General features: G+C 70.7%; 50 protein-coding genes and 2 pseudogenes (1 of these 52 cut by a window edge). 20 read left to right on the top strand and 32 right to left on the bottom strand.

The annotated features are described in order from the left end of the window. From ACFYSH_RS08955 to ACFYSH_RS08945, 3 genes and pseudogenes are all read right to left on the bottom strand, one after another. Positions 1-281 carry the start of a lysophospholipid acyltransferase family protein gene (locus ACFYSH_RS08955; protein WP_359473759.1) on the bottom strand. The gene continues 559 nt to the left of window position 1, outside the view, so only the first 281 of its 840 coding nucleotides appear in the window; its start codon is at positions 279-281; its stop codon lies beyond the left edge, outside the window. Beyond that, positions 278-1,090 carry a GNAT family N-acetyltransferase gene (locus ACFYSH_RS08950; RefSeq protein WP_388751560.1) on the bottom strand — a complete coding sequence of 271 codons (813 nt, stop codon included), beginning with the start codon at positions 1,088-1,090 and terminating at the stop codon, positions 278-280. Before ACFYSH_RS08950 ends, ACFYSH_RS08955 begins: the two co-directional genes overlap by 4 nt. A gap of 177 nt (positions 1,091-1,267) precedes the next feature. Further along, positions 1,268-1,897 (bottom strand): annotated as a pseudogene (locus tag ACFYSH_RS08945) (extracellular solute-binding protein); the annotation flags it as partial. A gap of 125 nt (positions 1,898-2,022) precedes the next feature. On the opposite strand from ACFYSH_RS08945, the gene ACFYSH_RS08940 reads away from it, so the two are divergent. The 3 genes from ACFYSH_RS08940 (at position 2,023) to ACFYSH_RS08930 (ending at position 5,245) form a co-directional block, all read left to right on the top strand. Then, positions 2,023-2,238: a dodecin gene (locus tag ACFYSH_RS08940; RefSeq protein ID WP_099175818.1), complete on the top strand. Its 216-nt coding sequence runs from the start codon at positions 2,023-2,025 to the stop codon at positions 2,236-2,238. Between the two features lie 291 nt (positions 2,239-2,529). Then, positions 2,530-2,721 carry a DUF6381 family protein gene (locus ACFYSH_RS08935; RefSeq protein WP_359473766.1) on the top strand — a complete coding sequence of 64 codons (192 nt, stop codon included), beginning with the start codon at positions 2,530-2,532 and terminating at the stop codon, positions 2,719-2,721. 97 nt (positions 2,722-2,818) lie between these two features. Continuing rightward, complete coding sequence (locus tag ACFYSH_RS08930; RefSeq protein WP_388751558.1) at positions 2,819-5,245, top strand: ABC transporter; 2,427 nt, start codon at positions 2,819-2,821, stop codon at positions 5,243-5,245. Positions 5,246-5,263: 18 nt separating this feature from the next. Here the strand turns inward: ACFYSH_RS08930 and ACFYSH_RS08925 are convergent, their stop codons facing one another. The 3 genes from ACFYSH_RS08925 to ACFYSH_RS08915 are packed head-to-tail and all read right to left on the bottom strand — an operon-like array spanning position 5,264 to position 8,665. Continuing rightward, a complete protein-coding gene (locus tag ACFYSH_RS08925; RefSeq protein ID WP_359473772.1) occupies positions 5,264-6,010 on the bottom strand; it encodes a succinate dehydrogenase/fumarate reductase iron-sulfur subunit in 747 nt (248 codons plus the stop codon). Continuing rightward, entirely contained in the window at positions 6,007-7,956 is a 1,950-nt protein-coding gene (locus ACFYSH_RS08920; RefSeq protein ID WP_388751555.1) for a fumarate reductase/succinate dehydrogenase flavoprotein subunit, read from the bottom strand. The genes ACFYSH_RS08925 and ACFYSH_RS08920 overlap by 4 nt, the downstream gene beginning before the upstream one ends. Position 7,957: 1 nt before the next feature. Beyond that, positions 7,958-8,665, bottom strand: a complete 708-nt coding sequence (locus ACFYSH_RS08915) for a succinate dehydrogenase (protein ID WP_359473778.1) — start codon at positions 8,663-8,665, stop codon at positions 7,958-7,960. 96 nt (positions 8,666-8,761) lie between these two features. Between ACFYSH_RS08915 and ACFYSH_RS08910 the strand changes: the two genes are divergently transcribed. Beyond that, entirely contained in the window at positions 8,762-9,694 is a 933-nt protein-coding gene (locus ACFYSH_RS08910) for a LysR substrate-binding domain-containing protein (protein ID WP_359473961.1), read from the top strand. Between the two features lie 11 nt (positions 9,695-9,705). On the opposite strand, the gene ACFYSH_RS08905 is transcribed toward ACFYSH_RS08910, so the two are convergent. From ACFYSH_RS08905 to ACFYSH_RS08895, 3 genes are all read right to left on the bottom strand, one after another. Beyond that, positions 9,706-11,880, bottom strand: coding sequence for an EAL domain-containing protein (locus ACFYSH_RS08905; RefSeq protein ID WP_359473781.1), 2,175 nt, complete (start codon positions 11,878-11,880; stop codon positions 9,706-9,708). Then, a complete protein-coding gene (locus tag ACFYSH_RS08900; protein ID WP_388751553.1) occupies positions 11,877-12,695 on the bottom strand; it encodes an SAM-dependent methyltransferase in 819 nt (272 codons plus the stop codon). Before ACFYSH_RS08900 ends, ACFYSH_RS08905 begins: the two co-directional genes overlap by 4 nt. Before the next feature lie 569 nt (positions 12,696-13,264). After that, the gene (locus ACFYSH_RS08895) at positions 13,265-13,486 is read right to left on the bottom strand and encodes a hypothetical protein (protein ID WP_388751551.1); all 222 of its coding nucleotides are present in this window, start codon (positions 13,484-13,486) and stop codon (positions 13,265-13,267) included. A gap of 192 nt (positions 13,487-13,678) precedes the next feature. Between ACFYSH_RS08895 and ACFYSH_RS08890 the strand changes: the two genes are divergently transcribed. Together ACFYSH_RS08890 and ACFYSH_RS08885 are read left to right on the top strand one after the other, a co-directional pair. Then, positions 13,679-14,446, top strand: coding sequence for a hypothetical protein (locus tag ACFYSH_RS08890; RefSeq protein ID WP_359473793.1), 768 nt, complete (start codon positions 13,679-13,681; stop codon positions 14,444-14,446). A 351-nt stretch (positions 14,447-14,797) separates the two neighbouring features. Further along, positions 14,798-15,346, top strand: a complete 549-nt coding sequence (locus tag ACFYSH_RS08885) for a hypothetical protein (RefSeq protein WP_359473796.1) — start codon at positions 14,798-14,800, stop codon at positions 15,344-15,346. Positions 15,347-15,445: 99 nt separating this feature from the next. Here the strand turns inward: ACFYSH_RS08885 and ACFYSH_RS08880 are convergent, their stop codons facing one another. After that, a complete protein-coding gene (locus ACFYSH_RS08880) occupies positions 15,446-16,288 on the bottom strand; it encodes a hypothetical protein (RefSeq protein WP_388751548.1) in 843 nt (280 codons plus the stop codon). 323 nt (positions 16,289-16,611) lie between these two features. Here ACFYSH_RS08880 and ACFYSH_RS08875 point away from each other — a divergent pair, with 323 nt between their 5' ends. Then, positions 16,612-17,274 (top strand): class F sortase, encoded by a 663-nt coding sequence (locus tag ACFYSH_RS08875; protein WP_359473800.1) that lies wholly within the window; start codon positions 16,612-16,614, stop codon positions 17,272-17,274. 24 nt (positions 17,275-17,298) lie between these two features. Here ACFYSH_RS08875 and ACFYSH_RS08870 read toward each other — a convergent pair whose 3' ends face one another. After that, positions 17,299-18,144: a polysaccharide deacetylase family protein gene (locus ACFYSH_RS08870; protein WP_359473803.1), complete on the bottom strand. Its 846-nt coding sequence runs from the start codon at positions 18,142-18,144 to the stop codon at positions 17,299-17,301. Positions 18,145-18,308: 164 nt separating this feature from the next. On the opposite strand from ACFYSH_RS08870, the gene ACFYSH_RS08865 reads away from it, so the two are divergent. Further along, the gene (locus ACFYSH_RS08865; protein WP_359473806.1) at positions 18,309-18,770 is read left to right on the top strand and encodes a universal stress protein; all 462 of its coding nucleotides are present in this window, start codon (positions 18,309-18,311) and stop codon (positions 18,768-18,770) included. 21 nt (positions 18,771-18,791) lie between these two features. Here ACFYSH_RS08865 and ACFYSH_RS08860 read toward each other — a convergent pair whose 3' ends face one another. After that, positions 18,792-20,012, bottom strand: a complete 1,221-nt coding sequence (locus ACFYSH_RS08860) for a CapA family protein (RefSeq protein WP_388751545.1) — start codon at positions 20,010-20,012, stop codon at positions 18,792-18,794. Positions 20,013-20,267: 255 nt separating this feature from the next. Here ACFYSH_RS08860 and ACFYSH_RS08855 point away from each other — a divergent pair, with 255 nt between their 5' ends. Continuing rightward, positions 20,268-20,837: a sigma-70 family RNA polymerase sigma factor gene (locus ACFYSH_RS08855; RefSeq protein WP_359473812.1), complete on the top strand. Its 570-nt coding sequence runs from the start codon at positions 20,268-20,270 to the stop codon at positions 20,835-20,837. Here the strand turns inward: ACFYSH_RS08855 and ACFYSH_RS08850 are convergent. Continuing rightward, positions 20,771-20,968: a zf-HC2 domain-containing protein gene (locus ACFYSH_RS08850; protein ID WP_359473815.1), complete on the bottom strand. Its 198-nt coding sequence runs from the start codon at positions 20,966-20,968 to the stop codon at positions 20,771-20,773. The genes ACFYSH_RS08855 and ACFYSH_RS08850 overlap by 67 nt on opposite strands. Before the next feature lie 112 nt (positions 20,969-21,080). On the opposite strand from ACFYSH_RS08850, the gene ACFYSH_RS08845 reads away from it, so the two are divergent. Next, positions 21,081-21,593: a hypothetical protein gene (locus ACFYSH_RS08845; protein WP_388751543.1), complete on the top strand. Its 513-nt coding sequence runs from the start codon at positions 21,081-21,083 to the stop codon at positions 21,591-21,593. Between the two features lie 18 nt (positions 21,594-21,611). Here the strand turns inward: ACFYSH_RS08845 and ACFYSH_RS08840 are convergent. The 9 genes and pseudogenes from ACFYSH_RS08840 to ACFYSH_RS08800 form a co-directional block, all read right to left on the bottom strand. Then, positions 21,612-22,837, bottom strand: a pseudogene (locus ACFYSH_RS08840) (sensor histidine kinase). Continuing rightward, positions 22,834-24,324 carry a cation acetate symporter gene (locus tag ACFYSH_RS08835; protein WP_359473824.1) on the bottom strand — a complete coding sequence of 497 codons (1,491 nt, stop codon included), beginning with the start codon at positions 24,322-24,324 and terminating at the stop codon, positions 22,834-22,836. Before ACFYSH_RS08835 ends, ACFYSH_RS08840 begins: the two are co-directional and overlap by 4 nt. Next, a complete protein-coding gene (locus tag ACFYSH_RS08830; RefSeq protein ID WP_359473827.1) occupies positions 24,321-24,683 on the bottom strand; it encodes a hypothetical protein in 363 nt (120 codons plus the stop codon). The genes ACFYSH_RS08835 and ACFYSH_RS08830 overlap by 4 nt, the downstream gene beginning before the upstream one ends. A 65-nt stretch (positions 24,684-24,748) precedes the next feature. Continuing rightward, a complete protein-coding gene (locus tag ACFYSH_RS08825; RefSeq protein ID WP_359473830.1) occupies positions 24,749-25,501 on the bottom strand; it encodes a LytTR family DNA-binding domain-containing protein in 753 nt (250 codons plus the stop codon). Positions 25,502-25,563: 62 nt separating this feature from the next. After that, on the bottom strand, positions 25,564-26,424 hold the full coding sequence (locus ACFYSH_RS08820; RefSeq protein ID WP_359473833.1) for a DNA-formamidopyrimidine glycosylase family protein: 861 nt from the start codon (positions 26,422-26,424) through the stop codon (positions 25,564-25,566). 55 nt (positions 26,425-26,479) lie between these two features. Beyond that, entirely contained in the window at positions 26,480-27,352 is an 873-nt protein-coding gene (locus ACFYSH_RS08815; protein ID WP_388751540.1) for an amidohydrolase family protein, read from the bottom strand. A gap of 1 nt (position 27,353) precedes the next feature. Next, on the bottom strand, positions 27,354-28,322 hold the full coding sequence (locus tag ACFYSH_RS08810; RefSeq protein ID WP_388751664.1) for an aldo/keto reductase: 969 nt from the start codon (positions 28,320-28,322) through the stop codon (positions 27,354-27,356). Between the two features lie 70 nt (positions 28,323-28,392). Next, a complete protein-coding gene (locus tag ACFYSH_RS08805) occupies positions 28,393-29,775 on the bottom strand; it encodes a wax ester/triacylglycerol synthase family O-acyltransferase (protein ID WP_388751538.1) in 1,383 nt (460 codons plus the stop codon). Between the two features lie 124 nt (positions 29,776-29,899). Then, complete coding sequence (locus ACFYSH_RS08800) at positions 29,900-31,966, bottom strand: SpoIIE family protein phosphatase (protein ID WP_388751536.1); 2,067 nt, start codon at positions 31,964-31,966, stop codon at positions 29,900-29,902. Positions 31,967-32,110: 144 nt separating this feature from the next. Between ACFYSH_RS08800 and ACFYSH_RS08795 the strand changes: the two genes are divergently transcribed. Genes ACFYSH_RS08795 through ACFYSH_RS08785 form a run of 3 tightly spaced genes read left to right on the top strand, consistent with a single transcriptional unit; the run spans position 32,111 to position 34,931 of the window. Continuing rightward, positions 32,111-32,947 (top strand): YndJ family protein, encoded by an 837-nt coding sequence (locus tag ACFYSH_RS08795; protein ID WP_359473967.1) that lies wholly within the window; start codon positions 32,111-32,113, stop codon positions 32,945-32,947. Then, on the top strand, positions 32,944-33,453 hold the full coding sequence (locus ACFYSH_RS08790; protein ID WP_359473844.1) for a DUF1990 domain-containing protein: 510 nt from the start codon (positions 32,944-32,946) through the stop codon (positions 33,451-33,453). Before ACFYSH_RS08795 ends, ACFYSH_RS08790 begins: the two co-directional genes overlap by 4 nt. A 29-nt stretch (positions 33,454-33,482) precedes the next feature. Then, the gene (locus ACFYSH_RS08785; protein ID WP_359473847.1) at positions 33,483-34,931 is read left to right on the top strand and encodes a lipase maturation factor family protein; all 1,449 of its coding nucleotides are present in this window, start codon (positions 33,483-33,485) and stop codon (positions 34,929-34,931) included. A gap of 81 nt (positions 34,932-35,012) precedes the next feature. Here ACFYSH_RS08785 and ACFYSH_RS08780 read toward each other — a convergent pair whose 3' ends face one another. The 3 genes from ACFYSH_RS08780 to ACFYSH_RS08770 all read right to left on the bottom strand — a co-directional run bounded on the left by ACFYSH_RS08780 (position 35,013) and on the right by ACFYSH_RS08770 (position 38,665). Further along, complete coding sequence (locus ACFYSH_RS08780) at positions 35,013-35,186, bottom strand: hypothetical protein (RefSeq protein ID WP_359473973.1); 174 nt, start codon at positions 35,184-35,186, stop codon at positions 35,013-35,015. A 382-nt stretch (positions 35,187-35,568) separates the two neighbouring features. Continuing rightward, entirely contained in the window at positions 35,569-37,056 is a 1,488-nt protein-coding gene (locus ACFYSH_RS08775; RefSeq protein WP_359473850.1) for an SDR family NAD(P)-dependent oxidoreductase, read from the bottom strand. A 145-nt stretch (positions 37,057-37,201) separates the two neighbouring features. Continuing rightward, on the bottom strand, positions 37,202-38,665 hold the full coding sequence (locus ACFYSH_RS08770; protein WP_359473852.1) for an MFS transporter: 1,464 nt from the start codon (positions 38,663-38,665) through the stop codon (positions 37,202-37,204). A gap of 245 nt (positions 38,666-38,910) precedes the next feature. Between ACFYSH_RS08770 and ACFYSH_RS08765 the strand changes: the two genes are divergently transcribed. From ACFYSH_RS08765 to ACFYSH_RS08740, 6 genes are all read left to right on the top strand, one after another. Beyond that, on the top strand, positions 38,911-39,807 hold the full coding sequence (locus tag ACFYSH_RS08765; protein WP_359473855.1) for an RNA polymerase sigma factor SigF: 897 nt from the start codon (positions 38,911-38,913) through the stop codon (positions 39,805-39,807). Between the two features lie 188 nt (positions 39,808-39,995). Further along, on the top strand, positions 39,996-41,183 hold the full coding sequence (locus tag ACFYSH_RS08760; protein WP_359473858.1) for a fused response regulator/phosphatase: 1,188 nt from the start codon (positions 39,996-39,998) through the stop codon (positions 41,181-41,183). Then, positions 41,180-42,805: a CHASE3 domain-containing protein gene (locus tag ACFYSH_RS08755; RefSeq protein WP_359473861.1), complete on the top strand. Its 1,626-nt coding sequence runs from the start codon at positions 41,180-41,182 to the stop codon at positions 42,803-42,805. Before ACFYSH_RS08760 ends, ACFYSH_RS08755 begins: the two co-directional genes overlap by 4 nt. Continuing rightward, positions 42,802-43,245, top strand: coding sequence for a response regulator (locus ACFYSH_RS08750; RefSeq protein WP_359473864.1), 444 nt, complete (start codon positions 42,802-42,804; stop codon positions 43,243-43,245). Before ACFYSH_RS08755 ends, ACFYSH_RS08750 begins: the two co-directional genes overlap by 4 nt. 98 nt (positions 43,246-43,343) lie before the next feature. Then, complete coding sequence (locus ACFYSH_RS08745) at positions 43,344-43,799, top strand: ATP-binding protein (RefSeq protein ID WP_359473867.1); 456 nt, start codon at positions 43,344-43,346, stop codon at positions 43,797-43,799. A 220-nt stretch (positions 43,800-44,019) separates the two neighbouring features. Next, entirely contained in the window at positions 44,020-45,093 is a 1,074-nt protein-coding gene (locus tag ACFYSH_RS08740) for a DMT family transporter (RefSeq protein WP_388751532.1), read from the top strand. Here the strand turns inward: ACFYSH_RS08740 and ACFYSH_RS08735 are convergent. Further along, entirely contained in the window at positions 45,063-46,442 is a 1,380-nt protein-coding gene (locus ACFYSH_RS08735) for a peptidoglycan DD-metalloendopeptidase family protein (protein ID WP_388751530.1), read from the bottom strand. The two genes, ACFYSH_RS08740 and ACFYSH_RS08735, sit on opposite strands and share 31 nt — an antisense overlap. 311 nt (positions 46,443-46,753) lie before the next feature. Here ACFYSH_RS08735 and ACFYSH_RS08730 point away from each other — a divergent pair, with 311 nt between their 5' ends. Beyond that, a complete protein-coding gene (locus ACFYSH_RS08730) occupies positions 46,754-47,146 on the top strand; it encodes a hypothetical protein (RefSeq protein WP_359473876.1) in 393 nt (130 codons plus the stop codon). A 134-nt stretch (positions 47,147-47,280) separates the two neighbouring features. On the opposite strand, the gene ACFYSH_RS08725 is transcribed toward ACFYSH_RS08730, so the two are convergent. The 6 genes from ACFYSH_RS08725 to ACFYSH_RS08700 all read right to left on the bottom strand — a co-directional run bounded on the left by ACFYSH_RS08725 (position 47,281) and on the right by ACFYSH_RS08700 (position 55,294). Continuing rightward, positions 47,281-48,414, bottom strand: coding sequence for a S1 family peptidase (locus ACFYSH_RS08725; protein WP_359473970.1), 1,134 nt, complete (start codon positions 48,412-48,414; stop codon positions 47,281-47,283). A gap of 178 nt (positions 48,415-48,592) precedes the next feature. Next, entirely contained in the window at positions 48,593-50,104 is a 1,512-nt protein-coding gene (locus ACFYSH_RS08720; RefSeq protein WP_359473879.1) for a carboxylesterase family protein, read from the bottom strand. Between the two features lie 294 nt (positions 50,105-50,398). Continuing rightward, positions 50,399-51,946 (bottom strand): ATP-binding cassette domain-containing protein, encoded by a 1,548-nt coding sequence (locus tag ACFYSH_RS08715; RefSeq protein WP_359473882.1) that lies wholly within the window; start codon positions 51,944-51,946, stop codon positions 50,399-50,401. Continuing rightward, positions 51,943-52,755: an ABC transporter permease subunit gene (locus ACFYSH_RS08710; RefSeq protein WP_359473885.1), complete on the bottom strand. Its 813-nt coding sequence runs from the start codon at positions 52,753-52,755 to the stop codon at positions 51,943-51,945. The genes ACFYSH_RS08715 and ACFYSH_RS08710 overlap by 4 nt, the downstream gene beginning before the upstream one ends. Further along, positions 52,752-53,705, bottom strand: coding sequence for an ABC transporter permease (locus ACFYSH_RS08705; protein WP_359473889.1), 954 nt, complete (start codon positions 53,703-53,705; stop codon positions 52,752-52,754). Before ACFYSH_RS08705 ends, ACFYSH_RS08710 begins: the two co-directional genes overlap by 4 nt. Continuing rightward, positions 53,702-55,294: an ABC transporter substrate-binding protein gene (locus ACFYSH_RS08700; RefSeq protein ID WP_359473892.1), complete on the bottom strand. Its 1,593-nt coding sequence runs from the start codon at positions 55,292-55,294 to the stop codon at positions 53,702-53,704. The genes ACFYSH_RS08705 and ACFYSH_RS08700 overlap by 4 nt, the downstream gene beginning before the upstream one ends. Positions 55,295-55,377 lie beyond the last annotated feature (83 nt).

Below are 55,377 nucleotides of genomic sequence, written 5' to 3'. Positions count from 1 at the left end.
ACGAGCTCGCCCACCTGCGGCCGGGCCCGTTCCACGGGGCACCCGGTGACCCGTATGCGTACGCCGAAGGACCGCACCACCCCGTACGCCCACCGGCGGATCAGCCGGTCGCGGTGCGTGGGCGCCAGGAGCAGCACCGCGGGTACGCAGAGCACCCCCAGGAAGGTGAGGGCGCACCCGGCGAGCAGCAGGGCCACGGCGGGCAGGGGGGCGCGCCTGGCGCCCTCGTGGCGTGCGCAGTCGCGCGGGGTGCAGGAGGCGATGGGTAGCCAGGCGCTCATCGCAGCGGCGCCAGCGAGAGGAAGTGGCGCAGGTAGCGGGGGTCGGTGCGGCGCATCGAGAGCAGGACGTAGAGGTCCGCGACGTCGAAGTCCGGGTCGTGGGCTGGGGCTCCGCAGACCCAGGCGCCGAGGCGCAGATAACCGCGCAGCAACGGCGGCAGTCCGGCGCGGCCGCCGGCGCCGCCACCGGGGTGTCCGGTGGTGTCCCAGAGCCGGTGGGGGGTGACCCAGTACTCCTCGGGCGCCAGGTGATGGGTCCGTACGGTGTCCCAGCTCCTGGCGGCCAGTGCCCCTCCGTCAGCCAGAGGTACGGAGCAGCAGCCGGCCAGCCAGGTGTGGCCGGTGCGCTCCATGTAGCGGGCGAGCCCGGCCCAGATCAGTGCGATGACGGCGCCGTCGCGGTGTGCGGGGTGCACGCATGACCTCCCCACTTCCACGAGGTCGCCGCGGATCGGGTCGAGCCGCCCGAGGTCGAACTCGCTCTCCGCGTAGAGCCGGCCCGCGAGCCGAGCACCCTCGGGCGGCAGCAGCCGGTACGTGGCGACGACCTCTCCGGTGGCCACCTCGCGCACCAGCAGATGGTCGCAGAACGCGTCGAAGGCGTCGCTGTCCAGGCCGGGTTCGGCGCTGTCGAGCCGAGCGCCGAGTTCTCCGGCGAACACCAGGTGGCGCAGGCGCTGGGCGGCGCGTACGTCGTCCTGGCAGGTGGCCAGAGAGACGCGGTATGCCGAGGGCGTGGCGGCAGTGGCCGGACGCGGCGCGGGTACACCGACGGATACGGTGGAGGGGGAGGTGGGCAGCACGGTCATGGCAGTCTCCGGGGACGGATCAGCGGGTGCGGCTGCCGGGCCGTCGCGGGAGTGCGACGGCCCGGCCCCCTACTTCTTCCGTGACCGGCTGGATTCGACGTGACCGCTGTGGAGCGAAGGGATGTGCGACGGCTGAATCCCCGGGTCGCACGGCCGGTGGGCCCGCCCCGCGCACGGTCAGCCGCTGATCAGCTTGGAGGTGATGCGGTCGGACGCCTTCTTCGCCTCTTCCGCGGGATCGCCACCCTCCAGCACCGCGGTCATGTACGGCTTGATCGGATTGTCCGCCTCGACGGCCGGCCAGTAGGGCGAATTGGGTGTTGCCGGCCCCGCGAGGGCCTTGACGACTTCGATGCCTTCGCCCCGTTGATCGGCGCCTTCGGGCACGATCAGGTCGGACCCGCCGGTGAGGACGGCACCCGGCTTCTTCGCGTTCTTGCCGGGAATGGGGAAGTAGCCCAGCTTTCCCTTGAGTTCGGGGTTCTGCTGTTCGATGAGCGCGGCGCTGCCGGGCACGGAGATGATCTGGGCGACCTCGCCCCCGGCGAACGCGTCGGTCTCCGGGGGTGACTGCTCGTCGGCGTCCTTGGGCCCGCTGCCGAGCGTCTGGAGTGTCCGGTAGAAGTCCATGCCCCGCAGTGCGGCGGGCGAGTCGAGGGCTCCCTTCCAGTCGCCGCCGCTGTCCTCGGCCAGTTCGCCGCCTTCGTCCCAGATGACCCCGGCCAGCACGTACCAGTTCTGCCCGGCGAGATTGATGCCCTGTCGGCCGGTGGTGGCCAGTCTCTCCGTGATGTCCACCCACTCCGAAACGGCACGACGACATGACAGAACCCGGGCGGGTCAAGCCCCGGCCCCGCCGTGACGCACGGGGGCGGACACCTCGCGCTCCGACCCGGAGTGAGGCACCGTGGAACCACGAAAGGAGTCATTAGATGTCTAATCACACCTATCGGGTCACCGAGATCGTGGGAACCTCCGAGGAGGGCCTTGACGCGGCGATCCGGAACGGCGTCGCAAGAGCCTCCGAAACGTTGCACAATCTCGACTGGTTCGAGATGACGCAGGTCCGAGGCCATATCGAGGACGGTCGCATCGCTCACTACCAGGTGGGACTCAAGGTCGGTTTCCGGCTCGACGAGAAGGCCTGACAGGCCGCACCGGCCCCGACGACGACCGCGCCCGGTTATCCCACAGGTACCTCCCTCACGCTCCTGAGCGTCCTGCAACGTGGGGGCGGCCACGGCCCACCGGGCGCGTACCACCGTGAAACCGGCCTTCTCGGCCGCGTCACACACCAGCTCGTCGTCATCGACGAGAACGCGCGCCTCGCGGCCCCAGAGCGGGCGCGTGCCCCGGGTGCGTGGCCGCTCGAGATGCAGGCGGCCCCGGGCGCTGGTTCGCTGGACTGTGTCCGCTCCCCCACAGATCCAGGAGTGATCATGAGTAGTGCAGGTGAGTCCGGCGGTCGTGCCCAGCAGTTGCGTGCCAAGGCGCAGGAACTGAACGAGGCCGCAGAACGCGCCACCGATCCCGAGCAGCGGCAGCGGCTCCAGGACAAGGCCCGCCGCCTGCGGGAGCAGAGCGAACAGGAGAGTTCCATGCGCGACCGCGGCATGGACCCGATGGTGTAGGTCCGGCGCCCCTCGATGCCGGTGGTCCTCACCCGTGCGGGAGGATCACCGGCACGAGCATGCCCACCCACCGATCTTCCACGGAGCCGTGCAGCCGATGACCACCCCACATGATCCTTACGTTCGGGTGCGTGGCGCGCGCGAGCACAACCTCCGCGACGTGGACGTCGACATCCCGCGTGACACCCTCGCGGTGTTCACCGGGGTCTCGGGCTCGGGGAAGTCGTCCCTGGCCTTCGGAACGATCTACGCGGAGGCGCAGCGCCGCTATTTCGAGTCCGTCGCACCGTACGCCCGTCGGCTGATCCATCAGGTGGGGGCGCCCGACGTCGGTGAGATCACCGGCCTGCCCCCCGCAGTGTCCTTGGAGCAGCGCCGGTCGGCGCCCGGGTCACGCTCCTCGGTGGGCACGGTGACCACACTGTCCAACTCCCTGCGCATGCTCTTCTCTCGGGCCGGCGACTATCCGCCGGGGGCCGAGCGGCTCGACTCCGACTCCTTCTCACCGAACACGGCGGCCGGCGCCTGCCCCGAGTGCCACGGCCTGGGGCGTATCCACCGCACCACCGAGGAACTGCTCGTGCCGAACCCGTCGTTGTCGATCCGGGAGGGAGCGATCGCTGCCTGGCCGGGAGCCTGGCAGGGCAAGAACCTGCGCGATGTGCTGGACGCCCTCGGGTACGACATCGAGCGTCCCTGGCGGGAGTTGCAGCCGGCGGACCGCGCATGGATCCTGTTCACCGAGGAGCAGCCGGTGGTGACGGTCCATCCGGTGCGCGACGCGGGCCGCATCCAACGCCCCTATCAGGGCACGTACATGAGCGCGCGCCGCTATGTGATGCACACGTTCGCGGATTCCAGGAGCCGGACGCTGCGGGCGAAGGCGGAGCGTTTCCTGACGAGCGCGCCATGTCCGGTGTGCGGAGGCGGCCGGCTGCGGCCGGAGGCCATGGCGGTCACCTTCGCCGGCCGTACGATCGCCGGTCTTTCCGCCCTCCCTCTCACCACCCTCACCGAGGTGCTGCTGGAGTCGGGCGGCGGGAGCGACACGGCACGGGTGCTGACGGCCGACCTGCTGGCACGCATCGAGCCGGTCACCGAGCTGGGCCTGGGCTATCTCAGCCTCGACCGTACGGCCCCGACGCTCTCCTCGGGCGAGCTGCAGCGGCTGAGGCTCGCCACGCAGCTGCGGTCGGGGCTGTTCGGCGTCGTCTACGTCCTGGACGAGCCGTCTGCGGGCCTCCACCCCGCCGACACGGAGTCCCTGCTCGGTGTACTCGGCAGGCTCAGGCAGGCGGGGAACTCGGTGTTCGTGGTGGAGCACCAGATGGATGTGGTGCGGCAGGCCGACTGGCTGGTGGACGTGGGGCCGCTGGCGGGCGAGCACGGTGGCCGGGTCCTGCACAGCGGCCCTCCGGCGGAGCTGGCCGGGGTGGCCGGATCCGCGACCCGGCGGTTCCTCTTCGACGAGGACCCTGCGCCGGTGCGCGAGCCGCGCACCCCGTCCGGCTGGATCACGCTGCGCGGGGTGGAGCTGCACAATGTGCGCGGCGTCGACGCCGCGTTCCCTCTCGGTGTGCTGACGGCGGTCACCGGTGTGTCCGGGTCTGGCAAGTCGACCCTCGTCGGTCAGGTCCTGGCGGGTGTGCTCGCCGACCGGCGGTCGGTGGAGACGGCGCAAGAGCCGTCCGGGCCGGTGGCTTGGGGCTGCGCCTCGGCGGAGGGTCTGGAGACGGTGGACCGCCTCGTGCAGGTCGACCAGAGGCCGATCGGCCGTACACCCCGGTCCAACCTGGCCACGTACACCGGGCTGTTCGACGTCGTACGGAAACTGTTCGCGGACACGGAGACGGCGCGGTCCCGGAAGTACCGGGCAGGCCGGTTCTCGTTCAACGTGGCGGGCGGCCGGTGCGAGACCTGTCAGGGCGAGGGGTTCGTCTCGGTCGAGCTGCTCTTCCTGCCGAGTACGTACGCTCCCTGCCCGGACTGCCACGGCGCGCGCTACAACCCGCGGACGCTGGAGGTCACCCTGCGCGGGTTCACGATCGCCGAGGTGCTGGACCTGACGGTGGAGGCGGCGGCCGGATTCCTCGCCGGGACCCCGGCGGCCGAGCGCAGTCTGCGGGCCCTGCTGGACGTGGGGCTCGGCTACCTGCGCCTGGGCCAGCCGGCGACGGAGCTGTCGGGCGGTGAGGCGCAGCGCATCAAGCTCGCCACGGAGCTGCAGCGTGCCCGGAGGGGACACACGCTCTACCTGCTGGACGAGCCGACGACGGGGCTGCATCCGGCCGATGTGGAGGTGCTGATGCGGCAGTTGCACGGCCTGGTGGACGCGGGGAACACCGTGGTGGTCGTGGAGCACGACATGGCGGTGGTGGCCCGTGCGGACCAGGTGATCGACCTGGGTCCAGGAGGCGGGGACGGGGGCGGCCGGATCGTCGCCGCGGGGACGCCCCGGGAGGTCTCCCGCGCTGCGGGGAGCCGTACGGCCGCGTACCTGGCGAAGGCGATGCGGACGGGCTGACTCCCCGCGGAGGCGAGGTCAGCGGCGCACCTTGCGGTTGGCGCGCAGCCACTCCTTGTTCATCGCGGTGATGGACGGCAACGGGATGCCCTTGGGGCAGGCCGTGGCGCACTCCCCGGTGAGGGTGCAGCCGCCGAAGCCCTCGTCGTCCATGGTGGCGACCATGTCGAGCACGCGGGTCTCGCGCTCGGGCGCCCCCTGCGGGAGCACGTTGAGGTGGTTGACCTTGGCCGAGGTGAAGAGCATCGCCGAGCCGTTCGGGCAGGCGGCGACGCAGGCGCCGCAGCCGATGCACTCGGCGTGCTCGAAGGCCGAGTCGGCGTCCGGCTTGGGCACCGGGGTGGCGTGCGCGTCGGGCGCCGTGCCGGTGGGCGCGGAGATGTATCCGCCGGCCTGGATGATCCGGTCGAAGGACGAACGGTCGACGACGAGGTCCTTGACGACCGGGAAGGCCGAGGCCCGCCAGGGCTCGATGTCGATCGTGTCGCCGTCGTCGAAGGACCGCATGTGGAGCTGGCAGGTGGTGGTCCGCTCCGGGCCGTGGGCGTCACCGTTGATGACGAGGCTGCAGGCCCCGCAGATGCCCTCGCGGCAGTCGTGGTCGAAGGCGACGGGCTCGTCCCCACTGAGGATGAGGTCCTCGTTGAGGGTGTCGAGCATCTCCAGGAACGACATGTCCTGTGAGATCCCGTCGACTTCGTAGGTGGCCATGGCGCCGGGCGCCTCGGCGTTCTGCTGGCGCCAGACGCGCAGGGTGAGCTTCATGCGTAGCTCCGCTGGGTGGGGTGGACGTACTCGAAGACGAGGTCTTCCTTGTGCAGGACGGGGGCGTCGCCGGTGGCGCTGAACTCCCAGGCAGCGGCGTAGGAGAACTCCTGGTCACGGCGGGCTGCTTCGCCGTCCGGGGTCTGCGACTCCTCACGGAAATGACCGCCGCAGGATTCGGCGCGGTGCAGTGCGTCGAGGCACATGAGTTCGGCGAGCTCCAGGTAGTCGACGACGCGGTTGGCCTTCTCCAGCGACTGGTTGAACTGTTCGCCGGTGCCCGGCACCTTGATGCGGCGCCAGAACTCCTCGCGTATCTGCGGAATCCGGTCCAGCGCCTTGCGGAGGCCCTCCTCGGTGCGGGCCATCCCGCAGAACTCCCACATGAGTTCGCCGATCTCCCGGTGGAAGGAGTCCGGGGTGCGGTCCCCGTCGACCGCGAGGAGCAGGTTGAGCCGGTCCTCGGTCTCGGCGACGGCCTCCGTGACGGCCGGGTGGCCGGAGTCGATCTCCTGGGTGTGCGGGTTGCGGGCCAGGTAGTCGTTGATGGTGGACGGCAGGACGAAGTAGCCGTCGGCGAGGCCCTGCATCAGCGCGGAGGCGCCGAGACGGTTGGCACCGTGGTCGGAGAAGTTGGCCTCCCCGATGGCGAAGAGGCCGGGGATCGTGGTCTGCAGGTCGTAGTCGACCCAGAGGCCGCCCATCGTGTAGTGCACGGCGGGGTAGATGCGCATCGGCGTCTCGTACGGGTTCTCCGCGGTGATCCGCGCGTACATGTCGAAGAGGTTGCCGTACTTCTCCTCGACCTTCTTCCTGCCCACGCGCGCGATGGCCTCGGCGAAGTCGAGGTAGACGCCCTGGCCGCCGGGTCCGACGCCTCGGCCCTCGTCGCAGACGTTCTTCGCGGCGCGGGATGCGATGTCACGGGGGACGAGGTTGCCGAAGGCCGGGTAGACGCGCTCCAGGTAGTAGTCCCGTTCGTCCTCCGGGATCTGGTCGGCGGGGCGGTCGTCGCCCTTGGCCTTCGGGACCCAGATGCGTCCGTCGTTGCGCAGCGACTCGCTCATCAGCGTCAGCTTCGACTGGTGGTCGCCGGTGCGCGGGATGCAGGTGGGGTGGATCTGGGTGAAGCAGGGATTCGCGAAGTAGGCCCCGCGGCGGTGGGCGCGCCAGATCGCGGTGGCGTTGGAGTTCATGGCGTTCGTCGACAGGTAGAAGACGTTGCCGTAGCCACCGCTCGCCAGGACGACCGCGTCGGCGAAGTACGTGTCGATCCTCCCGGTGACGAGGTCACGGGCCACGATGCCGCGGGCCTTGCCGTCGACGACGATCAGGTCGAGCATCTCGGTGCGTGGGTGGAGCTCCACGTTGCCCGCCGCGATCTGGCGGGAGAGCGCCTGGTAGGCGCCGAGGAGGAGCTGCTGGCCCGTCTGGCCGCGGGCGTAGAAGGTACGGGAGACCTGGACGCCGCCGAAGGAGCGGTTGTCGAGGAGGCCGCCGTACTCGCGGGCGAAGGGGACGCCCTGGGCGACGCACTGGTCGATGATCTCCACGGAGATCTCGGCCAGGCGGTGGACGTTGGACTCACGGGCGCGGAAGTCGCCGCCCTTGACGGTGTCGTAGAAGAGACGGTGCACCGAATCGCCGTCGTTGCGGTAGTTCTTGGCCGCGTTGATCCCACCCTGTGCGGCGACGGAGTGGGCCCGCCTCGGCGAGTCCTGGAAGCAGAACTGGACGACGTGGTAGCCCTGTTCGGCAAGCGTCGCACCGGCCGAGCCGCCGGCCAGGCCGGTGCCGACGACGATGACGGTGTGCTTGCGGCGGTTGGCCGGGTTGACGAGCTTCGCCTGGAAGCGCCGGGTGTCCCAGCGTTCGGCGACGGGGCCCTCGGGCGCCTTGGCGTCGACGACGGGCTCGCCGGTGCGGTAGTTCGTGTAGTCGTTCATGTCAGCTCACCACTCCGGTCATCACGGCGACGGGCACGGACACGAAGCCGGCCGTCAGCACCACGGCGAGGACGTCGGCGAGGGCCTTCAGGACGCGGTCCCTGGTCGCGCTGCCCACGCCGAGGGTCTGGGCCGCGCTCCAGAATCCGTGCCGGACGTGCAGTCCGAGGGCGAGCACGGCGACGATGTAGACGACGTTGCCGTACCAGGTCGAGAAGGTGTCGAGCACGTTCTGGTAAGGGCGCCCGGACTGGAACCCTCCCGCGTGCACGGTGCCGGTCGTGAGGTCCAGGATGTGCCACACGATGAACAGCGCGAGGATGATGCCGCCGTAGCGCATGGTGCGCGTCGCGTAGCTCGAGCGCGCCTTCTTGTGGACGTACGCCGTGGGGCGCGCCCTGAGGTCACGGCGGCTCAGCTGGTACGCGGAGACGGCGTGCAGGACGACGGCCGCGACGAGAACCACACGGACGATCCAGAGCGCCCACTCGTGGTGCAGGAAGGGCTCGCCGAGGGTCCGGAGCCAGTGCGCGTAGTGGTTGAACTCGTCGGATCCGAAGAAGATCTTCAGGTTGCCCAGCATGTGGACCACCAGATAACCGAGCATGATCAGGCCGCTCACAGCCATGATCGTCTTCTTGCCGACGGACGAGTCCCAGAGCGTACGCGTCATGGACGGCCGTCGGTCCGCCCGCGTTGCCAATGCCATGGACACGACGCTAAAGGCGAAGGGCATCATCAGTCCAAGACATGAAATGACTCATCTCCATAGGCAAGCGTTATGAAGTCCGTTATCGTCGGCTCCATGCACTTCCAGCAGCTCGCCTATTTCGTGGCCGTGGCCGAAGCCAGGCACTTCACCCGGGCCGCCGAAGTGGTGCACGTGTCGCAGCCCTCGCTCTCCCAGCAGATCAAGGCCCTGGAGAACGAGCTGGGTGCCGAGCTGTTCAGCCGGGCGCGCGGCAACATCGCGCTGACGGACGCGGGCGAGGCACTGCTGCCGCTCGCCCGCAGGATCCTGGCGGACGCGGACACCGCACGGCACGAGGTCCAGGAGTTGGTCCAGCTGCGCCGGGGGCGGATCAGGCTCGGCGCCACTCCCAGTGTCTGCACCGGCCTGCTGCCCGATGTGCTGCGCGCCTTCCACGGCGCGCACCCCGGGATCCAGCTCCTGATCGAGGAGGGGGGCTCCCACGACCTCGTGCGGCAGCTGGCCCGCGGCGCTCTGGATCTCGCACTGCTCGTGCTGCCCCTGCCCGCCGCCTCGCCCGCGCTGACCACGGTGGAGCTGCTGCACGAGGACCTGGTGGTCGTGTCGTCGGCCACCCGGCCGACACCCGGACGGAAGGGCTCCGTGCACGTGGCCGATCTGGAGAACGAACCGCTGGTGATGTTCCGGCACGGTTACGACCTGCGGGAACTGACCGTCGCCGCCTGCCGCGCGGAGGGCTTCGAGCCGTCGTTCACGGTGGAGGGAGGCGAGATGGACGCCGTGCTCGGCTTCGTGCGGGCGGGCCTGGGGATCGCCGTCGTGCCCCGCATGGTCGCCGTGCGGGCCGGCCAGGACCTGCGGACGACGCCGCTGGCCTCACCGGGTCTGCGGCGCACGATCGCGCTGGCGCACCGCAGCGACGTCGAACCGCCGCGTGCGGCGCGCGAGCTGCAGCGGATGCTGCTGGGCGCGGGACCGGCCGCCCTGCCCTCGGCGGCCGAGGGGCCGGACCCGGCCCGCGCCTGAGGGCGGCGCTCTCAGACCGCGTCCGCCAGCAGCAGCGAGTGGATCCGGTCCGGTGCGCCCGGCCGCGCGTAGTACCAGCCCTGAGCGGTGTCACAGCCGATCCGGCGCAGCTGCTCCGCCTGGGCACCGGTCTCCACACCTTCCACGGTGACCGCGAGGTCCAGGCTGTGGGCGAGCGAGACGATGCCCTCGACGATCTTCATGTCGACCGGATCGGCCGGGTGGTGCTGCATTCCCTGGGTGAAGGAACGATCCAGTTTGAGCACGCTCACCGGCAGCCGGCGCAGGTTCGCCAGATTCGAGTAACCGGTGCCGAAGTCGTCCAACGCGATGTCGACGCCCATCTCCGCCAACTGCCGCAGCGGCTTGAGCAGATCGTCGTCCGCGCCGATCAGCGCGGACTCGGTGACCTCCAGGCAGAGGGCGCCAGGCTCCAGACCGGAGCGTTCCAGCACGTCGACGGTCTCGGCGACCAGCCCCGGGTGGTGCAGCTGGGTCGGCGAGAGGTTGACGTTGATCCGCAGGGGACCACCGTCGGTGTGACGTTCCTGCCAGAAGTTCGCCTGCCGGACGGACTCCTCCAGGACCCAGCGGCCGAGCGGCACGATCAGCCCGGTGTGCTCGGCGAGCGGTATGAACCGGTCCGGTCCGAGGACCCCGTGCTGCGGATGACACCAGCGCACCAACGCCTCCGCGCCGTGGACGCTGCCGTCACCGAGGTGCACCAGCGGCTGGTACTCGATGAAGAACTCGCCACGGTCCAGCGCCGTGGGGAGCGCCGTGGTCAGTCCGTGCCGGGTGATGGCGCGGGCGTCAGCCTCGGCGTCGGCGAGCGCGAAGCGGTTCCCACCCGCCGCCTTGGCCCGGTACATCGTGATGTCGGCGCTGCGCAGCACCTCGGCTGCCGTGCGCTCGCCCGACGGGCCTTCGACGACGCCGACGGATCCGCGTACCGTCAGTTCCCGGCCGTCGAGACGAATGGGCGTGGCGAGGGCCAGGAGGATGCGCCCGGCCAGCTCGTGGACCTCGTCCTGGGTACGCGGCCCGGTCGTGAGGGCCACGAACTCGTCACCGCCGAGCCGCGCGACCATCTCACCCGGGGCGGTCGCACAGCTCTGCAGCCGGTCGGCGACCTCGACAAGGAGCCGGTCCCCCGCCGCGTGGCCCAGGCTGTCGTTGATCGCCTTGAAGCCGTCCAGGTCGAGGTAGCAGAGCCCGAAGCGCATGCCTTCCGTGGGGGCGAGTGCCTTCTCCAGGCGCTCGAAGAACAGCGTCCGGTTGGGCAGGCCCGTGAGCGCGTCATGGGTCGCCTCGTAGCGCAGCCGCAGATTGAGCAGCCGCCGCTCGGTGGTGTCCTCCATGAGGGCGAGTTGATACTCCGGCCGGCCCTCCGGGTCGCGCAGCAGCGACACGGTGAGATTGGTCCACAGGACGGTGCCGTCGTTGCGGTAGTACGGCTTCTCGACGCTGAAGTGCTCACGCTCGCCGCGCACCAGCTCCTCGTAGTACTTCCAGACGTACGGCGAGTCCTCGGGGTGCACCCACTCGTTCACCTTGCGGCTGCGGACGTGATGCTCGAGGCCGCCGAACATCCGGGTGAGGGTGTCGTTGATCTCCAGGATGTTGCCGTCGAGATCGGCGATGCCGATCCCGATGGCGGCGTCCTTGAACACGGCGCGGAAACGCGTCTCGGTGGCGTGCAGCGCCTGCTCCGCGTCCGAGCGGGCGGTGAGCGCCGAGCGGGCGATCGCCTCCTGCTCGGTGAGTGTCCGCTCGCGCAGCGCCTGGGTGAACCCGCCGGCGAGCGCGTGCTGGATCCGTGCGCAGCGGGCCCGGCTGTCCTCGGTCGACAGCTCCACCGGCCCGTTGCCGCCGCAGTAGAGAACCAGGTAGGAGTCGATGACACCGAGCGTGGAGCTCAGGGCGTCGGGATCGGTGCAGTGCGCCGCGACCAGCGCGGCTCCGACGCCCTGCGCGGGTGTCGCGTCGAAGACCCGGGTGTGCAGGATGGTGTCGAGGTCCCGGGCGAGCGGCAGCAGATGCTTCTCGAACTCCGGCCGGGTCAATGAGGTGGCCGTGGAGGGGAAGATGGCCCGGCTCCAGATGGTCGCGAATCTTCGGAGCCGGCCCTCAGGGCCGTCGGGTTCGGCGTCCGGCCTGCCGGACGGCTGGGCGGGAATGCTCACGCCTTGCGCCCGACCCCGGCGATGCCCGAGAAGGCGAACGGATCTTCCTGGGCGAGCGCCTCGGGGGACTCGGGACGCCACTCGGGCATCGCGACGAGCCCGGGCTCGACCATCTCGTACCCCTCGAAGAAGCGACTGATCTCCGCGCTCGAACGCATGATCAGCGGGTTGCGGATGGTCCGGTAGACGCCGACCGCACCGCCCGCCTCCTCCTGGGTGAGCGGGATCCCCTCGTACGACGCGTGGGTCAGGACCAGCAGGCTGCCGGGAGCCAGCGCGTCGCGCAGTTCGGCGACCGCGGCGTACGGGTCGTCGGCGTCCTCGACGAAGTGGAGCACCGCCACAAGGAGGAGCGCCACCGGCTTGTCCAGGTCGAGGAACCCGTTGATCTCGGGGTGCTCCAGGATCTCCTGGGGCTTGCGCAGGTCCGCCGCGGCGATGACGGCCCGCTCGTTGCCCTCGAGCACCGCCTGGCTGTGTGCGACCGCGACCGAGTCGTGGTCGACGTAGGCGACCCGGGCCTCGGGATCGGCTGCCTGGGCGACTTCGTGCACATTGCCGAAGGTCGGTATGCCGGAGCCTATGTCCAGGAACTGATTGACGCCCGACGCCGTGGCGTACTGCACGGCCCGTCGCATAAAGGCGCGATTCGCCTGCATGACCTTGGGCAGGCCCGGCATGAACTCCATGGCCTTGCGGGCTGCTTCCCTGTCCACCTCGAAATTGTGCGAACCGCCCAGGTAGAAGTCGTACATGCGAGACACGCTCGGCACCGAGATGTCAATGCCTTGCGGTGCCCAGGCGGGACGCTCCATCGATGTCTCCAACAAGTCGCCACGGCGATCCGGCCATGTTCATGGTCAGTGTTGACCAGAGGCTACTGATCGACCGCCAGGAGAGCGAGTGGAAACGGAAATTAGAGATCCGTTATTGGTCACACACCGGAGGCATGTGCGGCCGACCCGTCGCTGCGTGTGCGCAATTGGCGACGGAAAGAAACCAAGAAGCGTTTTCTGGGCGCGATTTGGGGCTGTCGGGGGTGTGTCGGCCTCTCGCACTGTGCGTTGCCCGGAGGTCGGGCCGACCGGCGCCCCCGGGGTCAAGCGGAAGCGTGCAGATGTTTCGACGAGCGCAAACGCGAATGGCCCGATGTCCCTCCATCAGGCGAATGAATCCCGCATCTCGGTGTGTCCTTCGGCTCGGAGGACCATGCTCCCCGGCGTGTACGGATCACGCATATGGCGGATGTCGGCCGCCACCCTGCTTCTGCTGCTCGCCGCCCCGCTGCCGGCGGCCGGTGACGACTGCGCGGTCGCCTCCATCGGGCAGGGGGACGGCGGCTCGTCCGTCGCCGTGGCGGGCGAGGGGCGATGCGGTGCGGTCATCACCGAGCCGGAACCCGAACCGGAACCTGCGCCACCGCCGCCCCCACCGCCTCCCCCCTCTCCCCCACCGCCTCCGCCGCCCCCACCGCCACCTCCGCCACCTCCGCCACCTCCGCCGCCTCCGCCACCTCCGCCGCCTCCGTCAACTCCGTCAACTCCGTCAACTCCGTCAACTCTGCCTGCACCCGCACCCGCAGAACCGGATCCGGAGCCCTCGCCATCGCGGCCCACCGTGCGCCCCACACCGGCGGCCCCGTCACCCGTCGCACTTCCCTCCTACAAGAAACCGCCGCGCAAGACACCACGGGCCGGGCCGTCACTGGTCTCACTCACCCTTCTGATCACCGCGCCCGCCGTTTTCGCCGTAGCGGTGCTGCGGCCCCGCTCGTCCCGCTGACCGAAGAAGGGAAGCCATGTCGGAATGGCTTGTTCTGACCATTGCAATGGCGTCGGCATGCACGGTCGTCCTGACCATCGCCGTCCTCAGCAACCGCCGCCTGGCGGACGACGACGACCCGTCCGAGACCCCCGACGTCATCGAGTACATGACGATGATGATCGGCGTGGTGTACGCGATCGTGCTCGGCCTCGCCATCGCAGGCGTCTGGGAGGGCCGTAGTGCCGCCCAGGAGTCGGTTCGCCTCGAGGCGCAGGCACTGCACGAAGTGAGCGCTCGATCAGCCGTCTACCCGGTGGAGGTCCGCGAACGCATCCGCGCCGACGTCGACGCGTACGTGGCCCAAGTCATCGGCGCCGAATGGAGGTCGATGACGGACCACGGCAGTCTCACGGAGGAGGGCACCGAACTCCTCGACCGGGTGCGGGCCGATGTGACGGAGTACGAGCCACGGACGGACCACGAAGGGCAGGCGTACCAGCCCCTGGTGGACCAGGTGGCCGCTGTGGACGACGCGCGGGGGGCCCGGGGGCAGAACGCCGGCGCGACCATGCCGGGAGTCGTCTGGTTCGGCCTGATCACCGGGGCCGTGGTCACGGTCGGACTGATCTTCACGCTCCAGATCCGGAGAACGTTCCGTGAATTGCTGCTGGCGGGCCTCTTCAGCGTCCTGATCGCGTTCCTGCTCTTCCTGATCTGGGACTTCGACGCCCCCTTCGGCCGGGGCATCTCGGCGACCACAGCCCCCTTCGTCGACCTGTTCCCCCACGTCACGGGCACATAAGAGCGCCCGGGTCTTTCGTTCGGGTCAGGCTGGATCAGGGAACGAAGTCCGGTGCCGTGCATGACGAGGCGGAGGATCGAGGCAACGCTGAGCGTTGTCGATCGACGACAACGCCGCGCGGCGCGGTGCCGGACCCCGCGAGCCCTGCATGATCCGAACGAGAGGCCCCAGCCCCGTCCCCCGCGCTGTCCGCCGACCGGTCCGCCGGGCGGGGGACAACGCTGCCCCATTCGCCTGACACCGATCGCGGGCGGTATGTGCTACTTCTACCGTTTCGGGCATCGAGGCGCATTTCGCATACCTCGCGGAAATCCGTTCCGCGGCTGCTCCTCGGGACCCGGAGGATTCACCATGCGCGCGATACGTGTCGCACCCCTCGCCCTGCTGGGCGCCGCCGCCTGCCTGCTGACGGCACCGGCCGCATCGGCCGATGTACTCAACGGCGGCACGTCCACCTCGTTCACGCCGACCATCACTCCGTCGACGGTCGCGCCGGGAGGCCGGGTCACGCTCGGCGCCATGGGCTGCACCACCACTGCGACGGCGTTCTCGGGCGTGTTCGACACGACCACCATCCCGGCCGGGAGGTCGGCCACGGCCACGGTCGACCGGGACGCCAAGCGGGGTGCGGTCTACGAGGTGACCTTCCGCTGCGGCACCACCACACGCTCGGCCGACCTGACCATCACGAGTGGCGCCACGAGCTCTCCCACCACCGCACCCACCACGGCCCCCACGACCAGCTCCACCGCCTCTCCCAGCGGAGTGCTGGGCGGCCTGGGCGGCAGCGTCGACACGATGGACCCGGCGGAGATCGCCGCCGGTTCCGCACTGGTGGCGGTCGCTTCGGCCGGCGCCTTCTACGTCCTGCGCAAGCGCCGCACCAGCCGTCAGCACTGACGGTCGGGCGAAGACTGCCCGACACACGACGGTCGCCCCGGGTCCTGATCCAGGACTCGGGGCGACGGGCGTATAGGACCGGGCGGAAGGTTCGACGCGTCAGATCGCCGCATCGCTCATCCGGCGCCGGACGACGAAGACGGCACCGCCGACGGCTGCAGCCGCGACGAGACCGCCACCGACCTGCATCTCGACCGAGCTCGGACCCATGGAGCCGCCGAGGCCACCCTGCGCACCCCGCGAGGGCAGCACGGTGAAGCGAGCCGTCGCGACCTGGTCGCCACCGTTGCCGCCGTTGCCTCCTTGTCCCCCGTTGCCTCCTTGTCCCCCGTTGCCTCCCTGGCCTCCGTTGCCGCCTCCCTGGCCTCCGTTGCCGCCTCCCTGGCCTCCGTTGCCGCCTCCCTGGCCTCCGTTGCCGCCTCGGCCGCCGTTGTCACCCTGGCCGCGCTCGCCTTCGTTGCCCCCCTGGCCGCCGTTGCCGCCGCCCTGACCCCCGTTGCCTCCCTGGCCACCTCGGCCGCCGTTGTCGCCCTGGCCGCGCTCGCCTTCGTTGCCTCCCTGGCCGCCGTTGCCGCCGCCTTGCCCTCCGTCGCCTCCTCTGCCGCCGAAGTTGTTGTCGCTGTCGTTGCACTTCACGGACAGGCTGTACTGCCCGGGCGTCGCGTTGTCCCGGATGCGGGCCGTGGCGTAGCCGACCCGTCCCGGCGAGAGGTTGACCGTCGGGAACGCGTTCGACCACACCTTGCCGCCGGAGCGGCCGCAGCCCTCTGCGCTGACCTGCATGGTGGCGCCCTGGTGGACCGAGGACGGGTTGACGGTGACGTTGGTGGGGAAGTTGCTCGGGTTGCTGCCTGGGCCGCCGCCGGCGGCGGCCAGCGGGGCAGACAGCCCGACCGCCGCGAATGCGGCCGCGGACACCGCGAGAGCGCGTGAAGCACGCATCTTCTGAACCTCCAGTGGGAAGCGCCCCGGAGTCTTGTTCTCCGGGTTCGGTCGACGAGTACGCATCCCATGACGAACCCTCACCACTTACCGCCTGTGTCGCACTTCGGCACTGCTCCACCCCGGTGGCCCGACACGCCGGGGACCGCTGACCCGGCCTGACGGAACAGCAGGTCACGAACCATCAGAACTTTTATCGGCTGATTACTCCGAAGAGAACTCTCCGCCGTCGGCCCCTGCCGGCCGCCACCCGTTCGCCCTTCTCCGATCGCCGCCGCACGGACCCCCGCCTAACGTGACGGTGTCGGCACGAAGGGAGAACCATGGGCCGGGACCAGTGGGTCGCCGAGCGGAACAGACGCACGCCATGGGGCGCGATCGCCCTGGTGATGCTCACCGGGCTCGCTCTGATGCGCAACGGCGTGGAGACCTCCCCCGGGCCGCCCCAGCCCGCCGCTGCGGCATCGGTGGCCGACGCCGGGGGCACAGCGGTGTCCACCCCGGTCGACAGCGAGGCGGTACCGCCTCTCGCGTACGCCCCCGCCGCACGCATCCAGATTCCTTCGATCCAGGTCGACGCGCCCGTCGTCGATGTGAACCTCGACCCGGCCGGCTGGATCGAGGCACCGCCGGCCCAGGACCCGAACCTCGCCGGCTGGTACCAGAACGGCGTCGCCCCGGGCCAGCGCGGGACCGCCGTGATGGTCGGTCACGTCGACAACCTCGCCGGTCCAGCGGTCTTCTACGGACTGGGCTCCCTCAGCAAGGGCCAACAGGTCGAGGTCTCGCGCTACGACAACCGGACCGCGGTGTTCGAAATCTACGGCGTCGAGGTCTTCTCCAAGCACGACTTCCCCGGGGCCCGGGTGTACGGCGACACGGGACACGCCGAACTGCGGGTCATCACCTGTGGCGGTGCCTACTCGAAGGCCGACGGTTACGACGCGAACGTGGTGGTCTTCGCGCGGCTGGTCGAGACGCGATAGCCGGGTACGCGCCTCGACCAGCCGTCAACTGCGGTACGGCACGGTCGGACGGTAGCCCTTGTCGATCAGAGCGGGCAGGTATCGCCGGAGTGCGGCCACGCTCTGGGACCGGTCGCCACCGGCGTCGTGCGACAGCACCACGACGCCGGGCGCCGCGCCCTTTTCGACCCGGCGGACGATGGTGCCGGTGCCCGGCGTCGTCCAGTCCAGCGTGTCGACGGTCCAGGCCATCGGTTCCATGCCCATCGCGGCGCCGATCTCGAAGGAATTGCGGTTCCAGGCACCGTAGGGGGCGCGGTACCAGAGCGGCGGGGAGCCGAGCGTCTTCTCGATCACCTCGCTGGTGCTGCCCAGCTCGTCGCGGATCTCGCCCCGGGAGAGCTCCGGGATCAACGGGTGCGACCAGGAGTGGTTGCCGACCACGTGCCCGTCGTCGGCCATCTCGCGGAGCAGGTCGCGGTTGCCCGCCGCCATCTCACCGCAGACGAAGAACATCGCCCGGATCCCGTATCCGCGCAGCGTGGCGAGGATGTCCGGGGTGTACCGCGGGTCGGGGCCGTCGTCGAAGCTGAGCACCATGGCGTCGCTTCCGAGTTCGGGCAGCTCCTCGAACGGCCGGGTGCGGACGGGCGGCGCGGCGGGCCGGAAGCGGGGAGGTGTGCGCGAGGTCATGGGCCGGAGCCGGTAGCCCCCGGGAGCCGTCCGGGCTCTCGTCGGAGGTCCGGCGGCCGGAGCCGGCGGCTCGCCGCCGGGGCGTGCGGGCGTTTCGGCCGGATCCGCGGCGACCACGTGCACGGCGGTGGCAGCCCCCAGCGCGAGTGCGAGGCGCAGCACGGTGCGGCGCGCCGCTGGAATCTGATCATGTTTCATGACCAACTGCTCGCACGGAGTCACGTCCATGCCTGGCGTCGACACCGGATGTACGATGATATGCACCCGTTGGACGGAGCGATCCGGCGGCACCCGGCAGAGGGATTCAGGGTTCCGCGGAGGCGCCCGGAGGACGACAGCGGGGAGCGGATACCCTCAGGGCCGTGACTGACCAGCAACACCAGCGGTTCGAGCGCGGCACGGACGGCCCCAAGGTGATCGTGGCCGGCCTCGACGGATCCGAGTCCTCGATGCGGGCGGCGGCATATGCGGCGGGCCTAGCCCGGCGCCAGAACGCGATGCTCGCGCTCGTGTACGTCCAGCCGGTGATGTCGGCCGGCGCCGCCCTGGGAGCCCCGGTCGCCGAAACGACCGGGGAGGTCGCCGAGGGGCTGGTGAACGAGATCAGGGCCTCGACCGAACGCCTCAAGGACATATGGAACGTCCGTTGGGAGTTCCATACCTTCCACGGAGACCCGTACAACGGACTGGTGACGGCGGCCGACGACTTGAAGGCGGACGCCGTGGTCGTGGGTGCGTCGGAGTCCGCCGGGCACCGTTTCGTCGGCTCGGTGGCGATCCGCCTGGTGAAGGCCGGGCGCTGGCCGGTCACCGTCGTACCGTGACGCTCCGGTAGGCCCCGGGCGTCAGTTCCCTGCGACGAGTCCGTCCTCGGCCGCACCACGGCTGAGGACGACCCCCTGGATGCGGTCGCGGATCTCTCGCATCCTGTCGGAACCTCCGGCCGGGACGGGCGCCTTGGAAGCCAGGCCGACGACGCGCCCCGCCTCGGGGTCGAACCACTGAGGCAGGAATTCAGCCTTCCTGACGGCCCATCGCTGCCCCGGTTTCGCCGGCGGCTCGAACGTGAAGCGGCCCATCGAGCTCTCGTTGCCGCGCGGGTCCTGGGCTCCCTCGTGATTCACCATGGCCCCGGCGACCTGGTTGCCCATGCCGTACACGATCCAGGTTCCGTTGACCTTCTCGTAGGCCTGCGGGACATGGGCGTGGGTGCCGAGGATCAGGTCGATGTCGGGACGGCCGCCGGTCCCTGAGGCCGTGAGTTCACGTCCGAGTGCGAGCTGGACGTCGTCGGGGGCGTCCTGCCACTCGGTGCCCCAGTGCAGCGAGACGACGACCACGTCGGCGCCCGCCTTGCGGGCCGCCCTGGAATCCGCGACGATCCGCTCCTTGTCGATCAGGTCGACCGCCCAGGGCTGTCCGGCGGGCAGGGCGTTGTCGTTGATTCCGTAGGTGTACGCGAGGTGGGCCACCTTCGCCGCGCGCTTGCCCTTGCCCGCCCTGAGCAGCGTGGGCTGCGACGCCTCCTTCGCGGAACGCGCGGATCCCGCGTGCGCGATGCCCACGCGGTCCAGCGCGTCAAGTGTGCGTCCGATTCCCTGGGCACCGTCGTCCAGGGTGTGGTTGGAGGCGGTGGAGCAGGAGTCGTAGCCGGTGGCGCGGAGGGCGGTCGCCACCTCGGGCGGCGACTTGAAGGAGGGATAGCCGGTGTAGGGGCCGCCGTCCTGGCCGTACACCGTCTCCATGTGGCAGATGGCCAGATCCGCACCCCGGACCGCGGGGGCGGCGCCCTGGAGCATCGGGCGGAAATCGTAGCCACCGCCGCCGGCGTCCACGGCGGCCCGGTCGATGATCGAGGAGTGCGGAAGGATGTCACCCGAGGCCAGCAGCGTGAAAGTGCGCGCGTTCTCGGCTCCCCCGGCGCCCGCCCCGTTCGCCGCCCGCTCGGCGGAGTGGTGCCGCCCTGCGAACCCAGGGGGCGAAGACTGCTGGCCGGTACAGGCGGTTGCGGTGGCGAGCAGTCCGGCGACGGCGATCGCCGCGCCCTGTCGGATGCGCTTCGTCATCTGCACGACTCCTCTTTCTGGCGATTTCGGCCATCCGAATACACATATATTCATACCGGTGAGTCAAGGACAAAAGCGCCTTAGTACCTGAATCGGCCGTATCGCCGCTCGTTGACCGTTCACCGCACCACTCGCCGCTCCGTGCGACCGCTCGGCGCACCACTCGGTGCGTCGCCTGTTCCCCCGCTCATCGATGCGTTCGTATACGCCGGACGGGAGCGAGGCGTCGGGCCTCTTCGGGAAAGGACGTTCACGATGACCACTGCGACAACCGATGAGCGGGCCCTCGCGGAGTTGCAGCGGGAGCACGGGCCCGCGCTGTTCCACTTCCTGCTGGGACTGACGTTCGGTGACCGGCAACGGGCGGAGGACCTGCTGCAGGAGACGCTGGTGCGCGCCTGGCTGCACCCGGAGGCGTTCGACGCCGACTACGACTCGATGCGGCCCTGGCTCTTCACCGTCGGCCGCCGGTTGGCCATCGACGCCCGCAGGTCCCGTCAGGCCCGGCCGACGGAGGTCAGCGACGCGGTTCTGGAGAGCGCCCCCACCCAGGACGACACCGCGGAGTCCGCCGTCCACGCGCTCGATGTGCGCGAGGCCGTGCGGACCCTCAGCCCCGAGCACCGCGCGGTGCTCGTGGAGATCTACTTCCGGGGGCGCAGCGTGAGCGAGACCGCGCAGGCCCTGGGCATACCCGCGGGCACGGTCAAGTCCCGCTCGTACTACGCACTGCGGCTGCTCAGCCGCAGCCTGCCCGGCTACTCCAGCAGGTCGTCCGCGTCGAGCAGCGCGAGCAGGGAGACCGCGTCCGCGATCTCCACGTAGGCCGCGACGCACGCCCCGCACCACTGGAGGTGACGGGCGACCGAGCCGCTCTCCTCCGCTTCCAGGGCGTCGAGTACGTAGGCGCCCAGGAGCTGGCGTACATGCGGGTCGTCGCCGCGGTCGGCGGTCATCGCACCTCGAATCTCCTGACGGATCCTGCCCTTCTGCCCACGCGGGGCACGTGCCCCCGGTTCAATGCTGCGTGAGGCCCGGTGCCGAATCGAACGAAAGAGGCGAGACGGGATGCGTCCCGAAGATGACGAGGGAACCGGCGGGGGCGGGCTGCTGGTCCCGATGGTGTGGATGTACTGCGAGTACATCGCTGACGAAGTGCTGGCGACCGGCGACCTGATGGAGCCGACGACCCTGGAGTACCGGGCGGGACGCGACGCGCTCGCCCTCACGGTCTTCCTCTCCGACGGGACGGTCACCGACCAACTCTGCGTGGCACGCGTGGACGAGCTGCGGCTGCTCACGGCGTACGGTCCCGGCTGGAGGCGCTGGGTCTGCGCACGGCTGGAGGCGCTGGAACAACCGGCCGGACTGCCGGACCCCGACCTCGCCCTGGCGCGGGCCGCCTGGCGGTGGCTGGAGGAGACCGAGCTGCTGGCCGCCGACCTCGACGCGATCGGACCGCCGCCGTGGGACGCGGTGAACGCCGGCGGCGAGGAGGGCGAGGACGACGAGACGCGGGTATGGACGCCGGCCTGGCAGCTGGGGCTGCCGCTGGGTCACCTGGCGGTCCACCTGTACTGAGCGGCGGACCGGCGGCGCTCATGAACCGTGTACGCCCGCACGGTACTTGGGCAGCCTCACGGTGATCTTCATGCCCGCTCCGGCGCCCGTCTCGATGACGAGCCCGTAGTCGTCCCCGTACACCTGGCGAAGCCGCTCGTCCACATTGAGCAGACCGATGCCGGAGGAGGTGCCACCCTCACCGCGAAGTATCTGCCGGAGACGCTCGGGCTCCATCCCGGTGCCGTCGTCCTCGATGACGACCTCGGCCTCGGCGCCGGCGTCCAGTGCGCTGATCGTGATGCGGATCGGGGCGTCCGCCGCCCGGACGGGGCCGAGGGACCGGGGAAGGGTGACGGAGCCCTCCAGGCCGTGCTTCACGGCGTTCTCGACCAAGGGCTGGAGACAGAGGAACGGAAGTGAGACGGGCAGCACCTCCGGGGCTACCTGGAGGGTCACGGAGAGCCGTTCACCGAAGCGGGCCCGCACCAGGGCGAGGTACTGGTCGATGGAGTGGAGCTCGTCGGCCAGGGTGGTGAACTCCCCGTGCCGACGGAACGAGTAGCGCGTGAAGTCGGCGAATTCCAACAGCAGTTCACGCGCCCGCTCGGGATCGGTCCGGACGAACGAGGCGATGGCGGCCAGCGAGTTGAAGATGAAGTGTGGGCTGATCTGGGCCCGCAACGCCTTGATCTCGGCCTCGATGAGCTGCGTACGGGAGCGGTCCAGCTCGGCGAGTTCCAACTGTACGCAGACCCAGCGGGCCACCTCCCCCGCCGCCCTGGCCAGCACCGCCGATTCGCGGGGGGCGTAGGCGACGAGCGTGCCGAGCACCCGGTGGTCGACCGTCAGCGGGACGGCGACGGCCCACGCAGCGGGCAGTCGAGGTCGCCGCAGTCGCTGTGGAAGGCGGTGTCCCTGCCGCTGCCGATGAGCCCTTGCACATGGCGCATCACGTCCTTGCCGTGGTGAGCCCCGTCGCCGTCCCAGACCAGCACCCGGTCGCGGTCGGTGAGGCACAGGGCGTCGGTGCCGAGCAGTGAGCGCAGCCTGCGCGCCGACCTGCGCGCACTCTCCTCGGTGAGTCCCGCGCGCAGCGGGGGCGCCGCGAGGGAGGCCGTGTGCAGGGTCTCGAACGTGGCGTGTTCGACGGGTGTGCCCACATCGCTGGTGCGCACGGGACGGGCGGTGCGGCCCAGGAGGAAGCCCGTGCCGAACAGCAGCAGCGCGAGCACGGTGATGACGGCGACCCCGGCCCCGGTCATCGCATGCGTCCCGACGTCAGCGCCTCCGGCAGATGGAAGCGGGTCATGGCCGCGTTGGTGCCCGGTGGTATCCGTCCCGGAGTGGCCAGGGAGACCAGGATCATCGCGAGGAAGCCGACCGGGACGGACCAGACGGCCGGCCAGGCCAGCAGGGCGTGCGGCCAGCCCGGCGGACGTACGGCGCCGCTGACGGTGATCGCCACGGACAGCAGCGCGGAGCCGCCCCCGAGCAGCAGCCCGGCGATCGCGCCGGGCGGAGTGAGCCGCCGCCACCAGATGCCGAGCACGAGCAGCGGACAGAAGGACGAGGCTGAGACCGCGAAGGCCATCCCGACGGCGTCGGCCACCGGCACCCGGCTGACGAGCAGCGAGCCGCCCAGCGGCACGGCGATGGCCAGGACGGTGGCCAGCCGGAAGTGCCGTACGCCCCGCGAGGGCAGGACGTCCTGGGTGATCACACCGGCGACGGCCATGGTGAGGCCGGACGCCGTGGAAAGGAACGCGGCGAACGCTCCGCCGGCGAGGAGTGCCCCGAGCAGATCTCCGCCGAGGCCGCCGATCACCCGGGCGGGCAGCAGCAGTACGGCGGCGTCGGCGTCACCGCCACGCATGAGTTCGGGCGCGTACAGGCGGCCCAGGGCCCCGTACACCGGGGGCAGCAGATAGAAGAGGCCGACCAGGGCGAGGACGGCGACCGTCGTGCGGCGGGCGTCGCGGCCGTTCGGGCTGGTGTAGAAGCGGACGACCACGTGCGGCAGGCCCATGGTGCCGAGGAAGGTCGCCACGATCAGTCCGTACGTCGCGTAGAGCGGATGGTCGGCGCGGAAGACGGAGATCTGCTCGTCGAAGCTGACCCGGGGGCGCCCGTCGCCCTGCCAGGCCAGAACCAGGAAGAGCGCGGGCACCAGCAGCGCGGTGAGCTTCAGCCAGTACTGGAACACCTGCACGAAGGTGATCGAGCGCATGCCGCCCGCCGCGACGGCGACGACCACGACGGAGGCCACGAGCACGTCGCCGAGCCACCCGGGAGCACCCGTGAGGATCTGCAGGGTGAGTCCTGCGCCCTGGAGCTGCGGCACGAGGTACACCCAGCCGGCTCCGACGACGAACACACTGACCAGCCGGCGCACCTGCCGTGATTCGAGCCGTCCCTCGGCGAAGTCGGGAAGGGTGTACGCCCCTGAGCGGCGCAGCGGCGCGGCGACGAACACCAGCAGCACGAGGAATCCGGCGGTGTAGCCGACCGGGTACCAGAGCATGTCGGGGCCGTGCACCAGCACCAGGCCCGCGATGCCGAGGAAGGACGCGGCGGACAGGTACTCGCCGCTGATCGCCGCGGCGTTGAGCCTCGGCCGTACGGTGCGTGAGGCGACGTAGAAGTCGGAGGTGGTCCGGGAGATGCGCAGCCCGAAACCGCCGACGAGGACGGTGGTCAGGAAGACGAAGGCGACCGCCACCACCGCTGCCGGGTGACCGGGGGCGCTCACGGTGCGGGGCGGCCTTCCACGAGCCGGGCGAAGTCGCGCTCGTTGCGCTCGGCCCTGCGCACGTACCACCAGGCGGCGAGGGTGAGCGGCGGGCAGGTCGCGAAGCCGAGCACCGCCCAGACGAGAGCGTTGCTGTGCAGCGCCTCGAAGACCAGGGGCAGCGTTCCGGCGACGAGGGCGAGCACGCCGAACACGGTGAGTCCGGCCCGGAGCTGGCTGCGCATGAGCGAGCGGACGTAGGCGCCTCCGAGGGCGGTCTGCTCGTCGATCTCGGACTGGGCACGGTAGCGGGGCAGCGGACGTACGCGTCGGGGCTCACCCATGACCACTTCGCGCCGGGGTGTGCTCTCTGCGGACATGGGGCCGGAGTTTAGGCCGAGCGGGGGGCGCCTGGGAAGGGGGGACCGTGCCCGGTAGAGCCAGGTCAGCGGCCGGTCTGCCGCATCAGGAGATCGCGCAGGGCGCGGGTGTGGCGGCGGCTGACCGCGAGCTCCGCGTCCCCGATGCGGACACTCATGCTGCCGGCGTCGAGACGGAGTTCGTCGATCCGGTTCAGCGCCACGAGATGGCGGCGGTGGATGCGGACGAACCCTCGGGAGCGCCAGCGCTCCTCCAGGGTGGTGAGCGGGATGCGGACGAGATGGCTGCCGGTCGCGGTGTGCAGCCGGGCGTAGTCGCCCTGCGCCTCGGCGTACGCGATGTCGTCGACGGGCACGAAGCGGATCACTCCGCCGAGCTCCACCGCGACCTGGTCGGCCGCCGCGTCGTGGACGGGCGCGGAGCGCTCACCGACCTGCTCGGCGACGCGGCGGACGGCCTCGGCCAGCCGCTCGCGGCGGACGGGCTTGAGCACGTAGTCGACGGCCTTGAGGTCGAAGGCGTGAACGGCGAAGCCTTCGTGGGCGGTGACGAAGACGATGAGCGGCGGGGCGGCGAACCCGGCCAGGAGCTGGGCGACGTCGAGCCCGGTCAGCCCCGCCATGTGGATGTCGAGGAAGACGACATCGATCGCCGACGAGTCATCCGGTCCGGCGTCGACTGCACTCCCGATGCGGCGCAATGCCTCGGTGGCGCCGGTGGCACCCTCGACGCTCCGTATGCGGGGATCGGCGCGCAGGAGGTAGAGGAGCTCCTCCAGGGCGGGTTCTTCGTCGTCGACGGCGAGTGCGCGCAGCATGAGGCCGGAGTTTAGACCGACCGGCAGACAGGGGCGGGATCCGGGCGCCGGCGCAGCGGCCGCTACTTGAGCAGGCGGGACAGCCGCCGGTCGGCGAGGGGTTTGCCACCGGTCTGACAGGTGGGGCAGTACTGCAGCGACGAGTCGCTGAACGACACCTCCAGCACGGTGTCGCCGCAGACGGGGCAGGGCTGCCCGGCGCGGCCGTGGACGCGCATGCTGCTCTTCTTCTCGGCCTTGAGCCGCCCGGCCGCGATACCGCGGGAGCGTTCGACCGCGTCCTGGAGCGTGGTGCGCATCGCGTTGTACAGATGGGTGATGTCGTCGTCGCCGAGGCTGGTGGTGAGCTTGAAGGGGGACATCTTGGCGACGTGCAGGATCTCGTCGCTGTAGGCGTTGCCGATGCCCGCGATCAGCGACTGGTCGCGCAGGGCTCCCTTGACCTGCCGGCGTGCCCCGCGCAGCACCGCCGCGAAGGCGTCCCGGTCGAAGGACTCGGCGAGCGGATCGGGCCCGAGGCGCGCCACGCCGGGCACGTCCGCCGGATCGCGCACCAGGTGGACGGCGAGGCGTTTGGTGGTCCCCATCTCCGTCAGGTCGAAGCCGTCGCCGCCGGTGAGGACCGTCCGCAGGGCGAGCGGCCCCTTGCCGGGGCGCGGCGGGGTGGCGGGAAAGCTGTCCTTCCACTGCAGCCATCCCGCCCGGGCGAGGTGGATGAGCAGGTGGAGCGGTCCGGCCGTGATGTCGAGGAACTTGCCGCGCCGGGTCACGGAGGTCACGGTGGCGCCGTGCAGGTCGGTGGGCGGCGGGTCGTACGTCTTCAGGACGCTGATCGCGAGCGGCAGGACGCGGGCGATCTCCTTGCCGACCAGGTGGTCGTCGAGGAAGTCCCGCAGGGCTTCGACTTCCGGCAGTTCGGGCATGGTTCCAGCCTGCCGTAACGGCCCGGCGTGTGCCCGCCGGAGGCGCGGCCCGCGTTCAGACGGTGGCGGGGTCCCTCAGCCCGTAGACCCGCCTTGCGGTGCCGGCGAAGACCGACCGTTGGCCGTCCTCGCCCAGCCGGCCGGTCAGTTCACGTGCCGCGTCGAGGACCTCGGCGTACCCGGCGGCGAGCCGGCACACGGGCCAGTCGGAGCCGAACATCAGCCGGCCGGGGCCGAAGGCCTCGATGAGAGTGTCCGTGTAGGGGCGCAGGTCCTCGACGGTCCAGGACCGTGGGTCCGCCTCGGTGACCAGTCCGGAGAGTTTGCAGACGGTGTTGGGCAGCGCGGCGAGTGCCCGCAGGTGTCCGGCCCAGGGGTGTGTCGTCCCGCGTGCCACCGGTGGCTTGCCCGCGTGATCGAGTACGAAGGTGAGCTCGGGCAGCAGGGCCGCGGCGCGGACGGCTGCCGGCAGCTGGTGGGGCCGCACGATCAGGTCGTAGACGAGCCCGGCGGCGGCGACGGCCCGCAGCCCGCGCAGGACGTCGGGGCGCAGCAGCCATTCCGGATCGGGTTCGCCCTGGACCTGGTGACGGATGCTGACGAGCCGGCCGCCGCCTGGCAGGGCGCGGAGTGCGGCGAGGGTGTCGGCGATGTCCGGCGCGGTGAGGTCGGTCCAGCCGACGACGCCCGCGACGAGTGAGCCGGCGTGCGCGAGCGCGAGGAGTTCGGGAGTCTCGTCGGCGACGGTGACCGTCTGGACGAGGACGGTGGCGACCACCCCGGCGGCACCGGCCTCGGGTTCCAGATCGGCGAGGGTGAAGGTGCGGCGGATGGGGGCGAGATCCTCGCCGGTGATCCAGTCCTGGTCGCGCACCGCGAGGTCCCACACATGGTGGTGGGCGTCGATGACCGGCAGGGGCGGCGTCATGTCACAGCAGCCCTTCCGCACGCAGGTCGTCCCAGAGCGCCTCGGGGACCGGCGTACGGAACTGGGCCGCCGCGTCCCGCACCTCGTCCGGGGAGCGGGTGCCGACGAGTACCCCGGCGACGGCCGGATGACCCAGCGGGTAGTGCAGCGCGGCGGCGCGCAGGGGGACACCGTGCCCTTCGGCGACGGCCCGGATGCGCAGAGCTCTCTCCAGGAGCGGCGCGGGTGCCTCGGCGTAGTCGTACGGCGCGCCGGGACGCGGGTCGGCGAGCAGCCCGGAGTTGAACACACCTCCGACGACGACGCTGCGGCCCCGGGCCGCGGCCTCCGGCAGCAGCGTGTCGAGCGCTCCCCGGTCGAGGAGGGTGTAGCGGCCGGCACAGAGGACGGCGTCGACGTCGGTCTCCCGCAGGAAGCGGGTGAGCATCGCGGTCTGGTTCATGCCGACGCCGATGGCACCGACCACGCCTTCCGCGCGCAGCTTCTCCAGCGCCGGGTATCCCTCGCGGAAGGCCTGCTCCCCGTGGTCGTCGGGGTCGTGCAGATAGACGATGTCGACCCGGTCGAGTCCGAGGCGTCCGAGGCTCTCCTCGATGCTGCGGCGGATGCCGTCGGCGCTGAAGTCCCAGCGGCGCCGGTGGGTGTGCGGTACGGCGAACCCGTCGGACAGCCCTTGGTGGGCCGCCGCTTCGGCGGAGGTCAGCGGGTCGAGCAGGCGGCCTGCCTTCGTGGACACCACGTAGGCGTCCCGGGGTCGGTCGCGCAGCGCCTCGCCGAGACGGCGTTCGGAGAGCCCGAGGCCGTAGTGCGGTGCGGTGTCGAAGTAGCGGATGCCCTCGTCCCACGCCGCGTCGACGGCGGAGGCGGCCTGCCCCGGATCGACCTCGGCGAAGAGGTTGCCGATGGCCGCCGCCCCGAAGGCGAGTTCGGTGATCTCGACCGCGCTGTGTCCGAGCCTGATGCGCCGCATGCCCATGCCGCCCCCGTCGGTGATCCCTGATGGTCCGTACAGGGACTATTCATCGGATCAATCGGCCGCGTCAACAGGATCCGGCGAGTCTTCCCTCATGTGGAGCGGGCACCGTGGGGACGAGGGCGTGCAGGTCGCAGAGCTCCTCGTGCACCGCGGAGGCCAGCCGGTCGAGATCGGGCAGCGCCTTCCCGTCGGCGACCAGTCCGACCTGTACCTGGCCGCCGTACGTCGACAGGGCGACGGCCAGTGACTGGCCGCGGGCCAGCGGCGCCATCGGGTAGACGGCACGCAGCGGGCATCCCCCGAACGAGAGAGCCGAACGGGGCAGGGGCACACTGGTGACCAGGATGTCGAAGAGCATCCGGGCCGCGTTCCCCGCCAGCGGCGCTCCGAACCGGTGGGCCAGCGCGGGCAGCTGATCGGCCAGTACGGCGACGGCGCCCGCGCCGCGCAGCGGCCCGGCGGCCTTGTTGCGGTCCATGACCGTGCGCACGAGACGCAGCCGTTCCCGGGCGTCGGGTTCGCCGACGGGCAGCCCGAGGAGGTAGGCGGAGAGCCTGTTGCCGGTGGCCGCTCCGCCGGGCCTGCGCCGGGAGACGGGGACCAGGGCGCGCGGGTCGGCCACGGGGAGCGGCTCGCCGCGTTCGAGCATCCAGCGGCGCAGCGCGCCGGCGACCACGGCGAGCAGGACGTCGTTGGCCGTACCGCCCTCGGTGCGCCGTACGCGCTGCACCGCTTCGGCGTCGAGTCGGACGGTGGCCAGTCGGCGTGTGCCGCTGGAACGTGCGGTCAGAGCCGTGGTGGCGCGGAGGTCGAGGCGGCTGGCGCGTACGACGGATGCACCGACCCCCAGCGCCCGGCCGACATCCCCGAGGCGGTCCATCGCCATGCCCGCCGCCTCGTAGGGACCGGGCAGCCAGGAGCGGGGCGGTACCGGTGCCCTGCGCCGCTCCGCACTGCGGCCGGCACGGGTGGAGGCGATCTGGTCGAAGATGCCGGCGCCGATGGCGACGGCCCGCATCCCGTCGGCGAGCGCGTGGTGCAGCTTCACGAGTACGGCGAACGGGCCGTCACCCGGGCTGTCGAGGAGGTACATCTCCCAGGGCGGCAGGCCCCGCCCGAGCGGCCTCTCCATGAGCACACCGGCGAGCCGGGTCGTCTCCGTCATGAAGTCGGCGCCGGGGAGCACCACCCGCCGGACGTGCCGGTGTACGTCGAAGTCCTTGTCGGTGCACCAGGCCGCGCCACCGACCGGCAGCAGGACGTCACGCACCCGCATGCGCAGCCGTGGAATCGCGGCGGCGCGGGCTCCGAGCAGCTCGAGCAGGTCACGCGCGGCCACGCCGGGTACCGGGGCGAAGACGGCGAGCGCGCCGAGGTGCATCGGATGCGCGTCGGATTCGAGGTGCCAGAAAGCCAGATCAAGAGGTGCCAGAAGCTCGGTACTCAACGGGGCCTCGCGTCTTCGGATGAACGACGGGATGACGGAACCGCAGTCAATCCACAGGTTCAGTTACGGTCGATAAGGATCATATTACGCATTGTTACAGCCTCGAGGTGTCACGACAGTGGCGCTACCGCTGCTCCGGCATGCCGAATTCGCACCACACGCACTTGCCGTTGCCCCGGGACTCCACTCCCCAGATGTCGGCCAGCCGGTCGACGAGCATGAGCCCGCGGCCCGAGACCCCGGACTCCCCCGCATCCCTGCGGCGCGGCAGCGCGCTGGATCGGTCCTCGACATCGACCCGGAGGCGGCGTTCCGGGCCGGTGAGCACCCGGATGGTGACGATGGCGCCGCCGTCGGTGTGCATCAGCGCGTTGGTGATGAGCTCGTCGGCCGCGAGCTCGACCTCGTCCGTCCGGCCCTTCGCCCCCCAGGCGCGCACCGCCGCCCGGATCATGTGGCGGGCCGAGGTCAGCGCCTCCGGGTCGTTCTGTGCGACGTGCTGCTGGAGCCGGCCACCCGGGTGGGGGGCGTGGGCCGCGTTCCGGCGCAGCAGCAGCACCGCCACGTCGTCCTCGCCGCCGCGCTCGTCGACGACTCCGCAGAGTTGGTCGGCGAGCGTCTGGAGGTCCTGCGGACCGTTGCGGACCGTCGAGACCAGCAGCGCCATCCCTTCGTCGAGGTCGGTGCCGGGCAGCTCCACCATGCCGTCGGTGTAGAGGATCATCGTCTGCCCCGGGTCCAGGTCGATGGTGCTGACGGGGTATTCGAGTTGCCCGAATTCGGCGGACAGCCCCAGCGGCAGCCCGCCGTCCACCGGCAGTCTGCGGCAGCTCCCGTCGACGTCCCGCAGGGCCGGATCGACGTGCCCGGCCCTGACCATCTGCACCACCCCGGTGGTCAGGTCGGCTTCGGCATAGGTGCAGGTGGCGAAGCGGTCGGTGTCGAGTTCATGGAGGAAGACGGACGCCCGCGCCATGACGGTGGCCGGGCTGTGCCCCTCGGCCGCGTAGGCGCGCAGCACGATCCGCAGTTGCCCCATGACGGCCGCCGCGTGCGTGTCGTGCCCCTGCACGTCACCGATGACGGCGCCGACCCGGCCGCCGGGCAGCGCGATGATGTCGTACCAGTCGCCGCCGATGTCCCTGCCGAGCCGTGCCGAGCGATAGCGGACTGCGACCTGGGCTCCCGGCACGTCGGGGATCCGCCGCGGCAGCATCGCCTGCTGGAGCCCTTCGGCGAGGTCGTGCTCCTGTTCGTACAGCATGGCCCGCTGAAGGCTCTGGGCGATCGAACTGCCGAGGGCCACCAGCAGGTTCCGCTCGTCACTGGTGAAGCCCGCCTTGTCGCGGTAGAGGAGTCCGAGCGCGCCGATCGGGCGCGCCTGGGCGATGAGGGGCATGTAGGCGGCGGCGGTGATGCCGAGGTGACTGATGTGCGGCCACAGGATGGGGTACGAGGTGGAGAAGTCCTCGGGTGTCTCGATGAAGCGGGGCGTGAGCGTGCGGATCACTTCACTCATCGGATAGGGCTCGTCGGTCCGGGTGTAGCGGGTGCCCTGCACGTACGCCCCTGCCGGACCGTCGGCCACCAGATGAATGCGCCCGGATTCGAGCAGTCCCATGACGAGGCTGGTGGCGCCGAGGTTGGCAAGGCCCCGGGAGCTCTTGAGCACGTCGGTGACGTCCTCGACCGTCCGCGCGTGGGCCAGTGCCGCCGTGGTGCCCTCGACCAGGCTGGTGCGGCGCCGCCGTTCCTCGTCGACGGTCCGGCGGGCGGTGGATGCGGCCAGTTCCTGGGTGGCGTCCCGGATGATCCCGATGATGCGGCGGGGCCGCCCGGTGCCGTCCCGGCGGATGAACCCCTGCGTATGGGTCCAGCACAAGGAGCCGTCGCGCTGTGTGCGGCGGAAGTACGCGCCGTAATTGCTGCTCCCGCTCTTCAGCGCCTGGGAGACCATGTCGTCGAGCCGGATCGCCTCGTCGGCGGGCACACGCTGCGCGAGCGCCGCGGGGCGGCCGTCGTACTCCCCGGGACGCAGGTCGAACACTTCGAGGGCGGGCTCGTCCATGTGCATGAGGCCGCTGTCCAGATCCCAGTCGAAGCTGCCCATTCGGTTCAGGGCGAGGCTGAGGTCCGGGTGGGCGGGCCAGTCGTCCGGGAGTGACAGGGCACCCGCTACCCGATCATCCATGTGGGCCACTCTGCCATCATTTGCCCCATTCCTCCATCGAATCGACCGCCTTGAACACACCCGGGACGGCCCCTATGCTCGGCAACAGGAATTGAACATGTTCAATTCAGCTCGGCCGCACGCGTGAAGCAGGGGGTGGGCACGATGTCCGTACTGGTCGGACTGATCGTGATGCTGGGCATGCTGGTGGCAGTCCCGTTGGGGCTGGGCCTCGTCGGCGATCCCGCACTCGACCGGATACGGCGCCTCTGGCCGCTCTTCGCGGTGCCCGGCACGGTTTCCCTGTGGCTGCCACGGGGCGGCGCGGCCACCACCCTCGCTCTCTGCTACGCACTGGGGACGCTGCTTCTCGCAGCCCACGCGCCCCGGCGGTTCGCCCGCACGCGCAGCGTTCGCCCGGCGGAAGCTGCTCTGCTCACCGCGCTGACCGCTCCCGCGGTCGCCGCGGTCGCCCTGGTCGCCGAGCGCTCCGGCCATGAACTGTTCGGATTCGCGCTCGGCATCCTGGCGCTGACCGTGCCCCACTTCCACTTCGCCGGCTTCGCCGCCGCCCTCGTGGCCGGTCTCGTCTGCCGGGCGGAGGACGGCGCGGGAGGCCGGTTCGCGGCTTTGAGCGTGCCGCTCGGCACTCTGCTCGTCCTCCTCGGCTATTTCACCGGGGACTGGACCGAACTGGCCGGGGCTGTCGTCCTCACTGCGGGCATGTGGACGGTCGCCCTCCTGACCTGGCGCACCGCCGGAGCCCCCGGACGGGACCCCGTCACCCGCGCCCTGCTCACCGTATCGGCCGGCGTACTCGTGGTGACCATGGTGCTCGCGCTGAGCTGGGCGTTCGGCGAAGCCACCGGGCTGCCGCATCCCACCCTGTCCTGGATGGCGGCCACACACGGGCTCGGCAACGCGCTGGGCTTCGCACTCTGCGCGCTGCTCGCCCTGCGCAGGCTCCAGGACCTCACTCTCCCGGAAGGCACGACCACATGAGCACCCTGACCTACCCCGAGGTCGGAGCCACCCGGCTCGGACCCCTCCCGCACGGCTACCACCACCTGCACCACCGCGCCCCGGTCGGCAGGGGCAGGGCGGACTTCGAGGCCGCGGGCACGGCCGTCACCAGCTGGCGCGTGCACCGCGCCTCGGGGGCCCGGGTGAACGCCTCCGCCGCACGGGCCGACACGGGGGTCGGTGTCGAGGTGTCGGCCGGCATCGGACCGTTCCGCGTCACCGCCCCCTGCGAAATCGTCTGGACCACGTACGAGAAGGACCGCACCGGTTTCGCGTACGGCACCCGGGCGGGACACCCGGAGTCAGGGGAGGAGAGCTTCGTGGTGCAACTGGCGGACGACGGAACGGTGTGGTTCACCGTCACGGCGTTCTCACGGCCCGCCTCCTGGTACACCCGCCTGGCCGGTCCCCTCGTCCCCGTGGCCCAGCGGTGGTACGCCCGTCGGCTCGCCGCCACACTGCGCCGGGTCGTGTCGGCTGCCTGACGGGCGGAACACGCCGGATACTGGAGGGGATGGAGTGGTTCACCGCAGATGGTTACTGGCTGAGCAGGCTGATCTTCCAACGGACGCTCGCCGTCGTCTACCTGGTCGCCTTCGTCGGCGCGGCGCTCCAGTTCCGGGCCTTGATCGGCTCACGAGGCATGCTCCCGGTGCCCGATGCCCTGAGGCGTACACCGTGGAAGACCGCACCCGGGCTGTTCCGGCTGCACTACTCCGACCGCCTCTTCGCGCTGGTGGCCTGGACGGGCGCGGCGGTATCGCTCGCCCTCCTGGCCGGCCTGGACGCCTGCCTGCCGCTCGGGGCGGCCATGGCCCTGTGGGCGGTGCCGTGGGTGCTGTACCTGTCGATCGTCCAGGTCGGCCAGATCTGGTACGGCTTCGGCTGGGAGTCACTCCTGCTGGAGACCGGCTTCCTCGCCGTGTTCCTCGGCAACGACGACACGGCGGCACCGGTGCTGGTGCTGTGGCTGCTGCGCTGGCTGCTCTTCCGCGTGGAATTCGGCGCCGGCCTCATCAAGATCCGGGGTGACGAGTGCTGGCGGCGGCTGACCTGCCTGAAGTTCCACCATGAGACCCAGCCGATGCCGGGACCGCTGAGCTGGTTCTTCCACCGGCTCCCTGAGCCCGTGCACCGGGTGGAGGTCGCCGCCAACCATGTCACCCAGCTCGTGGTCCCGTTCCTGCTGTTCACCCCGCAGCCGGTGGCGAGCGTGGCGGCCGGGCTGATGGTGGTCACCCAGCTGTGGCTCGTGTTGTCGGGGAACTTCGCCTGGCTGAACTGGCTGACCATCGTGATCGCCCTCGCCGCGGTCGACTGGTCACCGATAGCCGGCCCGCCGCCCGCCCAGCCGGGGTCCCCCCTCTGGTACGAGGTGGTGGTCATCGCGGCCACGGCCCTCGTCCTCGCCCTCAGCTACCGCCCGGCGCGTAATCTGCTGTCCCGGCGCCAGGTGATGAACCGGTCCTTCGACCCGCTGCACCTGGTCAACACCTACGGCGCCTTCGGAAGCATCAGCAGGACGCGGCTGGAGGTGGTGGTGGAGGGCACCGACGAAGCAGTGATCCACGAGGGCACCCGCTGGCTGGAGTACGGCTTCCGGGGCAAGCCCGGTGATCCGCGCAGGATGCCGCGCCAGTTCGCTCCGTACCATCTGCGACTGGACTGGATGATGTGGTTCGCGGCGCTCTCCCCCGCGTACGCCCGGGTGTGGTTCGGACCGTTCGTCGAGCGGCTCCTGCGCAACGACCGGGACACCCTGCGGCTGCTCGGCCACAACCCGTTTCCGGCCGGCCCGCCCGCCCATGTCCGGGCCAGGGTCTTCCACTACCGGTTCACGGACCGGCAGGAGCTACGGGCCACCGGATGCTGGTGGGACCGGACGTACGTACGCGACTTCATGCGGCCGGTGGCCCGGCCGCTTCCGCTCCGGCCGGACGGACACAGCACTGCGGGGGACTGAGCGGTGGCTCGACATGCTCCTGCCCCCGTCCGGGAACGGGGGCAGGGAGCCGAGGCAGCGTACGAACGGAGGCGGGCGCGATCAGTCGATGCCGGGCAGGATGTGGGGCTCGGCCAGATCGTCCTCGTAACCGGCCAGCCTGATCGGTGCCGACCTGGCCCAGACCTCGATGTTCCGGAGCTTCTCGGGCCGTCGCGTCTGCGTTCCGGCCAGCTCGGCCGGGCGCGTCTCGGTCTTCGTCATGTCAGGTGTCACCGCGGACTCCTTTGTGTCGCGTAACCCCGGGCGGTGGCGACGCTGCGGCTGTGAGAACCGTGTCGACCGCCCTCTGCGGGGCAGGGGCAGAAACAGTTCGGTCGCGGTGGCGCCGGTACGGGGCGGGACGGCGGACTGCTTACAGCCCTGTCCCAGGACGGCCGAGGAAGTTTCGTGGATCCCTTGGTGGCGTCCGTTCACCCCAGACTAACCAGATGAGCGCCGTCCCGCTCGACAGAACGTGTGTCCTGGGTCACTTTCAGCCAACGAAGGAGCGGCGGCCCGCTGTCTGCGGGCCGCCGCTGTGCCACCTGTCATCGCAGGTGGCGGATGGCGCTGGAGTTACGGGCGAAGGAAGGGGGCGGGGCCGGGGCGCCCGAGCTCACCAGCCCGCGGGAGCGTAATCCTTCAGGAAGCAGCCGTACAGCTCCTCGCCCTGCTCACCGCGCACGATCGGGTCATAGACACGGGCGGCCCCGTCGACGAGGTCGAGCGGGGCGTGGAAACCCTCCTCCGCGAGACGGATCTTGTCGGGGTGCGGCCGCTCGTCCGTGATCCAGCCGGTGTCCACGGCCGTCATGAGGATGCGGTCCTTCTCGAACATCTCCTGGGCGCTGGTGCGGGTCAGCATGTTCAGCGCGGCCTTGGCCATGTTGGTGTGCGGGTGCCCCGCGCCCTTGTAACCACGGCTGAAGACGCCCTCCATCGCGGAGACGTTCACCACGTAGGCACGCTTCGACGCGGTCGCGGCCATCGCCGGGCGGAGCCGGCTGATCAGGATGAAGGGAGCCGTGGAGTTGCAGAGCTGGACCTCGAGGAGCTCGATCGGCTCGACCTCTTCGACGGTCTGGATCCAGCTGTTCGTGTCGTGGAGGTCGGGAACCAGACCGCCGGCGTCGATCGCGGTGCCCGCGGCGATGCGCGCAGGCGAGGCGGATCCGGTGACCAGGGCGAGATCCGTGACGTCCTGCGCGCTCAGACCCTGGCCACCCTGGCGGGCTCCGGGCAGCGCGGCGACACCGACGGCGCCGCTGCCGAACGTGCCGATGACCTCGGCGGCAGGGAGCTCACCGGCGGGCAGCGGCGCCGACTCGGCGCCGAGCAGTTCGCTGTAGGCCTGCGGGGAGCGACGGACCGTCTGCGCGGCGTTGTTGATCAGGATGTCCAGCGGACCCTCGGCGGCGACCGAGTCGGCGAGCGCGACGACCTGGGCGGGGTCGCGCAGGTCGATACCGACGATCTTCAGGCGGTGGATCCACTCGTCGCTGTCCGGCATCGCCTTGAAGCGGCGGATGGCGTCGTTGGGGAAGCGGGTGGTGATGGTGGTGTGCGCGCCGTCGCGCAGCAACCGCAGCGCGATGTACATGCCGATCTTGGCGCGGCCGCCGGTGAGCAGGGCCCGGCGTCCGGTGAGGTCGGTACGCGCGTCGCGCCGGCCGCGGTTGTCCTTGGCGCACTGCTGGCAGAGCTGGTGGTAGAAGGCGTCCACCTCGACGTACCGGGTCTTGCAGATGTAGCAGGACCTGGGGCGCCGGAGTATCCCGGCGATCTCGGCACCGGCGGAGGAGGACGGGAGGACGCCCTGCGTCTCGTCGTCGATGCGCTCGGCGGAGCCGGTCGCCGTGGCTTCGGTCACCGCCTTGTCGTGTGCGGTCTTCGCGGCGCGGCGCTCCTGGCGGCGACGCTGCTTCACGGTGCGGTAGATGCCGGCGGTGGCCCGGCGCACGGCGATGGCATCCGGGTGGTCGACCTCGATGGTGTCCAGCTCGTCGAGCACGCCCAGGCAGACGGCCAGCCGCTCCGGGTCGATACCGGGACCGAACTCGTCGATACCGGGAGCGAACTCCTGGCTGTCCTCTGTCACCGTCATTGCCGTTCCTCTGTCACTCGTCACTCATGCCGCTGTTCGGGCTTCGGTGGGGAGTGATCCGGCCGGGAGCCGGCGAGGGCAGGCACGCACGGGCCGGATGCCCCGGTCAAGTCTGCCATGAGTCGGGCGTTGCTCCGTTCGGCTGTCATCGACCGTCGCCGCTGACCGAGAGGGGGGTCGCGATGTCCTCGAGCGACTTCTGCTCGGCCGCCACGGCGAAGAAGAACGCGACCAGTCCCGCGGCCACCATGAGGGCTGCTCCGATGCAGAACGCCAGGACGGTGTCACCGACCACCCCGCTCGCGGTCAGGTCCGCGAAGACCAGCGGACCGGTGATACCTCCTGCGGCGGTACCCACGGCGTAGAAGAACGCGATCGCCATCGCCCGGGTCTCCATCGGGAAGATCTCGCTCACCGTCAGGTAGGCGGAACTGGCGCCGGCGGAGGCGACGAAGAGGACCAGGCACCAGCAGCCGGTCATGGTGACGGCCGTCAGTGATCCGGCGCCGAAGAGCCACGCGGTGCCGAAGAGGAACAGACCCGAGAGGATGTACGTCCCCGCGATCATCGGTCTGCGCCCCACCGTGTCGAAGAGGCGCCCCAGGAGGAGCGGTCCCAGGAAGTTGCAGAAGGCGATGACGGCGAAGTAGTACCCGGTTGCGCCGCTGGAGACGTCGAAGAACCTCACGAGGATCGAGCCGAAGCCGAAGGTGATGGCGTTGTAGAGGAACGCCTGTCCGATGAAGAGGGCGATCCCGAGGACGGCCCGTCGGGGATAGGAGCGGAAGACGGTCCGGGCGATCAGTCCGAAGCCGATGCTCTCGCGCTGCCGCACGGTGATGGCGGGTTCGGCCGGAGGCAGACTCCTCCCGGCCTCGGCCTCCACCTCTCGCTCGACCCCGTCGACCAGCCGCTCCGCCTCCGCGTCGCGCCCGTGGATGAACATCCAGCGCGGGCTCTCCGGTACATGCCGGCGCACCAGCAGGATGACGAGCCCGAGGACCACGCCCAGCGCGAAGGTGAGCCGCCAGCCGATGTCCTTGGGGAAGATGTCGGTGTTCAGCGCAAGCACGGAGAGCAGGGAGCCGGCCACGGCACCGAGCCAGAAGCTGCCGTTGATGATGAGGTCGACGCGGCCTCTGTACTTGCTGGGGATCAGCTCGTCGATGGCCGAGTTGATCGCCGCGTACTCCCCGCCGATCCCGAAACCCGTCAGAAAGCGGAAGGCGAAGAACCACCATGCCGAGAAGGAGACCGCGGTGAGCGCGGTGGCCGCCAGGTAGACCGCGAGGGTGATCAGGAAGAGTTTCTTGCGCCCGAAGCGGTCGGTGAGCCACCCGAAGACCAGCGCACCGGAACAGGCGCCCGCAACGTACAGCGCTGCGGCGATACCCGTGACCTGGGCATCGGTGACGGCCAGTCCGCTCCCGTCCTCGGACAGCCGGCTGGCGATGTTGCCGACGACCGTGACCTCGAGTCCGTCGAGGATCCAGACCGTGCCCAGGCCGATCACGATCATCCAGTGCCAGCGCGACCAGGGAAGCCTGTCCAGCCGCGCCGGGATCCTGGTCGTGACCGTCGGTCCGCCCACCCTGCCGGTTTCGCTCATGAGCCGCCCCTCCGCCTCTCCTCTGCCTCCGGAAACACCACAGGTGCCCGGAACGAGGCACGACTCACACATCGGCCGGGGTTCCCTCACGAAAACCATCCATACGGTCACCCGCCGTCACTTCAGCGTGTTCCATCTGGCCCCACCGGGCCCCTTCACGAAAATCTTCGGCAAAAGGAGGCATTACTTCCGTGAAGCCGGGCATGCGCCCGTCACTGCATTCGGACACCAGGGAGGGCGACACCATGACGGCCATGTCAGTGCGGACCACCGAGGCGATCGGCGCAGCGACTACGCGGCCCGACGAGGCGGGGGCGGTTTCCGACGCGGCCGCGCTTCCATGGATCGAGGACGCCGGCAAGGTGGCCCCGCAGGACGCCCGGGCCATGTCGAAGCTCTTCTTCGACCGGCTCCAAGTCCTCGAGGAGGGGACCCACGAGCACCAGTACGCGCGCAACACGCTGATCGAGATGAATCTCTCACTGGTGCGCTTCGCCGCCTCCCGGTTCCGCAACCGGGGTGGCGACGACCTCGAGGACATCATTCAGGTGGGGACGATCGGCCTGATCAAGGCCATCGACCGGTTCGACCTGTCGCGCGAGGTCGAGTTCGCGACGTTCGCGGTGCCGTACATCGTCGGTGAGATCAAGCGTTTCTTCCGCGACACGACCTGGTCGGTGCACGTGCCGCGGCGACTGCAGGAGCTGCGGGTCGAGCTGGCCAAGGCCAAGGAGCAGCTGTCGGCGAAGCTCGACCGTGACCCGACGGTCGCGGAGCTCGCCACGCACCTCGATCTCCCGGAGGAGGAGATCATCGAGGGGCTCGTCGCCGCCAACGGCTACTCCGCGGGCTCGTTGGACACCCCGAGCGCCGACAGCGAGTCGGGAGGCGAACAGCGTGCCTACGCCGATCTCCTCGGCGAGGACGACCCGGGAATGGCGAGCGTCGAGAATCTGCACACGCTGGCTCCGCTGCTGCGGCAGCTGGACGAGCGGGAACAGAAGATCGTCCGCATGCGCTTCGGCCAGGAGATGACTCAGGCGCAGATCGGTGCGGAGCTGGGCGTCTCCCAGATGCACGTGTCGCGCCTGCTCGGCAGGATCGTCAAGCGCCTGCGTGAGGGCATGAGCGTCGAGGCCTGATCGACGCGTACGCGGTGGAGGACCGAGGTCCGGCCTGATGGCCGGGCCTCGGTCACATATGCTTCACGCCGAAACGGCCGTGGGTCTCCTGTGCCGTCCTTCGGAAGGGGTGGAGTGTGGCTGAGTCACCGTTGGACACCTCTGCGCGTGTGCAGCAGCTCGGTGCGGTTCCGCAGCAGCAGAGGGTTGTGACCGCTGTTGACGCGTCCGTCTGGGACGTCGACGCGGTGCTCCTTCTGGTCGAGGACGACTCCGGGGACGCACTCCTGGTCGAGGAGATGCTCACCGACAGCGAACTGGACGCCCCGCTCACGTGGTGCAAGACGCTGGCCGAGGCACGGCGGTTCCTGCTGGGATGCCGCACGCCGGTCTGTGTCCTGCTGGATCTGCACCTGCCCGATGTGAACGGCCTCGACGCCGTCCGTCAGCTCGTCGAGTCCGCCCCTGACGCGGCCGTCATCGTGCTGACAGGTCTGGACGAGTCCGAGACCGGGCTGTCCGCGGTGGCGCAGGGTGCCCAGGACTACCTGGTCAAGGGCCGGATCGATCCCGAGGTGCTGGGCCGTGCCGTCCGCTACGCCCTCCAGCGCAAACACGCCGAACGGTCGGCGTCCGCGATGCGGACGAGCCGGCTGATCGCTCAGGAGAACGCCCGCCTGGAGCGCGCGCTGCTCCCGATTCCGCTGCTGCTGGACGACAGCTTCCAAGTGGCCGCGCGCTACGAGGCCGGGCGCGCCCACGGGCTGCTGAGCGGCGACTTCTACGACGTGGTGCAGACCGCCGACGGCGCGGTGCACGCGGTGATCGGGGATGTCTCGGGGCACGGCGCCGCGGAGGCCGCCCTGGGCGTCTGTCTGCGGGTCGCGTGGCGCACGGCCGTACTGACCGGAGTCACACAGCTCGAGAAGGTCGGCCTCCTGGAGGAGATACTCGTCGCCGAGCGGTCGGATCCCCATGTGTTCGCCACCGTGACCACGCTCGTCTTCCCGCCCGGCAGGGACAGGGTGCTCGTCGCCCGGGCCGGGCATCCCGGGCTGCTGCTGCGACGCGGCACGGAGGTCGGCTGGGTGGAGCCCGACGCGGGCATGGCGCTCGGGCTTCTGCCCGGCGTCGGCCGCTGGACGATCACGGAGCTGGAGCTCTTGCCCGGCAGCGGACTCGTCCTGTTCACCGACGGCCTGTTCGAGGGGCGCACGGGCCCGAGTACCCGGCTGGGCGAGGACGGTCTGCTGGCCATGGCCGGCAAGTACGGCGCGCTCGAACCCCGCGCGTTCGTCGACGCACTGGTCGCCGAGGCCGACGAGAGCGCTTCCCCGTACGGCGGACTGGCCGATGACGTCGCCGTCCTCCATCTTGGCTGGAAGGCGGACTCATGAGCACGGACGAGCCCGGAGCGGGACGGACGGGCCGGATATCCCGGCTCTCGGTACAGAACTGGGTCCACCTGATCCTGGCCGGCTTCGTGCTGGTGATCTGCGGATGCCTCGTCGTGGGCGGGATCGTCCTCTCCCGTATCTCCGACCGGACCACGGACCTGGTGGACCGCATCCAGCCCGCCCGCTCCGCCTCGTTCCAGCTGCAGAACGCGCTCGTCGACCAGGAGACCGGGGTGCGCGGTTTCGCGCTCACCGGTGACACCTCGTTCCTGGAGCCCTACGAGTCGGGCAGGCGGGCCGAGCGGGAGCGGCTGGCACGGGTGCGCTCACTGATCGGCGACGAGCAGCCGTACGTCGAGGACCTGAGACGGATCGAGCAGGCCTCCCAGCAGTGGCGGACCCTGCGGGCCGAGCCGCTGATCGCCGCGGTGCGGGCGAGCGGGCCCACCGGCGCGTCCTCGGGTCCGATCCTGCGGAGCAAGGAGGAGTTCGACGCGCTGCGCCTGCTGTACACCACCCAACAGAGCCACCTGGACGACGCACGGGATCACGCCCGCGCCGAGCTCGATGACGCGCGCACCACTCGTGACCGGGTGCTCATCGCCCTGCTCATCGGATTCGTTCTGGCTGTCGTGTCACTCAGTCTTCTGCTGCAGCGCATGGTGGGCCGGCCGCTGGCCGCGCTGACCGCGGCGTCGGACAAGGTGAGAGCGGGCGCCTTCACCAGCAGGATCGAGGTCCGGGGCCCGTCGGACGTCAGGGCCGTGGCCGCCGCGTCCGAGGACATGCGCCGGCGGCTGGTGGCCGAGCTGGCCGAGTCCCAGGAGCGGGAGACGCTGCTGGCCGAGCAGACCACGGAACTGCGGCGGTCCAATTCGGAACTGGAACAGTTCGCCTACGTGGCCTCCCACGACCTCCAGGAACCGCTGCGGAAGGTCGCCTCCTTCTGCCAGCTGCTGGACAAGCGGTACGGCAAGGAGCTCGACGAGCGCGGCCGGCAGTACATCGACTTCGCGGTCGACGGTGCCAAGCGGATGCAGGTCCTGATCAACGACCTGCTGACCTTCTCCCGGGTGGGACGGGTGCAGCAGAGCTGGAAACCCGTCGACCTCGAGGCGGCCCTGGACCGCGCCCTGTCCAATCTCACCCTGGCGGTGGAGGAGTCCGGAGCCGTCGTCGTACGCGAGGATCCGCTGCCGGAACTGCTCGGTGACTCGACGTCGCTCACGATGGTGTGGCAGAACCTTGTCGGGAACGCGGTCAAGTTCCGCCGGGCCGATGTGCCCTGCCGCATCACCGTCGGGTGTGTCCGAGAGGGCGAGGACTGGCATCTGACGGTCGCCGACAACGGCATCGGGATCGCGCCGGAATTCGCCGACAAGGTGTTCGTGATCTTCCAGCGCCTGCACGCCCGTGACGAGTACGAGGGCACCGGAATCGGACTCTCCCTCTGCCGCAAGATCATCGAGTTCCACGGTGGCCGGATCTGGCTGGACCCGGACCGGGCCGAGGGCACACTCATACACTTCACCCTGCCCGTTCTCCCTGAGGCACCCACGCACACCACGGCGGAGCTGCTCGCTCCCGCCCCGCTCACCCATCGGTCCGGAGACACCCCGTGAACGACGCCGTCAAGCCCATCGAGGTCCTGCTCGTCGAGGACGATCCCGGCGACGAACTGATGACCCGTGAGGCGTTCGAGGACAACAAGATCCGCAACACCCTCCATGTGGTGCGTGACGGTCAGGAGGCACTGGACTTCCTCTACCGTCAGGGCGAGTACGCCGACGCTCCGCGCCCGGACCTGGTGCTCCTCGACCTGAATCTGCCCAAGTACGACGGCCGGCAGGTGCTCGAGCGGATCAAGACCGACCCGGAAATGGCACTGATCCCCGTCGTGGTCCTCACGACGTCGTCGGCCGAGGAGGACATCCTCCGCAGCTACAAACTGCACGCCAACGCCTACGTGACCAAGCCGGTCGACCTGGAGCAGTTCATCGGGGCGGTACGCCAGATCGACGACTTCTTCGTCAGCGTGGTCCGGCTGCCTCCACGTGCGTAAGATCTGCAGGGATCTCCCGGAGTGAGATCTCTCGACGCGGGTAGACGAACGGCGAGAAGAGGTCTGCGACCTCCCCTGCGGCGCCCTGGCTGGAGCACATGAACGAACAGGTCACCTCGCGGCCGGACGCTCCCTTCCAGGAGCCCCCGTCCACGGAGGTTCTGCTCACCGCTGAGGTGTTCGACGGCGAACCCGGATGCATCGCGCAGGCGCGCGCGCTCGCAGACCGCTTCCTGGCGCGGCTCGTGGCGGAGTGGCTCGCGGTCCTCGGTGAGCACACCCGCAGCGATCTGATGCTGGCGGTCAGCGAGCTCGTCACCAACGCTGATCGCTACAGCCACGGTCCGTATCTGCTGGAGCTGGAGGGTGACGCCCGTCGCATCAGCGTCACGGTGTACGACAGCAGCACGGCGCTCCCGGTGCTCTACTCCCCCGATCCGGCCCGCCTCGGCGGTCACGGCATGGAGATCGTGGTCGCGCTCTGCGACCGGCTCACGGCCGAGCGGGTTCCCGTCGGCAAGCGCATCCGCGCCGAGTTCACGCTCAGCACCTGAAGGACGCCGCAGCCGGAGAGTCCGGCACGGTGCCGTGCACGTGGCGCTACCGTGCCGTGGCGCCCCGTCGGCCTTTCCGGCGTACTTCTGAGCCCTCGTGCGAGAAGGACTACCGTCGGGAGGAGGACCCTGGAGTGATGGACGTACTACTGGAGCAGTACGCCGGATCGCCGCCTCAGGGCTGACGACTCGGCGGCTCCGACGGGACATCGTGGTGTACATGAGTTCCCTCGCGCTTTCCGTGCTGCTGTCCCTGGTCTCCGCGGTCGCTTACGCGGCCGGCGCGATCGTCCAGGAGCGGGTGGCCGCGGCCGGTGACAGCCGCCCTTACGCACCGCTGCGCAACGGCACCTGGTGGATCGCTGTGGCGCTCAACGGCGTGGGAGCGGTGCTGCACGTCGTGGCACTGGCGTACGGGCCGCTCAGTCTCGTGCAGCCGCTCGGAGCCCTGACGATCGTCTTCGCGCTTCCGATGGCGGCGCTCTTCGTCCGCCGTCGGGCGGGGCGGACGGCCTGGCGCGGGGCGCTGATGGCCACGGTCGGCCTTGCCGGGCTGCTGGCTCTCACGGGGAGTGCCGGGTCCCACACGCTGGCCGGTCCGGAGCAGTTGACGCTGGCGGCCGGGACGTTCTGCGTCGTGGTGGTCCTGATGGTTCTCGCCAAGGGCCTGCGCCGGCCGATGCTGCACAGCGTGGTGCTGGCCACCGGCGCCGGTGTCGCCTTCGGCATGGCGTCGGTTTTCACGAAGACCGTGGCGACGGAGTGGACCTCGGGCGCGGTGACCTCCGGGCTGCCGACACTGCTGGTGATCGCCGGTCTCGCCGCCGCGGGGCTCTTGCTCTCCCAGGCCGCGTACCGGGGGGCCGGGCTGACGGCGCCGCTGGCGACGGTCACCGTGGTCAACCCGGCCGTGGCGGCCGCCGTGGGCCTCACGATGTTCGGAGAGCAGTTCCGCTACGGCATGGCGGGCACCCTGTTCGCTCTCGGCTGCGGTGCGCTCGCGGCGGCCGGTCTGGTGCTGCTGACGACGGAACGGGTGGGGGCGGAGCGGCGGACGCCGGCAGCGGACACCGACGACCCGGCCGAGGGTGAGCCGCACACGGTGGTGCTCCCGGAGCCGGCGAAGCCCACGGCGCCCCAGGGAGCGGCGGTGCTGCCGGACCCCTTTCCGGCGCCCACGGCGCTTTCACTCCCCCTTACCCTGCCGTTGGACCACGACGGGGGACGCCTGGAGTTCAGCGGCGGCCGGCCGGAGAGGGCTGTTCAGACGCTGGCGCCACCGGCCCTGAGGTAGGCCACGGGATCGATGTCGGACCCGTAGCCGGGGCCTGTACGAATCTCGAAGTGCAGGTGTGGCCCGGTGCTGTTGCCGGTGGATCCCGAACGCGCGATCCGCTGGCCACTGCCGACCTGCTGACCCTCGCGCACATGGAGCGAGGAGAGGTGGGCGTACTGGCTGTACCTGCCGTCGCCGTGCCGGATGACGATCTCGTAGCCGTACGCGCCCGCCCAGCCTGCCGAGACGACCTTTCCGGACGTCACAGCCTTGACCGAGGTGCCGGTCGGGACCGGGAAGTCGACGCCCGTGTGGTAGCCACTGGACCATGAACCGGCCTGATGGTACGGCGTGCCGGTGCGGGCCGACACGGGGGCGGTGAAGCCGGACCGCTGCTTGGACACCTTCTTCTCGGCCTGGGCGGGCTTGGCCGCCTGCTTGGGGGCGGCGGTTCTGGGCTTCTCCGCGGCCTTGGGAGGGACGGGCTTGGCGGCCGGCTTCTCCCTCGCCTTCGTCGCCACCTCGGGTGCTGCCTTCTTCGCGACCTCAGGGGTGGCCTTCTTCGCGACCTCAGGGGTGGCCTTCTTCGCGACCTCGGGTGCGGCCTTCTTCGCGACCTCGGGTGCGGCCCTCTTCGCGACCTCAGGGGCGGCCCTCTGCTTCGGGGTCGACGGCCTCGCGGTCACGTCGAGGCTCAGCCGCTGGCCCGGGAGTATGAGGTCGGGGTCGGAGCCCACCACGGTGCGATTGGCCGCGTACAGCCGCTCCCAGCCGCCTCGGACCCGCTCGGCGGTCGCGATGCCGGAGAGGGAGTCACCCTGGGCGACGGTGTACGACTCGCGTTGTCCGGGCGCGGAGGCCGGTGACACCTTCGCCGCCGTGTCCCGCGCGGTCTTCTTCGACGTGGGTCCGGACTCCGACGCCTTGTCCCGGCCGGTCTCGGCGACGATCCGGCGCGTCGACTGCGGGGCGGTGTCGGGCGCGTCGCCGCCCTGCTTCAGGCCTGCCCGTACGGAACACGTCGGCCAGGCTCCCGGCCCCTGTCCGTCGAGCACCTCCTCGGCGACCGCTATCTGCTGGTCCTTGGTCGCCAGATCGGCCCGCGCGGCGTAAGCCGTGCCTCCGTAGGCGGCCCAGGTCGACCGGGTGAACTGCAAGCCCCCGTAATGGCCGTTGCCTGTGTTGATGTGCCAGTCACCGGTCGACTCGCAGGCGGCGACCTTCTCCCACACATCAGTCGTGGCGGCTCCCGCCGAGGCGGCGGCGAGGAACGGGAGCGCGATGCCCGCACCTCCCGCCGTCACCGTGAGCGAAACACGGTTGATCCGGCTGGGCTGATATCTGCGGTGCCGTCCGTTCGCGGCCATGATCAGGTTCCCCCCAGGCAGTAGGACACGTCGCAAGCGGCCAACTTATGGTCCTGCGCGCCGTGGTGACAAGTGAACAGTTGTCGCTTGCTACCCGCGCGCCCCTGCGCACCACCCTGAGAACCGAGCGCACGCCCCGCCCGGCCCGTACGGATCAGCCACGCCACCGGGGCGGTGCCCGGCCGGCCGATCACCTGCTGGAGCGCGACTGCCGCCGGGTCGCCACCGTCGGCGGGCCGCCGGACATCTGCCGTTCGGCACACCGCGGGAGGGCGGTCGGACGTGGGAGGCCCGGCGCTTATGCTCGCCGTATGGAGCAGAGCGAAGTCCTCAAGCGAGTGATCGGCATCCTCACGGAAGCGGGAGAGATGCAGCGCCATGCCGAGGAGGACACGAGCGGCGACCCCGACGCCGGCGGCAGCATGGTGACGACCCTTCTCAACGAGACGATGCCGCACATCGCCATTCCCTCGGACGCCACCGTCGAGGAGATGGCCGTCCTGGTGGGGCGCGAGGTCGGGGGCGCCGTCGAACAGCTCGTCGGAGCGTTCACTCTGGCCTTCATCGCGCTCGCGCAGATCCACGACTCCGGGCAGAGCGATGTGACGTCTGCCGATGTGCTGCAGGACCTGGCGCTGCGGGCCGAGGAACTGAGCTCGGGGGACGAAGGCTCCGACGGCCCTGAGGGTCCGCTCCAGGACTGAATCCCCTCAGGTCACGAGCAGAGGGCAGGGCGGGGGCACCTGGCTACCGAGCCTGCTGCGGCAGGGATCCGCCCTGCTGCGGCAGCAGGGCGGATCGCGTACGCAGGGCCCACGGAGCCCTGCCGGGCCATCGGTCAGGCCGTGTGGAGGGTCAGCCCGTAGCGGTTGAGGATCTCGTTGATGGGCTGGTGCCAGGTCTCACCGCCGCCGCTGCAGTTGCCCCAGCCGCCCGATGTGACACCTTGCGCCTGGTCGCCGCTGATGAACGAGCCGCCGGAGTCACCCGGTTCGGCGCAGACGCTGGTCTTGGTCATCTGGCGGACGGCGCCCTGGCTGTAGTTCACGGTCTCGTTCTTGGCGAGGACATTGCCGCAGTGCCAGTGGGTGGTGGAACCGGAGCGGCAGATCGAGGCGCCGATCGGAGCCTCGTTGGAGCCACGTACCAGTTGGTCGGACACGGTGCCCCAGCCCAGGACGACCGGGACGGTCCACCAGCCGCTGCCCACGTTCACCCAGGCGTAGTCGTTCTCGGGGAAGGACGAGCCCTGGAAGCTGCCGATGGCGGAGCCGTCCCAGCCCCTGACCGCTCCGCCCGCCTGGCCGCAGTGGCCGGCCGTCACGAAACCACCGTGCACCGAGAAGCCTATGGAGCACCGGACGTTGCCGGTGTAGTACGGATCGCCGCCGACCGTTCCCGCGGCGAAGGTCTGCGGGGCCTCCGCGGTCTGCCTCACCGTGACGGGGCCGGCTTCGCGCGCCTCGTCCACGAAGGCGCGGACATCGTTGTCACCCTGCTCCGAGGCGACGACGTTCACCACCACGCTGTTCGCCCGGGGATCGACGTGCCAGCTGCTGACTCCGCTGGGGGCGGAGAGCGCGTCCAGCTTGGTCTTGACGGCGTCGAGTTCGCGTGCGGTGTGGTCGACCACGCGGGCCTGCGCACCGGTCGCGCGGACGGCACCGACCTTGGCGCTGTCCGTGACGGCCACCGTCAGCTTGCCGCTGTCCGCGTCGAACCAGGTGCCGCCGAACGACGTCCCCGCCGCGCTACGCGCCTCTCCCTGTAGTGCTGTTGCCGCCTTCTCCGCGGTGAGCCGCGCCTCGGCCTGGCTCTTCGTCAGCCCCAGGTCGCGCTGCATGGCCGTGATGATCCCGGCCGACGCCTGGGCTTCGGTCGAGGAGGCGGTGCCGGCGGCGGAGGCCTGGGTCAGGCCTGCGGTCGCCCAGGTGCCGATGATGAGCAGTGCGGAGAGTCCGGTCCGCACCATCGTCGTCTGTCTCAAGGGAGTGCCCCTTCTGTTGTTCCAGCATTCGTGGGGGTGGAACAGGAAGCGTCCGAGAGCCGCCTGAGAGCGCTCTCAGACGTATCGCCACGGACTGTAGTCCAGTTCGACGGGCAGGTCCATGCCAATGACGTCGGCCGAACGCGCCGCCCGCCCCCGACAGTCAGGGCTGGAGCAGCGGCAGGCCGTAGCCGCGCCATGGCGCACGGAACGCGTCCCACCGCCCGACGGACTCCTCCACGGAGGTGTCCCAGATCCGCACGGGGCCGCCTGCCGCGGTGAGCGGCGGCCAGCCGGGGTCACCGGTGGACGCGAAATCCGCCCAGGCACGCGACATGCGTGACGCCAGCGCGTGGTCGGCGGAGCCCGGAGGTCCTCCGATGAGGAAGTGGACGTTCTCGTCGTCCACGGCGCCGAAGGCGAACGGGATGTCCGCACAGTGCCAGGCCCTGACCGGCCTCCCCCTGCCGTCACGCTGCCGGACGAAGCGGGAGAGGCGGGTCCGGCCACCTCCCCGCGCGTGGGCCTCGGCCAGCCGGCAGCTGTACTCGCCGAACATCAGATCTCCGAACAGGGCCAGATGGATGTCGTGCACGGAGGCCTTCGGCACGAGTCGGCGATAGGCGTCCGGTACGGCCGCCGGAATTCCGAAGTCCTGCACAAAAAGGGCCAGTTGCTCCTCCTCGGTGACTTTCACACAGCTGCCCACCTCGTCCAGCAGCCAGTACTCCTCCGCGGTGTGGCAGACCAGCAGGTCGATCTCACGGCCGGCCCCCTCTCCGAAAGCCGTGAGCGGGTCGAGGGGCAAGTCGGCGCACCATGCGACCGGTCCGTAGATCGCCGGGTCGTAGTGGCGCGCTCCGGACCGGGGGTCGCGCCGGTATCCGTCGGTCACCCGGTCGGAGGCGTCGACCAGCACCTTGGGGGTGGCGGACACCAGCCCGTCGTACGTCGCGGGCACACCGGCCTCCGCGGCCACCTCCACCGTGGTACGAGCAGCGGACCCGGGCGTGGCGCAGGCGTTCACGGCGCTGTGTGCGATGGCGCGGCGGAACAGTCCGCGCGCCTTGTCCATCGCCATCAGGCAGGCGACCGAGGTCGCTCCGGAGGACTGCCCGGCCACGGTGACGAGGCCGGGGTCGCCGCCGAACGCGGCGATGTTGTCCCGCACCCACTCGAGCGCGGCGATCTGGTCGAGCAGGCCCCGATTGTCCGGGCAGGGGTCCTCACCGGTGGTGGGCGGAACATGGCCGAAGCCCTCGAAGCCCAGACGGTAGTTGAACGTGACGACCACGAGTCCGTGGCCGGCCAGGACGGTACCGTCGAAGTCCGGCTGCGCGGAGGACCCGAAGACGTAGGCGCCGCCGTGGATCCAGACGAGCACGGGCAGCGCGTCACCGGCGTCACCCGGCGTCCAGATATTGAGGCTGAGGACGTCCTCGTCCCCGGGAGACCAGGTGGGCGCGCCCGGCAACCGCGCCGACTGCGGTGCCACGGGCCCGAAGGCGGTGCAGTCCCTGACCCCGTTCCAGGCCGCGGCCGGGCGCGGGGCCCGGAACCGGTCGGCACCGAACGGCGGTGCGGCGTACGGGATCCCGCGCAGCACGGCCACTCCAGGAGCGTGCGCGGACGCACCTCCCGCGACCTTCCCGGCTCTCGTCCCGAACACCCTCATCCGCACTCCCCCGCCTCCGTGGTCCCGCCGCCGGTCGGCGGGCACGGTGATCAGCTTGGCACCGGGCGGGCAGCCCGCGCCAACACCGGTTCAGCATCGATTGACACAGGTGCGATGTGAGTCGCGCCCGCCCGGTCGCGATGTGAGTCGCGCCCGCCCGGTACAGAAGGTGTCCGCACCATGACAACCGTCTCCTCGCGAGCGGCCGGTGTGCGGGTGCCGGACACGAAGCTCGACAGGACGGCCTCACGAAGCCGGTCCGACTGTACGTCGGGACGGGGTCCGTCTTCCGCTTCAGCGACGTACGGCGGCACCCCACCCCCGTGACGCATCGAGCAGCGAGATGGTGAACGGGTGTCGAGGTGCGGTCAGTATCTGTTCTGCGGGCCCTTCCTCGACCACTTCTCCGCCGTCCAGCACGGCCACCCGCGTCGCCGGTGCCGCGGTGTCGAGGTCGTGCGTGATCAGCACGATGCTCGGCCCGTCCGGCCGGCGGACCAGTCCGGCCAGCAGGTCCAGCAGCGAGCGCCGGGTCACGGGGTCCAGTCCCGAGGTGATCTCGTCGCAGATCAGCACGCGGGGACGCGCGAGGAGCGCGCGGGCGAGGGCCGCGCGCTGGAGTTCGCCGCCGGACAGCCGGGCGGGCAGTCGGTGGACGAGTTCCTCGCCCAGTCCGAGGTCGGTCAGCATCCGCCGGGCTTCCGTCGCCGCCTCGTGGCGCCCGACACCGCGCAGGCGTACCGCTGTGCGGGCCACCTGGTCGAGGACCGGCCGATGCTCGTCGAAGGCTGCCCGCGCGTCCTGGAAGACGTACTGCACGGCGGCGAGCTGTGCGCGGCTGCGGTCCCGCAGACTGCGCGGAAGCGCTGTGCCGTCGAGCAGGATCTGCCCCGTGTGGTCGCGGTGGAGACCGGCAAGACAGCGGGCGAGCGTGGTCTTGCCGCTGCCGGAGCGGCCGACGACAGCGAGGCATTCGCCGCTGTGGACTGCGAGGCTGTCCACCCTCACTACCGGGACGCGGGCCCCGCCGGTCCGGTGGCGGGCGGTGAGTCCGTCCGCCGTCAGCAGGTGCGCGCCGGTGCGCCCGGGGTCGGCGTACGGCAGGGTCCTCGGTTCGGTGAGGAGCTCCTTGGTCCACGGGTGCGTGGGGGCGTCCAGGATCCGGGGGGCCGGGCCCTGCTCCACCACGCGGCCGCCTCGCATGACCAGTACCTCATCGGCCAGTTCGCGTACGACGTCGAGGTCGTGGCTGAGCAGCAGTACGGCGATGCCCCGGCGGGCCACCGCTGCGAGCTGGTCGACGACGCGCCTCTTGGTCAGAGCGTCCTGCCCGGTGGTGGGTTCGTCGGCGACGATGACGCGGGCGCCGAGGAGCAGCGCCTGTGCCAGGACGACACGTTGCTGCTGGCCACCGGACAACTGGTGCGGGTAGCGGTCCAGCACCTCGCCGGCATCGGCCAGCTGGGCGTCGGCGAGGGCCTCGGCCACGCGCTGCCGTGCCGTGGCCCGGCGTCGCGGCCGGGGCAGGTCGCGTACCTGCTGCCGCGCCATGTCCCGTAGGAGGGCTCCGGTGCGGCGGGCCGGGTTGAGGACGGCCGCAGGGTGCTGGGGGATGTAACCGATCCGGGTGTCGTGCACGACCACCTCACCGGTCACCCGCGCTCCCTCGGGGTACTCCCCGAGCAGCGCGAGGCCGGTGGTGGTCTTGCCGCTGCCGGACGCGCCGACCAGCGCGATGACGGTCCCGGGCCGGATCCGCAGCGAGACCCGGTCGACGATCGCCCGCCCGCCGACTTCGACGGTCAGCCCGGTGACGGTGGCGATCACAGGAGTCTCATTCATGGCCTACGGGCCTTTCGGGACGAGGTGCGGCTCTTCTCCATGGCGGCGTCGACGAGCAGGTTGCTGCCCATGGTGAGCGCGACGATGAGCAGGGCCGGCACCACGACCGCCCAGGGCTGGATGAGCAGCCCGGTGCGGTTGCGGTCCACCATCACGGCCCAGTCGGCGGCGTCCGGGGCGACCCCGATGCCGAGGAAGGCGGCGGTCGCGACCAGGTAGAGCACGCCGGTCAGCCTGATCCCGGCGTCGGCTGCAAGGGTGCGGAGGATGGACCGCCCGACATATCCGACGGCGAGGCGCCACCAGCTCTCCCCTTGCATACGCAGCGCCTCCACGGCAGGCCGGGACGCGGCCTCCGCAGCGGACGCGCGCACGATCCGGGCCGCGTCGGGGATGGACACGAAGGCCACCAGCAGCGCGAGCCCCGCCGCTCCGGGCGGGAAGGCGGCGGCGACCAGCAGGATCATGAGCAGTGAGGGAACGGCGAGCAGCACGTCCAGCGGGCGCATCAGTGCCTCCTCCATCCACTTCCGGTGGGTGAGCGCGCTGATCAGCCCGATCGGCAGGGCGACGAGGTAGGCGAGAGCGGTTGCCGCCAGCGCGACGACCACCACGGGCCGCCCGCCGAGCAGCACCTGCCGCACGACGTCGCGGCCGACGAAGTCCGTGCCGAGAAGGTGGCCGCCGCCGAGGGTGAAGGAGGCGGCGCGGGCCGGGGGTTCACCCACGAACAGCGGCCCGGCCAAGGCGAGGCCGAGCGGGATCGCGGCGACGGCGGCGCCTGGCGCGTATCTGCGGAGCCGCGTCATGCCGCCGCCCCCGTACGTGGTGCGAGCCGGTGGGTGACGAGGTCGGCACCGAGGTTGAGCACCACGGTGGCGAGGCCGAAGACCACCGCGAGTCCTTGCACGACGGGGATGTCGCGGTCGGCCACCGCGTTCATGAGGACGGTGCCGAGTCCGGGGATCACGTAGAGGGCCTCCACGACGATGACGCCGCACAGCAGCCAGTCGATGGTGCGGGCGAGCTGCTGGGTGGCGGGAGCCAGGGCGTTGGGCAGGGCGTGCCCGTAGCGGATGCGGGCCCCGGGGATTCCGTACCGCTCGGCGTGGCCGGTGTACGGGGCGGCGAGCGCCTCGATCATGCCGGCTCTGACCAGCCGGGCCAGCGAGCAGACGGGCCGGGCGAGCAGCACCAGAACGGGCAGGACGAGCACGGCGGGATGCGCGAGCAGCCCGGTGCCGTAGCCGACGGCGGTCGGCGGGAACCAGCCGAGCCGCAGGGCGAAGACACTCACCAGGAGTACTCCGAGGGCGAATTCGGGCACCGCGTAGACGCCGAGGGTGGCGGAGCTGATGAGCCGGTCGGTGAGCCGCCCTTCGTGGCGGGCGGCGAGGACTCCGAGGCCCACCCCCACCGGGATCAGGAGGGCGACCGTGACCGTGGCGAGGAGCAGGGTGGGGCCGAAGCCGTCCGCGAGGAATCCGGACACGGGCCGCCCGGAGGTGAGCGAGGTGCCGAGGTCGCCGTGGAGCAGCCCTGTGACCCATGCGGCCAACCGCTCGTGGGCGGGCCGGTCGAGGCCCATCGCCTCCCGTACCGCCGCGATGCGCTGCGGGTCGGGCTGGTCCCCGGCGAAGGCCACCGCGGCGTCGCCCGGCAGCGCCTCGGTGAGCGCGAAGACCAGCAGCACCACGGCCGCGGTCTGCACGGCTCCGAGGAGCAGCCGCCGGGCGATCCAGGAACGCAGTCCGTTCACGCCAGCCAGACCTTGTCGAAGCGCGCCCAGTCCAGGGTGTTCGCGGGTGCCTCGCGGGCGACACCGCGCAGGGAGCGTGCGGTGCCGAGGATCCAGTCGCCGAAGCCCCAGACGAGGAAGCCTCCTTCGGCGTGCAGCCGGCGCTGCATCCGCCCGTAGAGGGCGGCCCGTCCCGCCTTGTCCTTGGTGGACTGCGCCTGTCGGTAGAGCGTGTCGAATGCCTCGTCCTGCCATTTGGTGGCATTGGTGGTGGACCCGGTGAGCAGCCGCTGGGAGATGTGGGACTCGATGGGCATGGCTCCGGACCGGTAGCAGCACAGGGTGCCGGAGTCGAGGATGTCCTTCCAGTAGGAGTCCTTGCTGCCCATCCGTACGTCGACGGTGACCCCGGCGCGGGCCGCCTGGTCCCGGAAGATTCCTGCGGCCTCGGTGAAACCGGCGGCGACGGCGGAGGTGTCGAGCGTGACCCTCAGGTCCTGTACGCCGGCCTGCTTGAGCAGACCGCGTGCACGGCCGATGTCCTGTTCGCGCTGCGGGAGTTCGTCCGCGTAGTACTCGTATCCCCTGCCGAAGAGGTCGTTGCCGATCTCACCGGCGCCCGACAGGGCGCCGTCCACGAGTTCCCGACGGTCGGCGATGAGGAAGAACGCCTCACGGACCCGGGGGTCGTCGAAGGGCGGGCGGTCGGTCTTCATCGCGAAGGCCTGCATGGCACTGTTGCGCAGGCGGACGATCTCGATGCTGCCCGCCTTCTCGTGGGCGCGTCCGGTGGCGGGGTTGAGCTCGTGCGCGTACTCGACCTGGCCGCCGAGGAGTGCGTTGATCCGGGCGGACTCCTCGTTGGCGACGACGAATTCGAGCTCGTCCAGGTGCGGTGCGCCTTCCCAGTGGGTGTCGTTGCGCCGCAGGACGGTGGAGCGCCCGGGGGTGAAGGAGACGAAGCGGAACGGACCGGAGCCGATCGGCTCGTCGTCGAACGCGGTGGCGCCGTCCTGGACGATGTAGGCCCCGAAGGCGGCCATCACGTTGGGGAATTCGGCGGTCGGCCGCTTGAGTACGAACTCGACGGTCCGCTCCGACGTCGCCCGGCTCGCCTTCAGGTCGATGGGTTCCAGGGAGGCGCGGGCCCTGTACGCCTTCGCGGGGTCGGCGATGCGGCGGTAGCTGTACAGGACGTCGGCGGCCGTCACCGGTTTCCCGTCGTGGAACTCGGCCTGCCGCAGGGTGATGCTCCAGCGGTCGAGGCCGGCGTTCGGCTCCCATGTCTCGGCCAGGCGTGGCACCGCGGCCAGGTCGGCGCCGTAGTCGGCGAGCTTGTCGAAGAGCGCCTTGCTCCGGGCGGCGTCGGCGAAGAGGTTCCCCAGGTGCGGATCCAGGGTTTCGCTCGCGCCGCCTCCGGCGAAGGCGGCGCGCAGCCGTCCGCCGCGCCGGGGTTCGCCGTCCCCTTTGCCCGCGGTGGTCCCGGTGGCGGGCCCGGAGCACCCGGCGAGCGTGAGCGCGCCGAGGCCTGCCGCGCCTCCGGCCGCGGCGAGGAAGCCTCGCCTGCGCAGACCGGGGAAGCGTGCGTGTCTGTCGGCTGCTGCGGTCATGGCTGTTCTCCTGTTGCTGGGTGGGGCGCTTTGTCTGCGGTCTTCATGGCGACGAGGTGGAGCCGGTCGTCGTCGGCGGCGGC

Origin of the sequence: Streptomyces sp. NPDC005791 (assembly GCF_042871485.1) — a bacterium.
Lineage (GTDB): Bacteria > Actinomycetota > Actinomycetes > Streptomycetales > Streptomycetaceae > Streptomyces.
The sequence above is the reverse complement of the archived record's forward strand: the minus strand, read 5'-3'. Positions and strand labels throughout refer to the sequence as shown.

Coding starts and splice junctions, on each gene's coding strand:
- ACFYSH_RS08855 (WP_359473812.1), top strand. CDS start 20,268: ATGACCACTGCGACAACCGATGAGCGGGCCCTCGCGGAGTTGCAGCGG.
- ACFYSH_RS08950 (WP_388751560.1), bottom strand. CDS start 1,090: ATGACCGTGCTGCCCACCTCCCCCTCCACCGTATCCGTCGGTGTACCC.
- ACFYSH_RS08735 (WP_388751530.1), bottom strand. CDS start 46,442: ATGGCCGCGAACGGACGGCACCGCAGATATCAGCCCAGCCGGATCAAC.
- ACFYSH_RS08920 (WP_388751555.1), bottom strand. CDS start 7,956: ATGAACGACTACACGAACTACCGCACCGGCGAGCCCGTCGTCGACGCC.
- ACFYSH_RS08825 (WP_359473830.1), bottom strand. CDS start 25,501: ATGCTGCGCGCACTCGCCGTCGACGACGAAGAACCCGCCCTGGAGGAG.
- ACFYSH_RS08875 (WP_359473800.1), top strand. CDS start 16,612: ATGGGCCGGGACCAGTGGGTCGCCGAGCGGAACAGACGCACGCCATGG.
- ACFYSH_RS08700 (WP_359473892.1), bottom strand. CDS start 55,294: ATGACCGCAGCAGCCGACAGACACGCACGCTTCCCCGGTCTGCGCAGG.
- ACFYSH_RS08880 (WP_388751548.1), bottom strand. CDS start 16,288: ATGCGTGCTTCACGCGCTCTCGCGGTGTCCGCGGCCGCATTCGCGGCG.
- ACFYSH_RS08815 (WP_388751540.1), bottom strand. CDS start 27,352: ATGACGCCGCCCCTGCCGGTCATCGACGCCCACCACCATGTGTGGGAC.
- ACFYSH_RS08885 (WP_359473796.1), top strand. CDS start 14,798: ATGCGCGCGATACGTGTCGCACCCCTCGCCCTGCTGGGCGCCGCCGCC.
- ACFYSH_RS08935 (WP_359473766.1), top strand. CDS start 2,530: ATGAGTAGTGCAGGTGAGTCCGGCGGTCGTGCCCAGCAGTTGCGTGCC.
- ACFYSH_RS08870 (WP_359473803.1), bottom strand. CDS start 18,144: ATGAAACATGATCAGATTCCAGCGGCGCGCCGCACCGTGCTGCGCCTC.
- ACFYSH_RS08940 (WP_099175818.1), top strand. CDS start 2,023: ATGTCTAATCACACCTATCGGGTCACCGAGATCGTGGGAACCTCCGAG.
- ACFYSH_RS08925 (WP_359473772.1), bottom strand. CDS start 6,010: ATGAAGCTCACCCTGCGCGTCTGGCGCCAGCAGAACGCCGAGGCGCCC.
- ACFYSH_RS08910 (WP_359473961.1), top strand. CDS start 8,762: ATGCACTTCCAGCAGCTCGCCTATTTCGTGGCCGTGGCCGAAGCCAGG.
- ACFYSH_RS08755 (WP_359473861.1), top strand. CDS start 41,180: ATGAGCACGGACGAGCCCGGAGCGGGACGGACGGGCCGGATATCCCGG.
- ACFYSH_RS08850 (WP_359473815.1), bottom strand. CDS start 20,968: ATGACCGCCGACCGCGGCGACGACCCGCATGTACGCCAGCTCCTGGGC.
- ACFYSH_RS08845 (WP_388751543.1), top strand. CDS start 21,081: ATGCGTCCCGAAGATGACGAGGGAACCGGCGGGGGCGGGCTGCTGGTC.
- ACFYSH_RS08730 (WP_359473876.1), top strand. CDS start 46,754: ATGGAGCAGAGCGAAGTCCTCAAGCGAGTGATCGGCATCCTCACGGAA.
- ACFYSH_RS08810 (WP_388751664.1), bottom strand. CDS start 28,322: ATGCGGCGCATCAGGCTCGGACACAGCGCGGTCGAGATCACCGAACTC.
- ACFYSH_RS08720 (WP_359473879.1), bottom strand. CDS start 50,104: ATGAGGGTGTTCGGGACGAGAGCCGGGAAGGTCGCGGGAGGTGCGTCC.
- ACFYSH_RS08785 (WP_359473847.1), top strand. CDS start 33,483: ATGGAGTGGTTCACCGCAGATGGTTACTGGCTGAGCAGGCTGATCTTC.
- ACFYSH_RS08710 (WP_359473885.1), bottom strand. CDS start 52,755: ATGACGCGGCTCCGCAGATACGCGCCAGGCGCCGCCGTCGCCGCGATC.
- ACFYSH_RS08820 (WP_359473833.1), bottom strand. CDS start 26,424: ATGCCCGAACTGCCGGAAGTCGAAGCCCTGCGGGACTTCCTCGACGAC.
- ACFYSH_RS08795 (WP_359473967.1), top strand. CDS start 32,111: ATGTCCGTACTGGTCGGACTGATCGTGATGCTGGGCATGCTGGTGGCA.
- ACFYSH_RS08895 (WP_388751551.1), bottom strand. CDS start 13,486: ATGGCGAGGGCTCCGGATCCGGTTCTGCGGGTGCGGGTGCAGGCAGAG.
- ACFYSH_RS08800 (WP_388751536.1), bottom strand. CDS start 31,966: ATGGATGATCGGGTAGCGGGTGCCCTGTCACTCCCGGACGACTGGCCC.
- ACFYSH_RS08745 (WP_359473867.1), top strand. CDS start 43,344: ATGAACGAACAGGTCACCTCGCGGCCGGACGCTCCCTTCCAGGAGCCC.
- ACFYSH_RS08740 (WP_388751532.1), top strand. CDS start 44,020: ATGAGTTCCCTCGCGCTTTCCGTGCTGCTGTCCCTGGTCTCCGCGGTC.
- ACFYSH_RS08900 (WP_388751553.1), bottom strand. CDS start 12,695: ATGGAGCGTCCCGCCTGGGCACCGCAAGGCATTGACATCTCGGTGCCG.
- ACFYSH_RS08725 (WP_359473970.1), bottom strand. CDS start 48,414: ATGGTGCGGACCGGACTCTCCGCACTGCTCATCATCGGCACCTGGGCG.
- ACFYSH_RS08830 (WP_359473827.1), bottom strand. CDS start 24,683: ATGTCCGCAGAGAGCACACCCCGGCGCGAAGTGGTCATGGGTGAGCCC.
- ACFYSH_RS08770 (WP_359473852.1), bottom strand. CDS start 38,665: ATGAGCGAAACCGGCAGGGTGGGCGGACCGACGGTCACGACCAGGATC.
- ACFYSH_RS08790 (WP_359473844.1), top strand. CDS start 32,944: ATGAGCACCCTGACCTACCCCGAGGTCGGAGCCACCCGGCTCGGACCC.
- ACFYSH_RS08915 (WP_359473778.1), bottom strand. CDS start 8,665: ATGGCATTGGCAACGCGGGCGGACCGACGGCCGTCCATGACGCGTACG.
- ACFYSH_RS08775 (WP_359473850.1), bottom strand. CDS start 37,056: ATGACGGTGACAGAGGACAGCCAGGAGTTCGCTCCCGGTATCGACGAG.
- ACFYSH_RS08715 (WP_359473882.1), bottom strand. CDS start 51,946: ATGAATGAGACTCCTGTGATCGCCACCGTCACCGGGCTGACCGTCGAA.
- ACFYSH_RS08860 (WP_388751545.1), bottom strand. CDS start 20,012: ATGACGAAGCGCATCCGACAGGGCGCGGCGATCGCCGTCGCCGGACTG.
- ACFYSH_RS08890 (WP_359473793.1), top strand. CDS start 13,679: ATGTCGGAATGGCTTGTTCTGACCATTGCAATGGCGTCGGCATGCACG.
- ACFYSH_RS08930 (WP_388751558.1), top strand. CDS start 2,819: ATGACCACCCCACATGATCCTTACGTTCGGGTGCGTGGCGCGCGCGAG.
- ACFYSH_RS08765 (WP_359473855.1), top strand. CDS start 38,911: ATGACGGCCATGTCAGTGCGGACCACCGAGGCGATCGGCGCAGCGACT.